Origin of the sequence: Micromonospora fulviviridis (genome assembly GCF_014648395.1) — a bacterium.
Lineage (GTDB): Bacteria > Actinomycetota > Actinomycetes > Mycobacteriales > Micromonosporaceae > Micromonospora > Micromonospora fulviviridis.
Genome location: NZ_BMRA01000013.1, coordinates 61358 through 115013, shown reverse-complemented (window position 1 = coordinate 115013; position 53656 = coordinate 61358). Strand labels below are relative to the sequence as shown.

Annotated in this window: 61 protein-coding genes, 1 tRNA gene and 1 pseudogene (1 of these 63 only partly in view); 34 read left to right on the top strand and 29 right to left on the bottom strand. The window is 73.9% G+C overall.

Annotated features, from left to right (window positions below; all coding sequences use genetic code 11):
* Positions 1-367, bottom strand: the beginning of a protein-coding gene (locus IEY96_RS28415) for an ROK family transcriptional regulator (RefSeq protein ID WP_189197868.1). The gene continues 893 nt to the left of window position 1, outside the view; only the first 367 of its 1260 coding nucleotides appear in the window; the start codon lies at positions 365-367; the stop codon falls past the left edge of the window.
* 53 nt (positions 368-420) lie between these two features.
* Between IEY96_RS28415 and xylA the strand changes: the two genes are divergently transcribed.
* From xylA to IEY96_RS28395, 4 genes are read left to right on the top strand one after another with little or no spacing between them, the layout of a single operon-like run.
* Positions 421-1608, top strand: a complete 1188-nt coding sequence (gene xylA, locus IEY96_RS28410) for a xylose isomerase (protein WP_189197867.1) — start codon at positions 421-423, stop codon at positions 1606-1608.
* Positions 1609-1619: 11 nt separating this feature from the next.
* Entirely contained in the window at positions 1620-3080 is a 1461-nt protein-coding gene (xylB, locus tag IEY96_RS28405) for a xylulokinase (protein ID WP_189197866.1), read from the top strand.
* Between the two features lie 40 nt (positions 3081-3120).
* The gene (locus tag IEY96_RS28400) at positions 3121-4230 is read left to right on the top strand and encodes a DUF5925 domain-containing protein (protein WP_189197865.1); all 1110 of its coding nucleotides are present in this window, start codon (positions 3121-3123) and stop codon (positions 4228-4230) included.
* Positions 4231-4283: 53 nt separating this feature from the next.
* Entirely contained in the window at positions 4284-5699 is a 1416-nt protein-coding gene (locus tag IEY96_RS28395) for an MFS transporter (RefSeq protein ID WP_189197864.1), read from the top strand.
* A 54-nt stretch (positions 5700-5753) separates the two neighbouring features.
* Here the strand turns inward: IEY96_RS28395 and IEY96_RS28390 are convergent, their stop codons facing one another.
* The 5 genes from IEY96_RS28390 to IEY96_RS28370 all read right to left on the bottom strand — a co-directional run bounded on the left by IEY96_RS28390 (position 5754) and on the right by IEY96_RS28370 (position 11985).
* Positions 5754-7397, bottom strand: a complete 1644-nt coding sequence (locus tag IEY96_RS28390) for a glycoside hydrolase family 13 protein (RefSeq protein WP_189197924.1) — start codon at positions 7395-7397, stop codon at positions 5754-5756.
* 35 nt (positions 7398-7432) lie between these two features.
* Positions 7433-8503, bottom strand: coding sequence for a LacI family DNA-binding transcriptional regulator (locus IEY96_RS28385; protein ID WP_189197863.1), 1071 nt, complete (start codon positions 8501-8503; stop codon positions 7433-7435).
* A 62-nt stretch (positions 8504-8565) separates the two neighbouring features.
* Complete coding sequence (locus tag IEY96_RS28380) at positions 8566-9525, bottom strand: carbohydrate ABC transporter permease (RefSeq protein ID WP_189197862.1); 960 nt, start codon at positions 9523-9525, stop codon at positions 8566-8568.
* 1 nt (position 9526) lies between these two features.
* Complete coding sequence (locus IEY96_RS28375) at positions 9527-10573, bottom strand: carbohydrate ABC transporter permease (protein ID WP_189197861.1); 1047 nt, start codon at positions 10571-10573, stop codon at positions 9527-9529.
* 71 nt (positions 10574-10644) lie between these two features.
* Positions 10645-11985, bottom strand: coding sequence for an ABC transporter substrate-binding protein (locus IEY96_RS28370; RefSeq protein ID WP_189197860.1), 1341 nt, complete (start codon positions 11983-11985; stop codon positions 10645-10647).
* A gap of 262 nt (positions 11986-12247) precedes the next feature.
* Here IEY96_RS28370 and IEY96_RS28365 point away from each other — a divergent pair, with 262 nt between their 5' ends.
* A complete protein-coding gene (locus IEY96_RS28365; RefSeq protein ID WP_189197859.1) occupies positions 12248-13024 on the top strand; it encodes a M23 family metallopeptidase in 777 nt (258 codons plus the stop codon).
* Between the two features lie 36 nt (positions 13025-13060).
* Here the strand turns inward: IEY96_RS28365 and IEY96_RS28360 are convergent, their stop codons facing one another.
* The 5 genes and pseudogenes from IEY96_RS28360 to IEY96_RS28340 all read right to left on the bottom strand — a co-directional run bounded on the left by IEY96_RS28360 (position 13061) and on the right by IEY96_RS28340 (position 15543).
* Positions 13061-13555, bottom strand: a complete 495-nt coding sequence (locus IEY96_RS28360) for a TspO/MBR family protein (protein ID WP_189197858.1) — start codon at positions 13553-13555, stop codon at positions 13061-13063.
* A gap of 146 nt (positions 13556-13701) precedes the next feature.
* Positions 13702-13848, bottom strand: a complete 147-nt coding sequence (locus tag IEY96_RS28355; RefSeq protein WP_189197857.1) for a GPGG-motif small membrane protein — start codon at positions 13846-13848, stop codon at positions 13702-13704.
* Positions 13839-14616: pseudogene (locus IEY96_RS28350) on the bottom strand (metallophosphoesterase family protein). Before IEY96_RS28350 ends, IEY96_RS28355 begins: the two are co-directional and overlap by 10 nt.
* 10 nt (positions 14617-14626) lie before the next feature.
* Positions 14627-14836, bottom strand: coding sequence for a hypothetical protein (locus tag IEY96_RS28345; protein WP_229791949.1), 210 nt, complete (start codon positions 14834-14836; stop codon positions 14627-14629).
* Positions 14837-14892: 56 nt separating this feature from the next.
* Positions 14893-15543 (bottom strand): nucleotidyltransferase, encoded by a 651-nt coding sequence (locus IEY96_RS28340; RefSeq protein WP_268247173.1) that lies wholly within the window; start codon positions 15541-15543, stop codon positions 14893-14895.
* 83 nt (positions 15544-15626) lie between these two features.
* On the opposite strand from IEY96_RS28340, the gene IEY96_RS28335 reads away from it, so the two are divergent.
* Positions 15627-16358, top strand: coding sequence for a dTMP kinase (locus IEY96_RS28335; protein WP_189197853.1), 732 nt, complete (start codon positions 15627-15629; stop codon positions 16356-16358).
* Here IEY96_RS28335 and IEY96_RS28330 read toward each other — a convergent pair.
* Positions 16343-17032 carry an SDR family NAD(P)-dependent oxidoreductase gene (locus IEY96_RS28330; RefSeq protein ID WP_189197852.1) on the bottom strand — a complete coding sequence of 230 codons (690 nt, stop codon included), beginning with the start codon at positions 17030-17032 and terminating at the stop codon, positions 16343-16345. The two genes, IEY96_RS28335 and IEY96_RS28330, sit on opposite strands and share 16 nt — an antisense overlap.
* A 311-nt stretch (positions 17033-17343) precedes the next feature.
* On the opposite strand from IEY96_RS28330, the gene IEY96_RS28325 reads away from it, so the two are divergent.
* The 3 genes from IEY96_RS28325 (at position 17344) to IEY96_RS28315 (ending at position 20652) form a co-directional block, all read left to right on the top strand.
* Positions 17344-18258, top strand: coding sequence for a MurR/RpiR family transcriptional regulator (locus IEY96_RS28325; protein ID WP_107075885.1), 915 nt, complete (start codon positions 17344-17346; stop codon positions 18256-18258).
* Positions 18255-19202 carry an N-acetylmuramic acid 6-phosphate etherase gene (gene murQ, locus IEY96_RS28320; RefSeq protein ID WP_189197851.1) on the top strand — a complete coding sequence of 316 codons (948 nt, stop codon included), beginning with the start codon at positions 18255-18257 and terminating at the stop codon, positions 19200-19202. The genes IEY96_RS28325 and murQ overlap by 4 nt, the downstream gene beginning before the upstream one ends.
* Before the next feature lie 460 nt (positions 19203-19662).
* Entirely contained in the window at positions 19663-20652 is a 990-nt protein-coding gene (locus IEY96_RS28315) for a sigma-70 family RNA polymerase sigma factor (RefSeq protein WP_189197923.1), read from the top strand.
* Positions 20653-20723: 71 nt separating this feature from the next.
* Here IEY96_RS28315 and IEY96_RS28310 read toward each other — a convergent pair whose 3' ends face one another.
* Positions 20724-21692: a C40 family peptidase gene (locus IEY96_RS28310; RefSeq protein WP_189197850.1), complete on the bottom strand. Its 969-nt coding sequence runs from the start codon at positions 21690-21692 to the stop codon at positions 20724-20726.
* A gap of 496 nt (positions 21693-22188) precedes the next feature.
* On the opposite strand from IEY96_RS28310, the gene IEY96_RS28305 reads away from it, so the two are divergent.
* The gene (locus tag IEY96_RS28305; RefSeq protein ID WP_189197849.1) at positions 22189-22707 is read left to right on the top strand and encodes a DUF6232 family protein; all 519 of its coding nucleotides are present in this window, start codon (positions 22189-22191) and stop codon (positions 22705-22707) included.
* Positions 22708-22717: 10 nt separating this feature from the next.
* Here the strand turns inward: IEY96_RS28305 and IEY96_RS28300 are convergent, their stop codons facing one another.
* Together IEY96_RS28300 and IEY96_RS28295 are read right to left on the bottom strand one after the other, a co-directional pair.
* The gene (locus IEY96_RS28300; protein ID WP_189197848.1) at positions 22718-23047 is read right to left on the bottom strand and encodes a DUF3817 domain-containing protein; all 330 of its coding nucleotides are present in this window, start codon (positions 23045-23047) and stop codon (positions 22718-22720) included.
* Positions 23048-23072: 25 nt separating this feature from the next.
* On the bottom strand, positions 23073-23492 hold the full coding sequence (locus IEY96_RS28295) for a hypothetical protein (protein ID WP_189197847.1): 420 nt from the start codon (positions 23490-23492) through the stop codon (positions 23073-23075).
* A gap of 122 nt (positions 23493-23614) precedes the next feature.
* Between IEY96_RS28295 and IEY96_RS28290 the strand changes: the two genes are divergently transcribed.
* The 3 genes from IEY96_RS28290 to IEY96_RS28280 are packed head-to-tail and all read left to right on the top strand — an operon-like array spanning position 23615 to position 24810.
* Entirely contained in the window at positions 23615-23914 is a 300-nt protein-coding gene (locus tag IEY96_RS28290) for a DUF6158 family protein (RefSeq protein ID WP_189197846.1), read from the top strand.
* Positions 23914-24237, top strand: a complete 324-nt coding sequence (locus IEY96_RS28285; RefSeq protein WP_189197845.1) for a hypothetical protein — start codon at positions 23914-23916, stop codon at positions 24235-24237. The genes IEY96_RS28290 and IEY96_RS28285 overlap by 1 nt, the downstream gene beginning before the upstream one ends.
* 33 nt (positions 24238-24270) lie before the next feature.
* Positions 24271-24810, top strand: coding sequence for a DUF1360 domain-containing protein (locus IEY96_RS28280; protein ID WP_189197844.1), 540 nt, complete (start codon positions 24271-24273; stop codon positions 24808-24810).
* Between the two features lie 59 nt (positions 24811-24869).
* Here the strand turns inward: IEY96_RS28280 and IEY96_RS28275 are convergent, their stop codons facing one another.
* From IEY96_RS28275 to IEY96_RS28265, 3 genes are all read right to left on the bottom strand, one after another.
* A complete protein-coding gene (locus tag IEY96_RS28275; RefSeq protein ID WP_189197843.1) occupies positions 24870-25079 on the bottom strand; it encodes a hypothetical protein in 210 nt (69 codons plus the stop codon).
* Positions 25080-25121: 42 nt separating this feature from the next.
* A complete protein-coding gene (locus IEY96_RS28270) occupies positions 25122-25355 on the bottom strand; it encodes a hypothetical protein (RefSeq protein ID WP_256566920.1) in 234 nt (77 codons plus the stop codon).
* 122 nt (positions 25356-25477) lie between these two features.
* On the bottom strand, positions 25478-26566 hold the full coding sequence (locus tag IEY96_RS28265) for a 3-deoxy-7-phosphoheptulonate synthase (protein WP_189197842.1): 1089 nt from the start codon (positions 26564-26566) through the stop codon (positions 25478-25480).
* Between the two features lie 478 nt (positions 26567-27044).
* On the opposite strand from IEY96_RS28265, the gene IEY96_RS28260 reads away from it, so the two are divergent.
* The gene (locus tag IEY96_RS28260; RefSeq protein WP_189197841.1) at positions 27045-27260 is read left to right on the top strand and encodes a hypothetical protein; all 216 of its coding nucleotides are present in this window, start codon (positions 27045-27047) and stop codon (positions 27258-27260) included.
* On the opposite strand, the gene IEY96_RS28255 is transcribed toward IEY96_RS28260, so the two are convergent.
* On the bottom strand, positions 27235-27948 hold the full coding sequence (locus IEY96_RS28255; protein ID WP_189197840.1) for a phosphodiesterase: 714 nt from the start codon (positions 27946-27948) through the stop codon (positions 27235-27237). The two genes, IEY96_RS28260 and IEY96_RS28255, sit on opposite strands and share 26 nt — an antisense overlap.
* A gap of 81 nt (positions 27949-28029) precedes the next feature.
* Between IEY96_RS28255 and IEY96_RS28250 the strand changes: the two genes are divergently transcribed.
* From IEY96_RS28250 to IEY96_RS28220, 7 genes are all read left to right on the top strand, one after another.
* Positions 28030-29322: a M16 family metallopeptidase gene (locus tag IEY96_RS28250; protein WP_189197839.1), complete on the top strand. Its 1293-nt coding sequence runs from the start codon at positions 28030-28032 to the stop codon at positions 29320-29322.
* A complete protein-coding gene (locus IEY96_RS28245) occupies positions 29319-30665 on the top strand; it encodes a M16 family metallopeptidase (RefSeq protein WP_189197838.1) in 1347 nt (448 codons plus the stop codon). The genes IEY96_RS28250 and IEY96_RS28245 overlap by 4 nt, the downstream gene beginning before the upstream one ends.
* A 308-nt stretch (positions 30666-30973) precedes the next feature.
* Entirely contained in the window at positions 30974-31999 is a 1026-nt protein-coding gene (locus tag IEY96_RS28240) for an aspartate-semialdehyde dehydrogenase (RefSeq protein ID WP_189197837.1), read from the top strand.
* A 92-nt stretch (positions 32000-32091) separates the two neighbouring features.
* Positions 32092-32529, top strand: coding sequence for a PPOX class F420-dependent oxidoreductase (locus tag IEY96_RS28235; RefSeq protein ID WP_189197836.1), 438 nt, complete (start codon positions 32092-32094; stop codon positions 32527-32529).
* Positions 32530-32632: 103 nt separating this feature from the next.
* Positions 32633-33049 (top strand): CBS domain-containing protein, encoded by a 417-nt coding sequence (locus IEY96_RS28230; RefSeq protein ID WP_189197835.1) that lies wholly within the window; start codon positions 32633-32635, stop codon positions 33047-33049.
* A gap of 171 nt (positions 33050-33220) precedes the next feature.
* Complete coding sequence (locus IEY96_RS28225; protein ID WP_189197834.1) at positions 33221-33589, top strand: SCP2 sterol-binding domain-containing protein; 369 nt, start codon at positions 33221-33223, stop codon at positions 33587-33589.
* Complete coding sequence (locus IEY96_RS28220; protein WP_189197833.1) at positions 33589-35649, top strand: amylo-alpha-1,6-glucosidase; 2061 nt, start codon at positions 33589-33591, stop codon at positions 35647-35649. Before IEY96_RS28225 ends, IEY96_RS28220 begins: the two co-directional genes overlap by 1 nt.
* A gap of 55 nt (positions 35650-35704) precedes the next feature.
* On the opposite strand, the gene IEY96_RS28215 is transcribed toward IEY96_RS28220, so the two are convergent.
* Both IEY96_RS28215 and IEY96_RS28210 read right to left on the bottom strand, forming a co-directional pair.
* Entirely contained in the window at positions 35705-36097 is a 393-nt protein-coding gene (locus IEY96_RS28215) for a VOC family protein (protein ID WP_189197832.1), read from the bottom strand.
* A 19-nt stretch (positions 36098-36116) separates the two neighbouring features.
* A complete protein-coding gene (locus tag IEY96_RS28210; RefSeq protein WP_189197831.1) occupies positions 36117-36764 on the bottom strand; it encodes an alpha/beta hydrolase in 648 nt (215 codons plus the stop codon).
* A 121-nt stretch (positions 36765-36885) separates the two neighbouring features.
* On the opposite strand from IEY96_RS28210, the gene IEY96_RS28205 reads away from it, so the two are divergent.
* The 3 genes from IEY96_RS28205 to IEY96_RS28195 all read left to right on the top strand — a co-directional run bounded on the left by IEY96_RS28205 (position 36886) and on the right by IEY96_RS28195 (position 39280).
* Positions 36886-37635 (top strand): lysophospholipid acyltransferase family protein, encoded by a 750-nt coding sequence (locus tag IEY96_RS28205; RefSeq protein WP_189197830.1) that lies wholly within the window; start codon positions 36886-36888, stop codon positions 37633-37635.
* A gap of 103 nt (positions 37636-37738) precedes the next feature.
* The gene (locus IEY96_RS28200) at positions 37739-38338 is read left to right on the top strand and encodes an isochorismatase family protein (protein WP_189197829.1); all 600 of its coding nucleotides are present in this window, start codon (positions 37739-37741) and stop codon (positions 38336-38338) included.
* Positions 38339-38341: 3 nt separating this feature from the next.
* Positions 38342-39280 (top strand): GlxA family transcriptional regulator, encoded by a 939-nt coding sequence (locus IEY96_RS28195; RefSeq protein WP_189197828.1) that lies wholly within the window; start codon positions 38342-38344, stop codon positions 39278-39280.
* A 9-nt stretch (positions 39281-39289) separates the two neighbouring features.
* Here the strand turns inward: IEY96_RS28195 and IEY96_RS28190 are convergent, their stop codons facing one another.
* The 5 genes from IEY96_RS28190 to IEY96_RS28170 form a co-directional block, all read right to left on the bottom strand.
* A complete protein-coding gene (locus tag IEY96_RS28190; RefSeq protein WP_189197827.1) occupies positions 39290-40027 on the bottom strand; it encodes a hypothetical protein in 738 nt (245 codons plus the stop codon).
* Between the two features lie 73 nt (positions 40028-40100).
* Positions 40101-40817 carry a response regulator gene (locus tag IEY96_RS28185; RefSeq protein WP_189197826.1) on the bottom strand — a complete coding sequence of 239 codons (717 nt, stop codon included), beginning with the start codon at positions 40815-40817 and terminating at the stop codon, positions 40101-40103.
* Entirely contained in the window at positions 40787-41938 is a 1152-nt protein-coding gene (locus tag IEY96_RS28180) for a hypothetical protein (RefSeq protein WP_189197922.1), read from the bottom strand. Before IEY96_RS28180 ends, IEY96_RS28185 begins: the two co-directional genes overlap by 31 nt.
* A 40-nt stretch (positions 41939-41978) precedes the next feature.
* On the bottom strand, positions 41979-43157 hold the full coding sequence (locus IEY96_RS28175) for a sensor histidine kinase (protein WP_189197825.1): 1179 nt from the start codon (positions 43155-43157) through the stop codon (positions 41979-41981).
* Positions 43158-43319: 162 nt separating this feature from the next.
* Positions 43320-44246, bottom strand: coding sequence for a LysR family transcriptional regulator (locus IEY96_RS28170; protein ID WP_229791946.1), 927 nt, complete (start codon positions 44244-44246; stop codon positions 43320-43322).
* 127 nt (positions 44247-44373) lie between these two features.
* Here IEY96_RS28170 and IEY96_RS28165 point away from each other — a divergent pair, with 127 nt between their 5' ends.
* Entirely contained in the window at positions 44374-44721 is a 348-nt protein-coding gene (locus IEY96_RS28165; protein ID WP_189197824.1) for a DoxX family protein, read from the top strand.
* Between the two features lie 31 nt (positions 44722-44752).
* Here the strand turns inward: IEY96_RS28165 and IEY96_RS28160 are convergent, their stop codons facing one another.
* Positions 44753-45553: a class I SAM-dependent methyltransferase gene (locus tag IEY96_RS28160; RefSeq protein WP_189197823.1), complete on the bottom strand. Its 801-nt coding sequence runs from the start codon at positions 45551-45553 to the stop codon at positions 44753-44755.
* Between the two features lie 82 nt (positions 45554-45635).
* Here IEY96_RS28160 and IEY96_RS28155 point away from each other — a divergent pair, with 82 nt between their 5' ends.
* The 3 genes from IEY96_RS28155 (at position 45636) to IEY96_RS28145 (ending at position 48084) form a co-directional block, all read left to right on the top strand.
* Entirely contained in the window at positions 45636-46079 is a 444-nt protein-coding gene (locus IEY96_RS28155) for an Rv0361 family membrane protein (protein ID WP_189197822.1), read from the top strand.
* A 45-nt stretch (positions 46080-46124) separates the two neighbouring features.
* Positions 46125-47279, top strand: a complete 1155-nt coding sequence (locus IEY96_RS28150; RefSeq protein ID WP_189197821.1) for a hypothetical protein — start codon at positions 46125-46127, stop codon at positions 47277-47279.
* 307 nt (positions 47280-47586) lie between these two features.
* Positions 47587-48084, top strand: coding sequence for a hypothetical protein (locus IEY96_RS28145; RefSeq protein WP_189197820.1), 498 nt, complete (start codon positions 47587-47589; stop codon positions 48082-48084).
* 174 nt (positions 48085-48258) lie between these two features.
* Here IEY96_RS28145 and IEY96_RS28140 read toward each other — a convergent pair whose 3' ends face one another.
* On the bottom strand, positions 48259-49110 hold the full coding sequence (locus IEY96_RS28140) for an alpha/beta fold hydrolase (RefSeq protein ID WP_189197819.1): 852 nt from the start codon (positions 49108-49110) through the stop codon (positions 48259-48261).
* Between the two features lie 73 nt (positions 49111-49183).
* On the opposite strand from IEY96_RS28140, the gene IEY96_RS28135 reads away from it, so the two are divergent.
* The 5 genes from IEY96_RS28135 to IEY96_RS28115 all read left to right on the top strand — a co-directional run bounded on the left by IEY96_RS28135 (position 49184) and on the right by IEY96_RS28115 (position 52480).
* Positions 49184-49828 carry a class I SAM-dependent methyltransferase gene (locus IEY96_RS28135; RefSeq protein WP_189197818.1) on the top strand — a complete coding sequence of 215 codons (645 nt, stop codon included), beginning with the start codon at positions 49184-49186 and terminating at the stop codon, positions 49826-49828.
* 112 nt (positions 49829-49940) lie between these two features.
* Positions 49941-50549: a dihydrofolate reductase family protein gene (locus IEY96_RS28130; protein ID WP_189197817.1), complete on the top strand. Its 609-nt coding sequence runs from the start codon at positions 49941-49943 to the stop codon at positions 50547-50549.
* A 48-nt stretch (positions 50550-50597) separates the two neighbouring features.
* Positions 50598-50963 (top strand): hypothetical protein, encoded by a 366-nt coding sequence (locus IEY96_RS28125; protein WP_189197816.1) that lies wholly within the window; start codon positions 50598-50600, stop codon positions 50961-50963.
* 117 nt (positions 50964-51080) lie between these two features.
* Positions 51081-51857 (top strand): hypothetical protein, encoded by a 777-nt coding sequence (locus IEY96_RS28120; RefSeq protein ID WP_229791945.1) that lies wholly within the window; start codon positions 51081-51083, stop codon positions 51855-51857.
* A gap of 80 nt (positions 51858-51937) precedes the next feature.
* A complete protein-coding gene (locus tag IEY96_RS28115) occupies positions 51938-52480 on the top strand; it encodes a DUF1877 family protein (RefSeq protein ID WP_189197815.1) in 543 nt (180 codons plus the stop codon).
* Positions 52481-52615: 135 nt separating this feature from the next.
* On the opposite strand, the gene IEY96_RS28110 is transcribed toward IEY96_RS28115, so the two are convergent.
* Positions 52616-52691, bottom strand: a tRNA-Arg gene (locus tag IEY96_RS28110).
* Positions 52692-52859: 168 nt separating this feature from the next.
* Between IEY96_RS28110 and IEY96_RS28105 the strand changes: the two genes are divergently transcribed.
* A complete protein-coding gene (locus IEY96_RS28105; RefSeq protein ID WP_189197814.1) occupies positions 52860-53600 on the top strand; it encodes a hypothetical protein in 741 nt (246 codons plus the stop codon).
* The last annotated feature ends 56 nt before the right edge of the window (positions 53601-53656 follow it).

Here is a 53656-nt window from a genome sequence, read left to right as displayed (position 1 = left end):
GGTGCCGGACCGTCCCGGTCAGGTCGACCACGCAGGCGGCCAGGTAGTCGACGTTCACCTCCAGGCCGAGCCCGGCCGGGCCGTCGCCGGCCAGCACCAGGCCACGGGCGGGCCGGCCGGCCCCGGTACGCGGCGCGGGCTCCGCCTCGGCCACCAGCCGGCCGGCGATCAGGTCGTCGACCACGGCGGACACGGTGGCCCGGGTCAGTCCGGTGCCGGCGGCGATCTCGGCGCGGGACGGTGGCCGGTCGGCGGCGGCGATCCGCCGGAGCACGACCGCGAGGTTGAGCTCGCGGAGGCTGCCCTGCCGGACCGCTCCGGCGCTGCTGGTGCTGTTCACCGCTTGACACTGCCACACGACCGCCATTTAATTCAACCACTGAACAAATTGCGGACGACGCCACCACCCGGAGGTCCCCCATGGCACCCAGTCCCACCCCCGCCGACAAGTTCTCCTTCGGTCTCTGGACCGTGGGCTGGCCGGCCCGCGACCCGTTCGGGGACGCCACCCGGCCCGAGCTGGACGCCGTGGAGGCCGTGCACCGGCTCGCCGAGCTCGGGGCGTACGGGATCACCTTCCACGACGACGACCTGGTCCCCTTCGGCGCGGACGCCGCCACCCGCGACCAGCACATCGCCCGGTTCCGCAAGGCCCTCGACGAGACCGGCCTGGTCGTGCCGATGGTCACGACCAATCTCTTCAACCACCCGGTGTTCAAGGACGGCGGCTTCACGAGCAACGACCGGGACATCCGCCGGTACGCGTTGCGCAAGGTGCTGCGCAACGTCGACCTCGCCGCCGAACTGGGCGCCCGCACCTTCGTCATGTGGGGCGGCCGGGAGGGCGCCGAGTACGACGTGGCCAAGGACGTCCGCGCCGCGCTGGACCGCTACCGCGAGGCGGTCGACCTGCTCTGCCAGTACGTCGTCGACCGCGGCTACGACCTGCGCTTCGCCCTGGAGCCGAAGCCGAACGAGCCGCGCGGCGACATCCTGCTGCCGACCGTCGGGCACGCGCTGGCGTTCATCTCCACCCTGGCCCGCCCGGAGCTGGTCGGCCTGAACCCGGAGGTCGGCCACGAGCAGATGGCCGGACTGAACTTCGCCCACGGCATCGCCCAGGCGCTCTGGCAGGGCAAGCTGTTCCACATCGACCTCAACGGCCAGCGCGGCATCAAGTACGACCAGGACCTCGTCTTCGGCCACGGCGACCTGCTCAACGCGTTCGCCCTGGTGGACCTGCTGGAGAACGGCGGGCCGAACGGCGGCCCCGCGTACGACGGGCCGCGGCACTTCGACTACAAGCCCTCCCGGACCGAGGACATGACCGGCGTGTGGGCCTCGGCGGCGGCGAACATGCGCACCTACCTGCTGCTCAAGGAGCGGGCCGCGGCGTTCCGGGCCGACCCGGAGGTGGCCGAGGCCCTGGCCGCCAGCAAGGTGGCCGAGCTGGCCACCCCGACCCTGAGCCCGGGCGAGGGCTACGCCGACCTGCTCGCCGACCGCTCGGCGTTCGAGGAGTTCGACCCGGACGCGGCCGGTGCGAAGGGCTTCGGCTTCGTCCGGCTCAACCAGCTCGCCGTCGAGCACCTGCTCGGCGCGCGCTGAGGCGGGCCGCCATGCCGCTCGTCGCCGGGGTCGACTCGTCGACCCAGTCCTGCAAGGTGGTGGTCCGGGACGCGGAGACCGGCGCGCTGGTCCGGCAGGGCCGCGCGCCGCACCCCGAGGGCACCGAGGTCGACCCGCACGCCTGGTGGGACGCCCTGCGGGCGGCCGTCGCCGAGGCCGGCGGGCTGGCCGACGTGGCCGCCGTCGCGGTCGCCGGCCAGCAGCACGGCATGGTCTGCCTGGACGAGGCGGGGCAGGTGGTCCGCCCGGCGCTGCTCTGGAACGACACCCGCTCCGCCGACGCCGCGCGGGAGCTGGTCGAGGAGGCCGGCGGCGGGGAGGCCGGCCGCCGGTTCTGGGCCGACGCGACGGGCGCCGTGCCGGTGGCCAGCTTCACCGCCACGAAGCTGCGCTGGCTGGCCCGGCACGAGCCGGCCAACGCCGAGCGGGTGGCCGCCGTCTGCCTGCCGCACGACTGGCTCACCTGGCGGCTTGCCGGCGCCCCCGGCCTGGCCGCGCTGCGCACCGACCGGGGCGACGCCAGCGGCACCGGCTACTGGTCGCCGCGCACCGGCGAATACCGCCTCGACCTGCTGGAACGCGCCTTCGGACGGCGGATCGGGGTGCCGGTGCTGCTCGGGCCGGCCGAGGTCGCCGGGCACCTCGACCCGGCGGCGCTCGGCGCGAGCGCCGCCGGCCCGGTCCTCCTCGGGCCGGGCACCGGGGACAACGCCGCCGCCGCGCTGGGCGCCGGGGCCGGTCCGGGCGACGTGGTCGTCTCGATCGGCACCTCGGGCACCGTCTTCGCGGTCGCCGACACGCCCGCCGCCGACCCGACCGGGGCGGTGGCCGGCTTCGCCGACGCCACCGGCCGGTTCCTCCCGCTGGTGTGCACGCTCAACGCGGCCCGCGTGCTCGACGCCGCCGCGACGCTGCTCGGCGTCGACCTGGCCACGCTGAGCGAGCTGGCCCTGGCCGCCCCGCCCGGCGCCGACGGGCTGGTCATGGTGCCGTACCTGGAGGGCGAGCGGACCCCGGACCGGCCCACCGCCACCGGCGCGCTGCACGGCCTGACCCTGGGCACCTCGTCCCCGGCCCACCTGGCCCGGGCCGCCGTCGAGGGCATGCTCTGCGCGCTCGCCGACGGCCTCGACGCGCTGACCGCGCAGGGCGCCCGCGCCGACCGGATCATCCTGGTCGGCGGCGGGGCCCGCTCCGCCGCCGTCCGGCGGATCGCCCCGCAGGTCTTCGGCCGGCCCGTGGTCGTGCCCCCGCCCGGGGAGTACGTCGCCGACGGGGCCGCCCGGCAGGCCGCCTGGGTCGCCCTGGGCGGGGCGGCGCCGCCCGCCTGGTCGGTCGGCGACACCGAGGAGTACGCGTCGCCGGGCGTCCCCGCCATCCGCGAGCGCTACGCCCTCGCCCGGGACCGCGTCGTCGACCGGGTGCGGGGACAAGACCCGGTGCGGGGATAAACGGGATGCCGGGCGGTCGACCGGCGGGGATCATCGTGGCGTGCCACCGACCTCCCCGACCGGAGCCGCCGCCCGGCCCAACCCGCTGCCCGTCTTCCAGTACGACGACGTCGACAGCCCCGGCGACGTCATCGACACGCTGCTGCTGACCGACTTCGTCACCGGCCGTCACCCCTGGGCGCGGACGGTCCGCCTGGCCAAGGTCCGGGCCGGGGCCGAGCTGGTGCCCGAGCGCGCGACGCTGACCCGGACGGCCATCGAGCGCAACCGGGTGGCCCGGCTCGCCGGCGGCGACGGCTGGACGGTGCGGGTGGTGAGCTGGCGTGGCCGGGGCGCGGAGGTGACGGTCACCGCCGTCGACGAGGCGACCGGCGCGGCCGTCCTGGACGAGATCGTCACGGGCGGGGCCGAGCCGGTGCAACGGGACACCGGCCCGATCGGCTTCTGGCACCAGAACGCCCGCCGGGGCGCCCAGCGGGACACCCGGCGCATCACCACGCCGACCTGGTCCGACATCCGGGCCAACTATCCGGCCGCGGCGGCGACCCGGCTGGACGCCCTCATGGTGGCGACGCCCGAGACGGTCGCCGGTCGGCTGCTGCTCATGCACGGGCCGCCGGGCACCGGGAAGACCACGGCGCTGCGCGCGCTCGCCCGCGAGTGGCGCGAGTGGTGCCAGGTGGACTGCGTCCTCGACCCCGAGGTGCTCTTCGGCGATCCCGCCTATCTCGCCGAGGTGGCGGTGGGGGAGCACGAGGAGGGCGACGACGGCGAGGAGCGCCGCCGCTGGCGGCTGCTGATCCTCGAGGACTGCGACGAGCTGATCCGGGGGGAGGCCCGGCAGGCGACCGGGCAGGCCCTGTCCCGACTGCTGAACCTGACCGACGGGCTGCTCGGCCAGGGACGCAACGTGCTGGTGGCGATCACCACCAACGAGGACCTCTCCCGGCTGCACCCGGCGGTGACCCGGCCCGGGCGCTGCCTGGCCCGGATCGAGGTCGGCCCGCTGTCGCACGCCGAGGCGGCCGGCTGGCTCGGCACCTCCGCCGGCGTCCCGCCGCAGGGCGCCACCCTCGCCGAGCTGTACGGGCTGCGTGCCGGGACGTCGCCGGCCGGCGCGGTGCCGGTCGAGATCGGCGGCTACCTCTGACCGGGTGGGGGCCCGTGTTCCGGCCGTGACCGGCACCTGATTGGCTGCCCGGCATGAGCAGCGGCACGAGGGTCTCCCGGCAAGGGAACGCGGCGCACCGGTTCTACAGCGTGGTGGTGTTCGTGGTCCTCGCCTCGCTGGACAACGTGGCCATCGGCCTGGTCCCGCCGCTCTACGGGTCGATCTCCGGCGCGCTGGGCGTGTCGTCGCGGCTGCTCGGCCTGGTCACCGCGGTCAGCTTCCTGGTCAGCGCGGTCGCGGCGGTGGCCTGGGCGTACGTCGGCGACCGGACGAACCGCAAGCCGCTGCTCATGGTCGGCACGCTGATCTGGGCGGCCGGCACCGGGGGCAGTGCCCTCGCCGAGCACTACTCGACGTTCCTGGTCGCCCAACTGGTCGCCGCGGTCGGGCTGGGCGCGGTGGGCTCGGTCGGCTTCTCCGTGGTCACCGACCTGATCTCGCCGCGCCGCCGTGGCCTCGTGATGAGCTTCTGGGGCCTGTCCCAGGGCGTCGGCACGCTCGCCGGCACGCTGACCGGGGGGCTGCTCGGCGCCACCGACTGGCGGCGGCCGTTCCTCGTGCTCACCGTGGTCGGCCTGGCCGCCACCGTGGCGTACCTGTTCACGTACGACATCCGGCGCGGGCAGAGCGAGCCGGAGCTGGCCGCGGCGCTCGACGCCGGCGCCGAGTACGACTACCGGATCAGCCGCGCCGACCTGCCCCGGATCCTGGCCCGGCGGACCAACCGCTGGCTGGTCCTCCAGGGGCTGACCGCGCAGGCGGCGTTCGGCTCGCTGGTCTGGTTGCCGGTGCTGTTCAGCCAGCGGGCCGAGGCGCAGGGCTACTCGGCGGCCACCGCCGTGGTGGTGGGCAGCGTCTTCGCCACCCTGTTCCAGCTCGGCGGGGTGCTCTCGATCGTGGGCGGCCTGGCCGGCGACGCGCTGCAACGGCGTACGCCGAGCGGCCGGGCCCTGGTCGCGGCGGTGGGCATCCTCGCGGCCGTGCCGTTCTACCTGGTCCTGTTCCTCGTGCCGATCCGGATCGACGTGCCGGACGGCGGCAGCTCCGGCGCGGTGATCGCGGCGGTGCTGGCCAGCGTGTTCACCGAGCCCACGGTCGGGCTGAGCCTGCTCACCGCCGTGCTCGCCCTCGCGCTCACCTCGGCCAACTCGCCCAACTGGTTCGCGCTGATCGCCGACGTCAACCCGCCCGAGCACCGGGGCACCGTCTACAGCCTCGGCAACCTGGTCAACGGGGTCGGCCGGGCGGCCGGCAACGGGTTGGTCGGGGTGGCCTTCCAGGCGCTGCGGGCGGCCTTCCCGCCGCCGCTGAACTACGCCGTCGGGCTGGCCGCCTTCCAGCTCTTCTTCATCCCGACCGGCCTCATGTACTGGCTCGCCGCCCGCACCTCGCCCCGGGACATCGCCCAGGTCCACGACCTGCTGCACGCCCGCGCCGACCGCCTGTGAGAAAGGGGCCCCTTCCGCGCACGAGGCGTGGGAAGGGGCCCCTCCTTGCAGCTGTCAGGCGCGGTACCAGACAGTCACGTCGGTGGGGACGGCGTCGGCCTCCAGCGGGGCGCTCGACGCCAGCACCTCGGCGCCGGCCGGCAGCGGCACCGGTACCGCGCCGAAGTTGGTGAGTACGGTGAGCCCGCCGTTGGTGAGGGCGAGCACCTCGTCGCCCGAGGTGAGCCAGCTCATCGGCCCCCGGGCCAGGCCGTGCTCGCGGCGCAGCCGCAGCGCGGTCCGGTACAGCTCGTAGGTCGAGCCGTCGACCCCGCGCTGCCGGTCGAGCGCGTACTCGGCCCAGACCGGCGGCTGCGGGAGCCAGCTCGCGTCGGTCGGCCCGAAGCCGTACGACGGGGCGTCGGCCTCCCACGGGATCGGCACCCGGCAGCCGTCCCGGCCGCGCTGGGTGTGCAGGCTGCGCTCCCAGGTCGGGTCCTGCCGGGCCTCGTCGGGCAGCGTGGTGTGCTCCGGCAGCCCCAGCTCCTCGCCCTGGTAGAGGTAGGCGGAGCCGGGCAGGGCGAGCATCAGCAGGCTGGCCGCCCGGGCCCGGCGCAGGCCGAGCGCGGCGTCGGGCTGCGGGTCGCCGATACCGATCCCGTTCGGGCGGCCGCCGCCGACGGCCAGCCCGAGCCGGGAGGCGTGCCGGACCACGTCGTGGTTCGACAGCACCCAGGTGGTCGGTGCGCCGACGCTGTCGGTGGCCTCCAGCGAGCGGGTGATCACCGCGTACTGGGCCGGGGCGGTCCAGGCGGCGAGCAGGTACTCGAAGTTGAACGCCTGGTGCATCTCGTCCGGCCGCACGTAGCGGGCCAGCCGCTCGGCCGGCTCCACCCACGCCTCGGCGACCAGGATCCGCTCCCCGTCATAGGAGTCGAGCAGCCGCCGCCACTCCCGGTAGATGTCGTGCACGCCGTCCTGGTCCCACATGGGCGGGCGCGGCTTGTCCACGTCCTGACCGGAGAGGATCTCCTGCGGCTCCTGCCAGTCGGCCAGGTCGGCCTGCTTGATGAGGCCGTGCGCCACGTCCACCCGGAACCCGTCGACGCCCCGGTCCAGCCAGAACCGGAGGATGTCCAGGAACTCGGCGCGCACCTCCGGGTTGCCCCAGTTGAGGTCGGGCTGGCCGGTGTCGAAGAGGTGCAGGTACCACTGGCCGTCCGGCAGCCGGGTCCAGGCCGGCCCGCCGAAGACGCTCGTCCAGTCGTTCGGCGGCTCGGCGCCCTGCGGGCCCTTGCCGTCGCGGAAGATGTACCGCTGCCGCTCCGGGCTGCCCGGCGCGGCCGCGACCGCGGCCCGGAACCAGCGGTGCTCCGACGAGGTGTGGTTGGGCACCAGGTCGACGATCACCCGCAGGCCGCGCGCCTTCGCCTCGGCGATCATCTTGTCGGCGTCGCCGAGGGTGCCGAAGAGCGGGTCGACGTCCCGGTAGTCGGCCACGTCGTAGCCGGCGTCGGCCTGGGGGGACGGGTAGAACGGCGACAGCCAGATCGCGTCGACCCCCAGCTCGCTGAGGTGGTCGAGGCGGGCCGTGATGCCGGGGAGGTCGCCGATGCCGTCGCCGTTCGCGTCGGCGAACGAGCGCGGGTAGATCTGGTAGATGACGGCCTCGGTCCACCAGCCGGTGGCCGGGGTCTCCTGCGTCGCGTCGGTGTTCAGCGCTTTCTCCCTGTCGTGCGTACGGGACGAATTCTTCAGTTTGCCCGGGGCGGCGCGGTCGATTCGCGCACCACCAGGCGAGTGGGCAGGATCACGGAGGACGGTGACCGCGGGTCGGTTTCCGGGCCGCGCTGCGCCGGCACCAGCCCGGCGTACGGCTCGACGGCGCGCCCGCCCAGCGGGTCGAGCAGCATCCGGGCGGCCAGCAGACCCTGCTCCGCGGCCGGTTGGGCGATGGTGCTCAGGCCGAGCACCCCGGCCAGGTCGTGGTCGTCGACGCCGATCACGCTGACGTCCTGCGGCACCCGCAGCCCCGCGTCGCGCAGGGCGGTCATGGCGCCCATGGCCATCTCGTCGCAGGCGGCGAAGATCGCGGTCGGCGGTTCGCCCCGGGCCAGCAGCTCGGCGGTGGCCCGGGTGCCGCCGTCGACGGTGAACTGCGACTCGACGTCCAGGCTCGGGTCGGGCCGGAGCCCGGCCGCGCGCAGCGCCTCCTGGTAGCCGCGCCGGCGGTCGAGATGGGTGGTGAAGGCCAGCTCGTCGTCCGGGTCGCCGGAGATGTGCGCGATCCGGGTGTGGCCGAGGTCGAGCAGGTGCCGGGTGGCGGTCCGCGCCGCGGCCACGTCGTCGATCCGGACGCAGGGCCAGCCGGGCACCCCGCTGCCGGAGCTGATGGTCACGCCGGGCAGGGCCAGCTTGGTCAGCGCGGTCAGGTCGGACGGGCGCAGCGGGGTGGCGACCAGGATGATCGCGTCGACCCGCTTGTGCAGGCTGGCCGGGCGCAGCACCCGCTGCCGGATCTGCTCCCGCCCGCCGAGGTTGTAGAGCAGCAGGTCGTAGCCGTTCTGGTGGAGGTAGTCCTCGACCGCCTCGACCACGGTGCCGAAGAACCAGCGGGTGATCCGGGGTACCACCACGGCCACCGTGCCGGTCTTCCCGCCGGCCAGCCGGGAGGCGCTCGGCGAGACCGCGTACTGGAGCTGCTCGGCGGCGGCGAGCACCCGGCGCCGCGTCGCGGCCGAGACCGTCGGCAGGCCGCGCAGCGCCCGGGAGACGGTGGCCGTGGAGACCCCGGCCAGCCGGGCGACATCGTCAATCTTCGTCATTGGTTCCCCGCTCCGAGCCGCGCCCGCCGCCGCCGGGGGACCGGCGGCGGCGGAGCAGCGGATCAGCCCTTGACGCTGCCGGCGAGCAGACCCCGCACGAAGAAGCGCTGGAGGGACAGGAACACGATCAGCGGTACGACGATCGACACGAACGCGCCGGCCGTCAGCCGTTGCCACTCGTTGCCCCGGGTGCCGGCCAGCTCGGCGAGCCGGACGGTCAGCGGGGCCGTCTCGTCGCCGCCCCCGGCGAAGATGAGCGCGACCAGCAGGTCGTTCCAGACCCAGAGGAACTGGAAGATGCCGAACGCGGCCAGTGCCGGGGTGATCAGGGGCAGGACGATGGTGCGGAAGATCTTCGGGTGGGTGGCCCCGTCGACCCGGGCCGCCTCCATCAGGTCCCCCGGGAGCTGCGAGATGAAGTTGTGCAGCAGGAACACGGCGAACGGGAGCGCGAAGCAGGTGTGCGCGAACCAGACCTGCGCGAACTTCTGCTCGTCCACCAGGTCCCAGGCCGGGAGGATCTGTACGCCGGCGACGGTGACGCCGGTGGAGAAGAACTTCAGCAGCGGCACGAGGGCCATCTGCAGCGGCACGATCTGCAGCGAGAAGATCGCGATGTAGAGCCAGTCCCGCCCCTTGAAGTTGATCCACGCCAGTGCGTACGCGGCCAGCGAGGCGAAGGCGAGCGGGAAGAGCACCGACGGGATGGTGATGGCCAGCGAGTTGATGAAGTAGCTCGCGAGCTGTCCCGAGGAGGAGCTGCTGAAGAGCACCTCCTGGTAGTTCTCCAGCGTGAACTGCGGGTCGCTGAAGAACGTCCACCAGCCGGTGGTCTTGATCTGGTCCTCGGGCCGGAACGAGGAGATGAAGAGGCCGAAGGTCGGGATCGTCCAGAGCAGCGCGATCACGATCGAGACCAGCGTGGCGGTGCGGCTGTTCAGCCGCTTCCGCACCCGGGCGGCGCGGGTGGTCGGCCCGGTGGCCTGGGTGCCGGCCGGGACGGTGGGGGTTGCGGTGGTCATCTCAGCCCTCCCGCTGCTGACGCAGGTTGCGGATCTGGTAGATCACGATCGGGATCACCAGGACGAAGAGGAAGACCGCGAGCGCCGAGCCCTGCCCGTTCTCCTGGTACCGGAACGCCTGGTTGTACATCTCGGTGGCGATCACGTTGGTGTCGTAGTTGCCGTTGGTGGCGGTCCGGACGATGTCGAAGACCTTGAGCGTGGCGATCGAGAGCGTCACCACCACGACGATCAGCGCCGGCCGGATGCTCGGCATGGTGATCTGCCAGAACATCTGCCAGGGGCTGACGCCGTCGAGCCGGGCCGCCTCCACGATGTCCGCGGGGATGGCCTTGATGGCGGCGGAGAGCACCACCATGGCGAAGCCCGCCTGGATCCACACCATGATCACGATGAGCAGGAAGGTGTTCAGCGGCGACTCCAGCAGCCACTGCTTCGGCTCCCCGCCCAGACTGACCACGATCTGGTTGAGCAGGCCGATCTGGTCACCGTCGCCGCGGTAGGCGTAGACGAACTTCCAGATGATGGCGGCGCCGACGAACGAGATCGCCATCGGCAGGAAGATCAGGGACTTGGCCACCGCCTCGAACCGTGCCTTGTCCACGAGGACGGCGTAGATCAGGCCGAACGCGGTGGCCGCCAGCGGAACCAGCAGCACCCAGATCAGGCTGTTGATCAGCACCCGGACGATCGAGTCCTCGGAGAACAGCCAGCTGTAGTTGGCCAGGCCCACCCAGTTGCTGCTGTCCTTGTCCATGAACGACAGGAGGGTGGTCCGGATCGCCGGCACCACCAGGCCGACGAGGAGAAACAGCAGGGTCGGCAACAGGAAGAAGAGCGCGATCAGGCCTTCCCGCGGCTTGCGCCAGCGGGGCAGGGTCGCGCCGCTCGCCACGGCGGCGACCAGCCGCTCGTCCCGTCGGCGGGCGAACCAGGCCGGCACCACGTCGAGGAGCAGGAGCAGCCCACCCACCACCGCGACGAAAGCGATCAGCCCGTACATCAGCATGAGGAACTTCGGCTGTTCCGCCGCGAAGTCGAACTCCATCGACCCTCCCTCAAGGGTTCGGTTGCGGGCGGTGGCCCGGCCCGCGTCGCGGACCGGGCCACCGCCTCAGATCACTTCCAGCTGCCCTCGATGCCGTTCAGCACCGTGGTGGTGTCCTTGCCGTTGATCCAGTCGACCATGCCCTTCCAGAAGGTGCCCGCGCCGACCGCGGCCGGCATCAGGTCCGAGCCGTCGAACCGGAACTCGGTCTTCGGGTCCTGGAGGATCTGGACGGAGAGCTTGTCCACCGGGTTCGGGACGTTGTTGATGTCGAGCTTCTTGTTCGCCGACAGCCAGTCGCCGATCTTGGCGCGGCTGTTGACGTACTCGCCGGAGGCCAGGTAGGTCTGCACCGCCTGGACCTCGGGACGGTCGGCGAAGGCCGAGACGAACTCGCCGGCGCCCAGCACCGGCTTGCCCTTGGCCGGGTCGACGGCCGGGAAGTAGAACGCGAAGACGTCGCCGTCCTCGGCCACCTTGGTGCCCTCCGGCCACTGGTTGGCGTAGAAGGACGCCTGGCGGTGCATGGCGCACTTACCGGTGGTGATCGGCGTGCCGGCCTCCTGGAAGGAGGTGGTGGCGATGCTCTTCACGCCGCCGAAGCCGCCGTTCATGTACTTCTCGTTCTTGAGGATGGTGCCGGCCTTGTCGACCGCGTCGGCGACCTTCGGGTCGTTGAACGGGATGCCGTGGGTGGTCCACTGGTCGTAGACCTCCACCCCCTGGGTGCGCAGCAGCACGTCCTCGATCCAGTCGGTGGCCGGCCAGCCGGTGGCGTCACCGGACTCGATGCCCGCGCACCACGGCTTGGTGCCGCTCGCCGCGATCTTGTCGCTCAGGGTGATGAGCTCGTCCCAGGTGGTCGGAACGCTCCAGCCCTTCTCCTTGAAGGTCTTCGGCGAGTACCACACGTACGACTTGACGTTGGAGCCGAGCGGCACGCCGTAGAGCTTGCTGTTGACGGTGCTGTACTTCAGCCAGTCGGGGGTGAAGTTCTGCTCGGCCATGGCCTTGGTGTCGGCGCCGACCTCCTTGATCTTGCCCGAGTCGACGAACCGCTTGAGCAGACCCGGCTGCGGGATGAAGGCCAGGTCGGGGGCGTTGCCGCCGTCCACCCGGACGCCGAGCTGGGCCTCGAACTCGCCCGAGCCCTCGTGGTCGATGTCGATGCCCGTGCAGTCCTCGAACTGCTTCCAGGACTGGTCCAGGCGGTCGGCCTCGATGTCCCGGATCGACGAGTAGATCGTGACCTTCTTGCCGTCGTGGCCCTGGTACTTCTCGTATGCGGCGCACTCGGGCTTGCTCGCGTTGCTGCTCTTCTTGTCGTTGCCGGTACCGCAGGCGGTGGCGCCGAGCGCCAGCCCCAGAACGCCGGCGATCGCGAGAGCCTGGCGCGATCTGGCAAACGCCATGCCGATCTCCTTCCTTGCCGGCGCGTGGGGGAAATCGAACCCGCGCCGGTCCGATGGTCGTCCCCACATGTAAGCGCTTGCATCGCGTCCGGTCCACCCCCTGCCGGACACGGCCCGGTAACAATCCCGAAACCCGCTCACCGGCCGTGGGCACGCTCCCACGCTCCGCTGACGGTGCCGCCGTGTCCCCTCTTCCCATCGATGGAACTTTCTGCCACGCTGTCCGAAGCGGATCGAAAACTTTCAACATAGGAGGCAATGGATGCGCAAGCGCTGGTTCAGCCTCGCGGCGGTGGCGGCCGTCCTCGTGGCCCTGGTGCCGGCGGCCCCGGCCATGGCCGCGCCGACGTTCAAGGTTCCGTTCCCCTGCAACCAGTCCTGGTCCGGCCAGACCCGGTCCGACCACAGCCCGGCCTACGCCATCGACTTCAACCGCACGGACGACCTCGGCGACCCGGTGGTGGCCAGCGCGCCCGGCACCGTCGACCGGGTCACCGACCTCGGCGGCACCAGCTACGGCAAGTACGTCCGGATCGACCACGGCAACGGCTACACCACCTACTACGCCCACCTGAGCAGCTTCAACGTCTCGGTCGGGCAGGTCGTCGGCTACGGCCGGGTGATCGGCTACGTGGGCAGCACCGGCGGCTCGACCGGCCCGCACCTGCACTACGAGCAGCGGCTCAGCGGCAACGACATCCAGGTCCGGTTCAACGGGGCGCTCGCCCTCTACTGGGGCACCAAGACCTACACCAGCGACAACGGCTGCGCCGGGTCGAACACGGGCGCCGGCACCGTCAACACCACCTCCGGCGTGGCACTGACCGTCCGCTCCGGCCCCGGCACCGGCTACAGCGCGGTCGGCACGGTGGCCGACGGCGCGAGCGTCACCATCTACTGCCAGACCAGTGGCACCTCGGTCACCGGCACGTACGGCACCAGCTCGATCTGGGACCGGATCGGCTCCGGCCGGTACATCTCCGACGCGTACGTCTACACCGGCTACGACGGGTACATCCCCGGCGTGCCGCGCTGCTGACCCGGGGTGGGCGCGGGGCGGACCGCCCCGCGCCGCTCACCGGTTCAGCTGCCAGATGGCGAGGTTGAGCGCGGCCGCGAAGGTCACCCAGGCCCAGTACGGCAGCAGCAGCAGGGCCGCCCGCCCGGAAACCCGCCGGAACAGCGCCACGGTGACCCCGATGGCCAGCCACATCAGCACGATCTCGGCGAACGCCAGCCCGTAGCGGCCGGCGCCGAAGAAGAGCGGGGTCCAGAGCGCGTTCAGGACCAGTTGGGTGACCCAGGCGCCCAGCGCCGGCCCCCAGCCGGCCCGCTGCCAGACCAACCAGCCGGCCACCGCGATGAGCGCGTAGAGGACGGTCCAGACCGGCCCGAAGAGCCAGGGCGGCGGTGCCCACGCCGGCTGTGCGAGATCGGCGTACTCCTGCTGGGTGTTGCGCACGCCGAGCGCGCCGACGGCCGCCGCGACGGTCACCGCGGCGCCGAAGCCCAGCAGGGCCCACCACCTCCGGCCGCGCCCGACCCGCCGGATGGTTCCCGAGATCGTCATGCCATCAGATGCCCGGCCGCGCGGTGGACAAACCGGCCCGCGCAGCGCGACGCCGGGGTCGCCGGATCCGGAGCCCCGGTCTGGGAGGACTGGGCTGCCGGACCCGACGACCCCGGCGGGTCAGGTGTGGTGGAAGGGTCGACCGGCTAATTGTTGAAGATGCTGACGCCACCCGGGCCGACCAGCAGGCCGACGATGATGAGGACGATGCCCCACAGGATCTGCCGGCGGAAGAGCGCGAGGATGCCGGCGACCACCAGTACGACTGCGAGAATCCAGAGAATCAGCTCCATGTCGGCTGGATACCCGTCCGTCGGATCCTGGAAACCTGCTTCTCAGTCGAGATGATCACCCACGTGGAAGATGCTGTACGCCTGCTTGATGACCGGGTGCGCGACGTTGCGGACCCGTACGCCCCCCGGGGTCGTGCCCCGTTCGCTGCCGTGGTGTGCGTGCCCGTGCAGGGCCAGCGCGGTGGGCGCCGAGTCGATCGCCTGGCCGAGCTGGTAGCAGCCGAGGAACGGGTAGATCTCCAGCGGCTCGCCGGCGAGGGTGTCCGGCACGGGGGAGTAGTGGGTGAGCGCGACCAGGAGGTCGCAGTCCAGCCCGCGCAGCGCCGCGCCGAGGGCGTCCGCGCTCTCGTTGGTGGTCCGGACGAACGCCTTCATCTCCGGCTCGCCGAAGTCGCTGGCGCACCGTCCGGCGAACCCGCCGCCGAAGCCCTTCACCCCGGCCACGCCGAGCCGCCTGCCGGCGCACTCCAGCACGATCCCGGTCCCCTCCAGCACGGTGATCCCGACGTCCTCCAGCACCTTGACCACCTGCGGCACCTGGTCGCACTGGTGGTCGTGGTTGCCGAGCACGGTGACCACCGGCACGCCGAGGTTGCCGAACTCCTGCGCCACACACCGCGCCTCGGACTCGGTGCCGTGCCGGGTCAGGTCCCCGGCGAGCAGCAGCACGTCCGCGCAGTCGGGCAGTTCCTCGAGCGCGGGCCGGAACCGGCCGACCACGTCCTGGTCCAGGTGCACGTCGCCGACGGCGGCGATGCGGATCACCATCGAACCTCCTTCACGGCAGCTCCTCGACCTGGGTGGGTGCCTGCGTGCGGATCACGCCGATGTCGCTGGTGATCGGGAGGTCCGGGAAGCGCTCGGCCACGCGGCGGAGGATCTCCTCCCGCCGGTGCGGGCTCTCCACCTCGCCGTAGAGCACCAGGCCGCGCTCGCGGCGCACCACGGTGATGCCCTGCTCGGCGACGTCCGGGTCCTCGGCCAACATGCTCTGGATCTCCGCCTCGACGTACTCGTCGGGCGGCCCGCCGCCGTGATGCTCGGTCACGAGGTCTCCCTTCCTCCGGGCGCGCCGCCGGGCAGCACGTCCAGCCGGTCGAGCAGCACCAGGAACGCCTCGGCGTACGGCGAGTGCTGCGTCTCCTTCCGTACCCGTTCCCAGTCGATCTGTTCCCGCAGCGAGCGCGCGAGCGGCAGGGCCCGGGCGAAGTCGCAGTAGTGCTGGGAGAAGCTGAGCAGCTTGTGCACCATGAGCTGGCTGGCCGAGAGCACCGGCATGTGGATGGCGTCGACCGGCCGCACGATGGTGTCGGCGAAGGTCTCCTCGGTCACCGGGGTCTCGATCGGCCGGTGGATCAGGTCCACCATCCGGCCCTCGTCGTAGACCTTGACCAGCCAGTCCTCGGGCGGGCGCTCGGCCGTGAAGCCGGCCTCCACCAGCGCCTCCAGGGCCCGGTCCACGTCCTCGTGCCGGATCAGGAAGTCCACGTCGTGGTCGCTGGAGTGCCCGCCGTGGGCGTACACGGCGAAGCTGCCGCCCAGCGCGAAGGGGATCTCGGACTGCTTGAGCACGGCGGCGACCTTCTTCAGCGTGTGCACCAGGGTCTCGTCCCCGCGCTCGGCCATCTGGGTCTCCCGTCGTCGTAGGTGGCGGTGGGAATGAAGTTGCGTACCCGGCGTACGGGTCGGCCACACCTGTTGCGGGCGCGCGTTGACCTGCTGGGGACAGATGCGGACAAACCGCCGAAGGCGAGCGCGGGTCGGATAGCCTCGTCAGGGTGGCCAGGTCACTGCGGGTGCGGCGCGGCAGGGCCCGACTGCGCGCCGTCGCCCTGATCGGCATCGACGGCTCGGGCAAGACCACTCAGGCCCACCGGCTCGCCGAGGCGCTCACCGCCGCGGGCCACCCCGCCACCTACCACCGCAACGCCGGCGGCCGCCGCTGGCTCGGCCGGCTGGCCCAGCGCGTCGGCCGGCCCGACGCGCAGCGGCTCGTGGGGCGCAACGGACTGCTCGCCCTGGAGTCCGTGCTCCGCTGGCTGGCCATCGCGCTCGCCCTGCTGAGCTGCCTGGTGACCGGCCGGACGGCCGTCATGGACCGCTGGTCCGCCTGCCAGTACGCCAGCATCCGCGCGCACGGCGGGCAGCGCTGGGAGCGGCTGGCCCGGGCCGGTTACCGGGTCTTCCCGCCGCCCCGGGTCACCTTCCTGCTCACCGTGGACCCGGCCGAGGCGTACCGGCGGATCGAGCGGCGCGGCACCGACCACGAGAGCATGCAGTGGCTCAGCGCCGCGGCCACCGCGTACCGGACCCTGCCGGAGTACGGCGGCTTCGTGGTGGTCGACGGCAGCGGCACCCCGGAGGAGGTCTCCCGCCGGATCCGCGCGCACCTGACCGAGTGGCTTCCCGGCGACCCGCCCTCGCCGGCCGACCCGGACCCGGGCGACACCCGACCGCCGTCCGGCGGGGCGGGGCGGGGCGAACCGGTGCCGGCTCAGGCCCGCCCGTAGACCGGGATGCCGGCCCCGCTGGTCGGCGCCGACTCGTCGGAGGCCAGGAAGCGGATCACCGCGGCGATCTCGGCCGGCGGGACCCAGCGCCGGTGGTCGGCATCCGGCTGGGCGGCCCGGTTGGCCGGGGTGTCGATCACGCTGGGCAGCACGGTGTTGCAGCGCACCCCGCGCTGCCGGTACTCCACGGCGACGGCGTTGGCGAAGGCCTGCACGGCCGCCTTGGCCGTGGCGTAGCCGGCCGCGCCGGGGAACGGGGCCACCGCGGCCCGCGCCGACACGCAGACCACCGCGCCGCCGCCGGCCGCCACGAGGTGCGGCAGCGCGGCCTGGGTGACCAGGTAGGTGGGGCGCAGGTTGATCCGCAGCATCCGGTCGAACTCCTCGATCGGGGTCTCGTGCACCAGCCCGCCGCTGGCGTAACCGCCGACCAGGTTGACCACGGCGCGCAGCGGCGCGGCCGGCTCGGCGGCGGCGACGACCACCGCCCGCGCGGCCCCGGCGGGGTCCAGCAGGTCCGCCGTCACCCGGACCGGCCCGGCGGCCGGCGCCGTCGCCCCGCCACCCTCCCGTTCGGGTACGACCACCCGCCAGCCGGCCTTCAGGAAGGCGGCGGTGACCGCACCGCCCAGCCCGCCCGTGCCCCCGGTCACCAGCACCGTCCGCTCCGCCATGGGCACACGCTAACCGCCCGGCCGGCCCGGCGGTGACCGGGCCCCGATCCAGCCCCGTCGATGCTGGTCGATGTTGGTCGGCGCGCGGGGGCCGGCCGACCGGTGACCTCGGCAAGGCCGTCCGGCCGGTACGGCGGGCGCGACGGCCGAGCCGCCCGTCGGCCGGCGGGGCGGAGTCGACCGCAGCGGAGGAGGCGGCGGGGCTGCGGGAATGGCACCCTTGGCGCGGGGGGCGGGCGCGGAAGGCGGTACTTTTCCCGATACGCGCCGTCATGGTTGACGGTCACGCCTCATGAAAGTAAGTTTCATCCGTGGCGAAGAGTCCGAAGATTTCTGCGAGTCACGAGCCGGGTGGACTGATCGTCCACATCAGCGGCCTGCTCCCCTCGCTGTCCCCGGCCGAGCAGCGGGTGGCCCGGCTGGTCGTGTCCGATCCGGCTGACGCCGCCCGGCGCACCATCACCGACCTCGCCACCGCCGCCGAGACATCCGAGGCCACCGTCATCCGGTTCTGCCGGTCGGTCGGCATGGACGGCTACCCCCAGCTGCGCATCCGGCTCGCCGCCGAGGCCGCCCGCCGGGTCGAGCCACCGGACGCCCGGGTGGTCGGCGGCGACATCCCGCCCGGCGCCGACCTCGCGCAGATCATCGCCACCATCGCGTTCAACGACGCGCGGGCGGTCGAGGAGACCGCCGAGCAGCTCGATCCCGCCGTCTGCGAGCAGGTGGTCGAGGCGATCGTCGCGGCCGGCCGGATCGACGTCTACGGCGCCGGCGCCAGCGGCTTCGTCGCCTCGGACTTCCAGCAGAAGCTGCACCGCATCGGCCGCACCGCCTTCTACTTCCCGGACGTGCACACCGCGCTCACCTCGGCCGCCCTGCTCGGCCGCGGCGACGTCGCGGTCGGCATCTCGCACACCGGCACCACCTCCGACGTCATCGAGGTGCTCGAGCAGGCCCGCGCCCGGGGGGCCACCACGGTCGCGCTGACCAACTTCCCCCGCTCGCCGATCACCGAGGTCGCCGACCACGTGCTGACCACCGCGGCCCGGGAGACCACCTACCGCTCCGGCGCGATGGCCAGCCGGCTGGCCCAGCTGACCGTGGTCGACTGCCTCTTCGTCGGCGTGGCCGCGCGGAACCGGACCAAGGCCAGGAAGGCTCTGGAGGCGACCGCCGAGGCGGTCCGGTCCCACCGGGTGGGCGCCGGCCGGAGGCGGGCATGACGGCAGGGCGGGTGGAGCGGGACGAGATGGCCCCGGTACGGCCCGTGGTCCGGGTGGGCGCCCCCACCGAGCGGCGCAACCCGCAGAGCCTCGACCTCGACCTGATGTCGACCCGGGACGTGCTCACCGTCATCAACGAGGCGGACCGGCGGGTGCCCGCAGCGGTGGCCGCCGTCCTCGACGAGATCGCCGAGACCGTCGACCTGGCCGTCGCCGCGCTGCGCGGCGGGAACCGGGTGCACTACTTCGGTGCCGGCACCTCCGGCCGCCTCGGCGTGCTGGACGCCGCCGAGCTGGCGCCCACCTTCAACTCGCCGCGGCACTGGTTCTGCGCGCACCTGGCCGGCGGTCCCGAGGCCATGTGGCGGGCCGTCGAGGACGCCGAGGACGACGAGCGCGGCGGCGCCGCCGAGGCCGCCGAGTGCGTACGCCCCGGCGACCTGGTCGTCGGGCTGGCCGCCAGCGGGCGCACCCCGTACGTCCTCGGGGCGCTCGCCGCGTCCCGGGCGCAGGGGGCCGCGACCGTGCTGCTCTGCGCCAATCCGGAGGCCGCCGCCGCCGGGTCGGTGGATGTCTTCATCGGGGTGGACACCGGACCCGAGGTGGTCACCGGGTCGACCCGCATGAAGGCGGGCACCGCGCAGAAGCTGGTGCTCAACACGTTCTCCACGGCCGTGATGGTGCGCCTCGGCCGGGTCTACTCGAACCTCATGATCGACATGGTGGCCACCAACGCGAAGCTGCGCGGCCGCATGATCTCGATCCTCATGGAGGCCACCGGCTGCGCCGAGGAGGTCTGCCGCAGCGCCCTCAACGAGGCCGACGGCGACCTGAAGACCGCCCTCGTCTCCCTCGTGTCCGGGGCCGAGGTCTCCGCCGCCCGGGCCGCCCTGGCCCGCTCCGCCGACCAGGTACGCGGCGCGCTCGCCCTGCTCGCCTCCTGACAACTCCGCCCGCCGGATCCCCTCCCGGCCGCATCCGGACGACCGGTGCGACACGTATCACGTGGCGGGAGGGGACGTCCCGCGCGCTGCGGATTGTTCCACCAGGCGTGGGGTAATCCTCACCCGTGGCTGAACCGACCGGTCGGCGGACGCGTATCTCGCAGTGACCAGGATCGCAATGTCGCGGTGACGCGGGTCGCTGTGTTCATGGAATTCGCAATGGTGCGATTTCATGGGTGGACGACGATGCCGCTGCTCCGACGCCCTCCGACGGGGGCGTACGCGGGCCACCCGAGCAGGGGTTCTGACAGCAAACATGGACCGGGCTCTCAGCTACTACTCAGGCATTCGTGACAGTTTCGACTCACGACATGGAATCCCCGACGCGTCTCATCTGTTGTGTAGGTGTCAGCACCTACGGGCACAGCGGAGGTTACGGGGAGGGCTGATGAACGTGGGGATGGCAAGGAACCGGGCAACCGGCGCGAGCGAGGGGACCGTGGCAATCGTGGACAAGAACATCGGCATGCGTACCGACGAGGTCGCCGAGGAGCGGGACCTGGTCGGCGTCTACCTGCACGAGATCTCCCGGACGCCGCTGCTGGACGCCGCCAAGGAGGTCGACCTCTCCAAGGCCATCGAGGCCGGCCTGTACGCCGAGCACCTGCTCGGCGAGGACCGCGTCCCCGACGGCGTCGACCGGGAGGACCTGGAGCGGCTGGTCGTCGAGGGTGAGCGCGCGAAGGACCTGTTCATCCGCGCCAACCTGCGGCTGGTCGTCTCGATCGCCCGCCGCTACGTGCGCTCGGGCATGCCCATGCTGGACCTGATCCAGGAGGGCAACACCGGCCTGGTCCGCGCGGTCGAGAAGTTCGACTACGAGCGCGGCTACAAGTTCTCCACCTACGCGACGTGGTGGATCCGCCAGGCCATCAGCCGGGCGATCGCCCAGCAGGAGCGCACGGTGCGGCTGCCCGTGCACCTGGTCGAGGACGTCAACCGGATGCGCAACGTGGCCCGGCAGCTCACCCGCGAGCTGGGCAGCGACCCGGAGCCGGAGCAGATCGCGGCGGCGCTCGGCGTCACCGTCGAGCGGGTCAACGAGCTGCGCCGCTGGTCGCAGGACACCGTCTCGCTGGACACCCCGGTGGGCGACGACGGCGACACCAACCTCGGCGACCTGGTCGCCGACAGCGACGCCCCGTCGCCGGAGGAGATCGTCCTCACCGGCCTGGAGCGGCAGCGGATCGAGGGTCTGCTCAACCACCTCGACGACCGTTCGGCCGGCATCATGCGGGCCCGCTACGGCCTGGAGGACGGGCGCGAGCACTCGCTGACCGAGGTCGCCTCGCGGTTCTCGCTCTCCCGGGAGCGGATCCGCCAGCTGGAGATCCAGGCCCTCGGCCGGCTCCGTGAGCTGGCCCGGGCCGAGGGGCTGCAGGCGGCCTGAGCTGGTAGTAATGGACAAGACGAACGGCCGGCGTCCGATAGGGGGACGCCGGCCGTTCGCCGTGTCGGGGGTCAGCGCACCCGGCCGTAGCCCGCGATCGTCATCATGTTCATGTCCCGCTTGAGCACGTTGCGGCCGGCGCTGGGCGCGTCGATCACCTGACCGCCGCCGATGTAGAGCGCGACGTGGCCGAGCCCGGAGTAGAACACCAGGTCGCCGGGTTGCAGCGAGCTGCGGCTGATGCGTGAGGTGGCATCCCACTGCATCGCCGCGTTGTGCGGCAGGGACTTGCCGGCGGCCCGCCAGGCGGCCAGGGTCAGCCCGGAGCAGTCGTAACCGTCCGGCCCGTCCGCGCCCCAGACGTACGGCTTGCCGATGGCGCCGTAGGCGTAGCGCACGGCGACGCCCGCAGAGCCGGAGATGGCCGGGGCGCTGCCGGCGGAGCTGGACCGGGCGGGTGCCTCGGTGGCCCGGCCGTACGCCTTCCGGCGCAGCTCGTAGAGGCGGGCCAGGTCCGCCTCGATCTTCTTCTTGCCGGCGACCAGCTGCTTGGCCTGCGCCGCCTCCCGGGCCAGCGTGGCGTCCAGCCGCGTCTTCTGGTCGATCAGCCGGCGCTGGGTGTCCGTGAACCCGGCGATGGTCTGCTGCCGCTGACGGGTGAGCTGGTCCAGGGTGCCCAGCCGGTCCGGCAGCGTGGCGGGCCCGCCGGGCTCCAGCAGCGCCTGCGCGGTGCGCAGGCCCCCGGTCTTGTACGCCGTGGCGGCGATGGCGCCCACGTCGGCGCGGCTCCGCTCGGCCTGCTCCTGCAACGGGCCGATCTTGGCCTGCAACGTGGCCGCGGTGGCCTTGTTGGCCTTGATCTCTTCGTTGAGCTTGTTGTACGACTCGACGATTCGCTCCAGCTCAGTCGAGGACTTCTCGATCTGCTTCGTCAGCTCGGCGGGGGTGGGCTCGGCCCGAGCCACCGACCCCGGGGCGAGCAGCGCGGCCGAGAGGCCGGCCACCGCCAGCGAGCGCAGCAGGATCCGTAAGGACGACAAGAGCGGAAGGCTCCTCTCCGACTCCTCGCCGGGGCGGCGGGCGACCCGGCGACACCGGCCCGGGGCCACCCTGGTGGATGGCGGTCGACCGGACCGGCCTGCCCAACCTAACCCGTGACCGGAGTGACGGGGAGTTGAAGCAGGGGCGAAAGTTGGCAAAGTGTCAGGAAGTGCCGCCGGTGCCCGTGACGCTTCGTGACCGGTTCGCGGGCGGGCCGTCGTGGCGCCGACGCCGGGTGGGCGGATCGCGCCACTGGCCCGATTCGTCGTTCTGGGCGGATGTCGCCAGGCAACGCGCCGCAAAGTCACGACAAAGACGGAAATCACTCCTGTTTTCCGGCCTGACCCCCGAGCTGCCGCCGGCCCGTGGCCAGGTAAACCGCCCGGCCGGGTGGCGTCGCCGCAACACAATGAAGCGCGGAGCTCGGGAATCCCGCCGCGCGGCAAGGCTGGCGCGCCGCAGGAAGGCCCGGCCCGCGAACCCGGGGAGGCCGCCGTGCAGACCGATGGCTTTACCACCCGCCCGCCCCGGTCGCCCGGCGCGGCCGCCTCCACCCTGCTCTACGCCCGGCCCGGCATCGTGGTCACCGGGGAGCGCTTCACCGTCGGCCGCAACAGCTGGCCCGTCGCCGACATCACCCAGCTCTGGACCGCCCGCGGTCCGCACGACCGGCTCGCCCTCCGGGCGGTCGCCGTCTCCGCCGCACTGATCGGCGGGGTCGGCGTGCTGCTCGGCTTCACCGGCGGGCTGCAACGGCTCACCGCGGCGGCGTACCTCACGCTCGGCGCGGTCGGGCTGCTGCCGCTGCTGCTCGTGCTGGCCGGGGATCGCTGGCGGCCCCCGGCATACGAGCTGTGGGGGCGGCTCGGCGGCGCCGAGGTGCTGCTGTTCAGCAGCGACGACGAGCGGCAGTTCGGCCAGGTCACCCGGGCCCTGCAACGGGCCCGGGAGGGGGTACGCCACGGCGGCTGGGCGGACCCGCCCGCGGCGGCGGCGTGGCGGCCGAACCGCTGACCGCCCCGGGTCAGCCGGCGACCGGCTCCGGGGCCCGGGGCGACTGCTCGGCGGCCAGCCAGTGGCTCACCCGGCGCTCGGCGTAGAACGAGACGAACGGCACGGTGCCGGCGAGCATCACCAGCAGCATCCGCTTCAGCGGCCAGTCGGCCCGGCGCGACAGGTCGAAGGTGAGCGCCAGGTAGATCATGTACAGCCAGCCGTGCGCGGTGCCGACCACGGCCACCACGGTCGGGTTGTCGAAGCCGTACTTCAGCGGCATCCCGATCAGGACCAGCACCACCAGCGCCACGCCCACGATCCAGGCGATCACGCGGTACCGGGTAAGGGCTCCGCCCACCGTCGTCCGTCCTTCCGCACCGGCCTCAGCCGGGATAGTCGCCGGGCTTCGCGCCCGGGTTGGCGTTCAACCAGGAAAGGTAGCGGTTGTACGCGGCCAGCTCGCCGTCGTCGGCCCCGCCGACCGGAACGGCCGGCACCCGGGTGACCCGCACCGGCCGGCGTACCGCCGGGGTGGCGACGGCCGGCTCGGACCCGGCGGTCGCCGGCGGCGCCGGGGTGGCCTGCTCCTCGCGCGTGGCCCGCAGCGTGTGCCGCAGCTCACGCCACCACACGAAGACCACGAAGCCGGCGAAGACGGGCCACTCGATCGCGTAACCGAAGCTCAGCGTGTTGCCCCCGGCGGCCCGGGTGACCTGCCACCAGCCGAGCCCGAGGAAGCCCACCACCAGCACGACCATGGCCACGTGGCGGGCGATCCACGCCGGTGTCCAGAGCCGCTTCATGCCATCGAGGGTACCGGGCCCGCCGGCCGTCTCCGACACGGTGTCGTAGGTGGCGAGGGTTTGGTGGCACCCCGGCTGGGCATCCGTCTAGACGCCAGCCCGAACGAGACGAGGGGGCGACGATGACCGAATCAGTACGCCGCGACGCGAGTCCGGAGCAGCGGGTGACCGAGTGGGACGGCGATCACGCCCGCACCCAGGACATCGACGGTGAGCTGCTCGGGGTGGACCCCGCCGACCTCGGCGACGAGGACCTGATCCGGGAGATGCAGAGCCTGCACCGGACCCGGCTCGACACCCTCCGCCACGCCACCGACTCGGCGCTCGCCAACCACCTGCGGCGCACCGCCGAGCTGGAGACCGAGTACCTGGCCCGGCACCCGGGTCGGGAGGTCGACCCGAGCCGGCTGCGGGACGCCTGATGGGCAGCCACGCCGAGCGCGGCATGTCCGCGCCGCCCGAGGTGGTCTTCAACACCGCCACCGACCCGGACCGGTCGGCGGCCTGGCTGCCCGAGGAGCTGCGCCGCTCCGGCACGCACCGGGTCGAGGTGGTCGACGCCGAGGACATGCGGGCCCGCTGGAGCTCCGAGTCCGCGGGCTGGTCGGCAGACATCGACGTCGAGCCGGCCGACGCCGGGGGCGCCCGGGTCCGGCTGGACCTGGCGGGCACCGACCACGGGATGGCCGACGAGATCCTGGCCAGCCTCGCCCGCGAGGTGGCCGACAACCTGACCGCCGGCTGAGGCCGGCGCTGGCACGATACCGAGGAGGCCGGGTTGACCGGGAGTGGCCTGAAGCAGAAGGTGGCGCGGCTGCGCCAGGCGTACGCGCCGCACGAGCACCGGCCGCTGGGCGGCTACCTGGTGGCGATGGGCACGTACGGCGCGGTCACCGCGTCGCTGGTCGGCCTGGTCAGGGCGACGGGCCGTCCGGTGCCGGCGCGCCCCGCGTCCGGCGACGTGGTGCTGCTCTCGATCGCGACCCACAAGCTGAGCCGGCTGCTCGCCAAGGACGCGATCACCAGTCCGCTGCGCGCGCCCTTCACCCGCTACGACCACCCGATCGGCAGCGGCGAGGTGATGGAACAGGTCCGCGACCAGGGCAGCCCGACCCGGCACGCCGTCGGCGAGCTGGTGAGCTGCCCGTTCTGCCTGGCCGTCTGGGTCGCCACCGGCCTCACGGGCGGGCTGGTGCTGGCCCCCCGGCTCACCCGGCTGGTCGCCACCGCGCTGACCGCGGTGGCCGCCTCGGACTTCCTCCAGATGGGGTACGCGGTGGCCCAGCAGGCCGCCGAGGGCGGCCACCGCGAGGAGTGACCGTACGACGGAGAAGGGGGCCGGCGCGCCGCGCCGGCCCCCTTCGCGTCCGGGTCAGCTCAGGTGGGGGTGGTGCCGTGGTCCTCGCCGGCCCAGCCGCGCGACGCCTCGGGCTCCCGCTCCTCGCGGTCCTCGTCGGTGATGATGTCGTCGGCGACCGCGGTCTCCTCGTGCTCGTTGGCGAAGTCGGCCTCCGGAAGCGTGTCCATGCCCCGGGGTGGCTGGCCGAGCGCCGGAGGGTGCTCGTGTTCCTCGTTGCGGTCGGTCATCGCGCTGTCCTCTCCGTCCTCGGGCCGCGTCCGCCGGAAGGCTCAGGCCACCGTCCCGCCGAGCAGGTCGGCCGCCTCGTCGACCGCGTACTCGCCCTGCGGCAGGGCGGCGATCCGGGTGAGCAGCTCGGCGGGCAGCTCGGCGGCCACCGCCCGGCGGTAGATGTCCGCCTGACTGATCCGCTCCTGGCCGTGGTAGATGTCGTCGAGCAGTTCGTCGAGCGGCCGGGTGTCCGGCTGCTCGGTCACGGGCGCGTCATCGGTCACGCCGGTCAGCTACCCGGGCCCGAATCGGTCAAACGTCCCCACCCGGCCCGCCCCACGGCGTTGATCATGAGGTTGGCGGCGAAGTCGATCTCCTTCGCTGCCGCCAACCTCATGATCAACGCTCGGGTGGGTCAGGCCGGGGTCGGGAGGGTGGCGCGGCGGTTGCGGACCGCCTGGGCGAGGTGGTCGAGGACCTCGGCGGTGGTGTCCCAGCCGATGCAGGCGTCGGTGACCGACTTGCCGTACTCCAGCCGGCGGGTGGGGTCGAGGTCCTGCCGGCCGGGCTGGAGGAAGCTCTCCAGCATGATGCCGACGATGCCCCGCTGGCCGGCGGCGAGCTGGGCGGCCACGTCCGCGGCGACCAGCGGCTGGTTGCGGTGGTCCTTGCCGCTGTTGGCGTGGCTGGCGTCGACCACCACCCGCTCGGGCAGCCCGGCGGCGCGCAGCAGGTCCAGCGCCCCGGCCACCGAATCCGCGTCGTAGTTGGGCCGGCCACCGCCGCCGCGCAGCACCAGGTGGCCATCGGCGTTGCCCCGGGTGTGCATGATCGCCGGGGTGCCGGAGACGTCGATGCCGGGGAAGACGTGCGGGACGCCGGCCGCCCGGATCGCGTCCACCGCGGTGCCGATGCTGCCGTCGGGGCGGTTCTTCATGCCGATCGGCATGGACAGGCCGGAGGCGAGCTGGCGGTGCACCTGGCTCTCCACGGTCCGCGCGCCGATCGCGCCCCAGGCCACCGTGTCGGCGATGTACTGCGGGGTGATCGGGTCGAGGAACTCGCAGCCCACCGGGAGACCCAGCCGCACCACGTCGAGCAGGAGCGCCCGGGCGGTACGCAGGCCGGTGTTCACGTCGCCCGAGCCGTCCAGGCCCGGGTCGTTGATCAGGCCCTTCCAGCCCACGGTCGAGCGGGGCTTCTCGAAGTAGACCCGCATCACCACGAGCAGGTCGTCGGCGAGCCGGTCGGCGGCGTGGCGCAGCCGGGCCGCGTACTCCAGGGCGGCGGCGGGGTCGTGCACCGAGCAGGGGCCGACCACGACCAGCAGCCGGTCGTCGGCGCGGTCCAGCACCCGGCCGACGGCACGCCGACCGGCCACCACGGCCTCGGCGAGGGGGTCCTCGAGCGGCAGGTGGTGGTGCAGCAGGGCCGGGGTGGTCAGCGGCACGACACGGTCGATCCGCTGGTCGATGACCCGATGAACGTCCGGGGTCGTCGTCACGGTGGGGTTCCTTCCGCCGACCGTGCCCGGGGCCGGCGCCCGGGATCGAGCCGGCTGCTCGTACGCGAAAGGGCAGGGAATCATCCCTGCCCGGCCGGCTCTAAGAGGAGTGACGTCAGCTCATGGTCGAGTCACCGGCTCCTCCAGCCGGCTGCCTAAACCATCGATACGACCGCGTCACGCCCACCAGCGTACCCGACGGGAGGGGTGGGTCTCACCCGCTCGTCGGGTAAGCCGCGCCTCATGTTAACCCCGGTCGATGGAACTGCGGGTAACTCCAGAGGCACGGCATGTGTCCGCGGGCCGTCCGCGCGGGTGACCGCCCGGTCCGGCCGATGATCCATCCCGAATGGCAGGACTCCGACGGTGGCACAGGCCACTGCCAGTGCGTGAATGCCGGCCGGAAAGATCTGCGCTGCGTACCGCATGCTGGGAAGCGCGGGGTTCCGCCAGGCCTCGGCGGGGGTATGAGGACGGCATGAGCCACCACCAGAGCGACCAGGACCGGATCGAGTCCCGCGCCCACCTGCTGCCCGAGGAGGCGGCGGCCGGCAGCGAGGACCCGGAGGCGCAGGCCGACGCCATCCTCACCGAATCGGACATCCGGGAGGAGGACCGGAACGTGGCACCGGACACCGTGCTGGAGCACCGGACCTCCGAGCAGACCGTCACCCCCGTCGAGCCGCCCGACTGAGCCGGGCGCCCCGGCCCCGCCGGGAACCCCGGTAGGTGGTGTCCCGCAACCAGGCCAGCGGACCGGCCACCCGCAGGCCCGGCGGCACGTTGCCGATCGGATCGAAGGCCAGCGCGGCGTCCTCCCGGGCGTCGCGCGGGCCGTCCAGCCGCACCTCGCCGAACGGCCGCCACGGCCCGACCGCCGAGGCCACCGCGAGCACCAGCCGCGGCCCGTCGTCGCCCGCCGCCGCCGGGAGCTCGGCCAACCCGCGGCCCAGCTCCGGTGAGTCCGGGTCGGCCAGCACGGCGAGGTACAGCCGCCGCCGGCCGGCCCGGAAGGACATGATCGAGCTGTACGTCCCGGTGAAGCGGCGGCGGGGCAGCGGCAGGTGGCGCAGCACCGGCGCCGCCCCGCTGGAACTGGCCAGCAGGTCCACCGGCGGCTCCGGGTCACGGTGCAGCCGGATCCCCACCCCCAGCACGTCCGGCCAGCTTCCCGGGGTGGGTACGCCCTTGGACAGCCGGACGGTCGCGGGCCACCGGCCGGGCAGGTCCAGCAGCGGCACGCCGGTGGGCGGGCCCGGCGTACCCCAGATCAGCACCTCGGCGGAGAAGGTGCGGCCGGCGGGATGCAGCAGCCGGGCGTGCCGGAGCCGGGCCAGCGCGGCGGCGGCGTGTTCGACCAAGGACGATGCGGGGGAGGACATGTGCGGCGAGTACCCCGGCGCGCGGCGACGATGCTCCCCGCACGTCACCTTTCCGCCCGCGAGATCGGATAGCGTCGTGCCATGCCCGACAGCGGTTACCCCTGGCCGATCGAGACGACCCGACTGGACAACGGTCTGCGCGTGGTGGTGAGCGAGGACCGCACGGCTCCCGCGGTCGCCGTGAACCTCTGGTACGACGTGGGATCCCGCCACGAACCGGAGGGGCAGACCGGCTTCGCCCACCTCTTCGAGCACCTGATGTTCGAGGGCTCGGTCAACGTGGCGAAGACCGAGCACATGAAGCTCATCCAGGGCTCCGGCGGCTCGCTCAACGCCACCACCAACCCGGACCGGACCAACTACTTCGAGACGGTCCCGGCCGAGCACCTGGAGTTGGCGCTCTGGCTGGAGGCCGACCGAATGGGCGGGCTGGTCCCCGCGCTGACCCAGGAGACGCTGGACAACCAGCGGGACGTGGTGAAGAACGAGCGCCGCCAGCGCTACGAGAACGTGCCCTACGGCGACGCCTGGCTGCGGCTGCTGCCGCTGCTCTATCCGCCCGGGCACCCGTACCACCACGCCACGATCGGCTCGATGGCCGACCTGAACGCCGCCGACCTGGCCACCTTCCAGGCGTTCCACAGCACCTTCTACGCGCCGAACAACGCCGTGCTCACCGTGGTCGGCGACACCACCGCGGCCGAGGTGTTCGCGCTGGCCGACAAGTACTTCGGCGCCCTGCCGCCGCGCGACGACATCCCGGCCGCCCCCGACGGGCGCACGGTCCCGGCCGGCGGCGGCCCGGGGGTGGAGACGGTCACCACCGACGTGCCCGCTCCCCGCGTCTACGTCGCGCACCGCACCCACCCGTTCGGCACCCCCGGCTACGACGTGACCACCGTGCTCGCCACCGTGCTGGGCAGCGGCCGGGGCAGCCGGCTCTACCAGCGCCTCGCCGACGGCGAGCGGATCGCCCAGCCGGACCTGGTCGGGGCGTACGGGGTGGACCTGGCACACGGCCCCGCGCCGCTGATCGCCACCGCCACGGCCCGCCCCGGTGTGTCCGGCGACCGGCTGCGCGAGGGGCTGACCGAGGTGGTCGACGAACTGGCCACCGTGCCGGTGACCGCCGCCGAGCTGGACCGGGCCAAGGCGCTGCTCAGCACCATGTGGTGGCGGCAGATGTCCACGGTGGACGGTCGTGCGGACACCCTCGGCCGCTACGCCACCCAGTTCGGCGACCCGGCCCGGGCCGGCGAGCGGCTGCCCGCCTGGCTGGCCGTCACCGCCGAGCAGATCGCCGAGCAGGCCGCCGAGCTGCTCGGCGCGGCCGACCGGGCGACCCTCACCTACCTGCCCGAGGAGACCTCATGACGCTGATCGCCACCCGTCCCGGCGCGGGCGCCGCCCGCCCGTACCGGTTCCCGCAGGTGGTCCGCCGGTCCGCCGCCGGCGGGCAGGTCGTCGCCGCGCACCTGCCCGGGCAGAACCTCGCCGTCGCGCTGCTGCTGCTCGACGGCGGCGCCGGCCGGGAGCCGGTCGGCAAGGAGGGGCTCGGCGGCGTGCTGGCCAAGGCGCTGGAGGAGGGCACCGCGCAGCGGGACGCCACCGCGTACGCCCTGGCCATCGAGGCGCTCGGCACCGAGCTGGTGGCCGGCCTGGACTGGGACTCGTTCCAGGTCAGCGTGCAGGTGCCGGTGGACCGGCTGGGCGCGGCCGTGGAACTGCTCACCGAGGCGGTGCGCACGCCCAAGCTCGACCCGGCCGACGTGCGGCGGGTCCGCGACGACGAGGCGACCGCGCTGCGGATGGACTGGGCGAACCCGGGCCCGCGCGCCGACGCCGTGCTGCGCGCCGACCTGTTCGGCGCGGACAACCGCTGGGGCCGCCCGCTGTACGGCGACCCGGACAGCGTGGCCGCCCTGGACGTGGACGACGTGACGGTCTTCCACTCCGAGTGGTTCATCCGCCCCGGCACTCTGATCGTCGCCGGTGACCTGGACCGGATCGACCTCGACGCGCTCGCCGCGACGGTGTTCACGGGGGCCGGCGGCGCGGCGCCGGACAAGGGCGGCCCGATCGAGGTGCCGCTGTCGGAGCGGCGGCGGATCATCCTGGTCGACCGTCCCGGCTCGGTGCAGTCGACGCTCCGCCTCGGGCACCCCTCGCCGCACCGCGCCCACCCGGACCACGTGCCCATGACGCTGGCCGGCACGGTGCTCGGCGGGGCGTTCACCTCCCGACTCAACCACCTGATCCGTGAGGTGCGCGGCTACACGTACGGGATCCGGGGCGACTTCGCCTCGTCCCGCCGGTTCGGGCGGTTCGCGATCAGCTCCGGCGTGCAGACCGCGGTGACCGCGCCGGCCCTGGTCGAGGCGGTCGGCGAGGTGTCGCGTACCCGCCTGACCGGGGTGACCGAGGACGAGCTGGCGGTGGCCCGCTCCTGGCGGGCCGGCCAGCTCTCGGTCGAGCTGCAGAGCCCCCGGGCCATCGCCTCGGCGCTCACCACTCTGGTCGTGCACGACCTGCCGGACGACTACCACGCCCGGCTGCGCGAGGCGCTGCTCGCCGCGACCGTCGAGGAGGTCTCCGCGGCGGCCGTCGCGCACCTGCACCCGGAGTCGCTCACCCTGGTGGTCGAGGGCGACTCGGCGCTGATCCGGGACGACCTGGTGGCCGCCGGCCTAGGCGAGGTCGTCGACCACGCCCCCTGACGCGTCGGGCCGGGGCCGGTTCTCGCCGGCCCGGCGACGTGGCGGTGTCGACCGGCCGGGGACACCGCCACGGCGGGACCTCGGATGTGATTCCCGTCGCGTCACAGGTCGTCCGGTGGCCGGCCGGTGGACGCGGAAGCTCCGGCCCGGCCCCCGGATGGCGGGCGATTCTTCGCCGGTGGCCCGCCGTCGGGCGGTGTCGTTGCAGGTCGACGGCCCGATCGGCGAACGAGGTGGCCGGCGGCGCGCGGCCCGCGCGCTGGGAAAGGTATCCCGCCGGCCCCGCCCGGCTGGGTAGCCTCGCGGGCATGAGGATCGGCATTGTGGGGGCCACCGGCCAGGTCGGTGGCGTGATGCGGCAGGTGCTGGCGGAGCGCGACTTCCCGGCGGAGCAGGTGCGGCTGTTCGCCTCGGCCCGGTCGGCCGGGCGCACGCTGCCCTGGCGCGACGGCGAGGTCACCGTCGAGGACGCGGCCACGGCCGACTACCGGGGCCTGGACATCGTGCTCTTCTCGGCGGGCAAGGGCACCGCCCGGGAGCTGGCCCCCCGGGTCGCCGAGGCGGGCGCGGTCGTCATCGACAACTCCTCGGCGTTCCGCATGGACCCCGAGGTGCCGCTGGTGGTCGCCGAGGTCAACCCGCACGCCATCGCCGACCGGCCCAGGGGCATCGTGGCCAACCCCAACTGCACCACGATGGCCGCCATGCCGGTGCTGCGCCCGCTGCACCAGGAGGCCGAGCTGGTCAGCCTGGTCGTCGCCACCTACCAGGCCGTCTCCGGGGCCGGCCTGGCCGGCGTGGCCGAGCTGGACGAGCAGGTCCGCAAGGTCGCCGAGCACGCCGCCGGGCTCGCCTTCGACGGGTCGGCCGTGGAGTTCCCCGCGCCGCGCTCGTTCGCCCGCCCGATCGCCTTCAACGTGCTCCCGCTGGCCGGTTCGATCGTCGACGACGGCTCGTTCGAGACCGACGAGGAGCAGAAGCTGCGCAACGAGAGCCGCAAGATCCTGGAGATCCCCGGGCTCAAGGTCTCCGGCACCTGCGTGCGGGTGCCGGTCTTCACCGGCCACTCCCTCCAGATCAACGCGCGCTTCGCCCGCCCGCTCACCCCGGCCCGGGCCCGCGAGCTGCTCGACGGCGCGCCGGGCGTGGCGCTGAGCGACGTGCCGACCCCGCTGGAGGCGGCCGGCCAGGACCCGACGTACGTGGGTCGGATCCGGGCCGACGAGACCGTCGAGCACGGGCTCGCCCTGTTCTGCGCGAACGACAACCTGCGCAAGGGCGCGGCGCTCAACGCCGTGCAGCTCGCCGAGCTGGTCGCCGCCGAGCTGCGCTGACCCGGTCCCGCGTGCCCGGCGGGTGGCCGGGCACGCGGGCGGGAAGTGCGGTGAGATGGGGACGACCACACCAGTCGACACGGGAGGCCCCCATGGCGGACGAGCGGACCCGGCAGGCCCTGACCGACCTCATCGCGAGCCGGCGGCTCGGCGTGCTCGCCACGCTGAAGCGGGACGGCCGGCCCCAGCTGTCCACCGTGGTGCACTCCTTCGACCGGGACGCCGGGCTGATCCGGGTCTCGGTCACCGACGGCCGGGCCAAGACCGCCAACCTGCGCCGCGACCCCCGCGCCAGCTTCCACGTCAGCAGCGAGGACGGCTGGGCGTACGCGGTGGCGGAGGCGCGGGCCGAGCTGACCGCGGTGGCGGAGCGGCCGGACGACGCGACCGTCGGGGAACTGGTCGGGCTCTACCGGGCGGTGCAGGGCGAACACCCGGACTGGGACGACTTCCGGCGGGCCATGGTGGCCGAGCGCCGGCTGGTGCTCCGGCTGCACGTCGAGCGGGTCTACGGGATGCCGCCGCGCTGACCGGCGCCCCGACGGCGCCACGCCGCCTCGCCCGCGGCGGTGCCGCGTTACCTCGCCCGCGCCGCCGGGTAGACCGCCGTGCCGACACCGAGAGGGGAGCACCATGACAACGGTCGGAGAGTTCATGACGACCCGGTTGGTGACGATGGACGGCAGCGACACCCTCACCGCCGCGGCGCAGGAGATGCGGGACAGCGCCATCGGCGACGTGGTGGTGACCGATGGCGACAACGTGGTCGGCATCGTCACGGACCGGGACATCACGGTGCGGGGCGTGGCCGAGAACATGGATCCCAACACGACCCGGCTCAACCAGATCACCAGCAAGGACGTGGTGACGGTGAGCCAGTACGACGACGCGGTGGCCGCCGCCGACCTGATGCGCACCTACGCGGTCCGCCGGCTCCCGGTGATCGACGACGGCCGCCTGGTCGGCCTGGTCTCCATGGGTGACCTGGCCGTGGAGCGGGAACCCCAGTCGGTGCTCGCGGACATCAGCGCCGACGAACCCAACAACTGACCCGTCCGCCGCGGTGACGCCGGCCTCCGGTTCGGAGGCCGGCGTTCGCGCTGCCCGAGGGCGCGCAGGCCCGGCGCGCGACTCACCCGAACCGGGCGAGGTTGACCGCCCACCCGGCGGGGACCCGTCCTCGGACGTCGGAGGCCGCGGATCGCGGGAGGAGTCGCCCGGATGGACACGACCACGAAGTTCTTCGAGGACCTGGACCGGCGAGGGTTCGAGCCGCTGCTGGCCAAGACCTCGGGAACTCTCCGGTTCGACCTGCACGAGGGACCGCAGACCACACACTGGCTGCTGGAGATCGACCGGGGCAACCTCCGGGTCCGCCAGGAGGACCAGGAGGCCGACACGGTGGTGGGGACCGAGCCCCGGCTCTTCGGTGAGCTGGTCAGCGGCGAGGAGAACGCCATCGCGGCGCTGTTGCGCGGGGACATGACCGTCTCCGGCGACCTGCGCCTGGTGTTGCAGCTCGAACGGATCTTTCCCGGTCCGCCGGAGTCCCGGGGGCCGCACCACTCGTTCCAGAGGAGGGCTGCCTGATGGCTGCGAACAACACCATCCGGATCCTCGACGGCAACACCTTCGTGGTCTCCGAGGACACCGGCGACATCGAGGCCACGCCGAGCGAGCCGACCGGCCTCTTCTCGATCGACACGCGGTTCCTGTCCAAGTGGGTGCTGACCGTCAACGGCGAGCGCCTCAACGCGCTCTCCTACGACGACCTCCAGTACTACGAGGCCCGGTTCTTCCTGGTGCCGGGGATGGCCACGCACTACATCGACGCCAAGTTGTCGATCATCCGGGAGCGGGCGGTGGGCGGCAGCTTCCGGGAGACGCTGACCATCCTCAACCATGACGAGAAGGCGGTCGACCTGGAGATCCGGATGGAGGCGGGCGCCGACTTCGCCGACCTGTTCCAGGTCAAGGACGAGATCCTGAACAAGAAGGGCGAGACCTACGCCGAGGCCGAGGCGGACCGGCTGCGGCTCGGCTACCGGCGGGGCAACTTCCGCCGCGAAACGGTCATCGCCGCCTCCCGGCCGGCCCGCTACGACCGCAACGGGTTCGCCTGGAGCATCCACCTCGAACCCAACGAGCAGTGGGACACCGCCATCGACGTGCAGACCCACGCGGTCGGGCCGGGCGGGCGGGACCTGCGGATGGGGCTGCGCGCGCACGGCACCGAGCGGCTGGCCCTCCAGCACGACCTGGAGCGGTGGGTCGCCAAGGCGCCGAAGGTCAACACGGAGCACGAGCAGTTGGCCTCGACGTACCGGCGCAGCCTCATCGACCTGGCCGCGCTGCGGTTCTCGCCGCTCTCCCTCGGCGGCCAGACCCTGCCGGCCGCCGGCCTGCCCTGGTTCATGACCATGTTCGGCCGGGACAGCATCTTCACCTGCCTCCAGGTGCTGCCGTTCGCGCCGGAGATGTCGAAGACCACGCTGCGCATCCTGGGCGCGTTGCAGGGCACCCGGTTCGACGACTTCCGCGACGAGGACCCGGGCCGGATCCTGCACGAGATGCGCTACGGCGAGACCGCCGCCTTCGAGGAACAGCCGCACTCGCCGTACTACGGGTCGGTGGACGCGACCCCGCTGTTCATCGTGCTGCTTGACGAGTACGAGAAGTGGAGCGGCGACGTCGCGCTGGTCAAGGAGCTGGAACGCGAGTGCCGGGCCGCCCTGAAGTGGGTCGACGACTACGCCGACCTGGTCGGCAACGGCTACATCTGGTACGAGCGGCGCAACACCGACACCGGCCTGGAGAACCAGTGCTGGAAGGACTCCTGGGACTCCCTCTCCTACTCCGACGGGACGCTGCCGCCCTTCCCGCGGGCCACCTGCGAGGTGCAGGGGTACGCGTACGACGCGAAGATGCGGGCCGCCCGGCTGGCCCGGGAGTTCTGGGACGACCCGGCGTACGCCGAGCAGTTGGAGCGTGAGGCGGCGCAGCTGAAGGAGCGGTTCAACCGGGACTGGTGGGTGGACGACGGCGGCTACTACGCCCTGGGGCTGGACCCGAACGGCCGGCAGTGCGACGTGCTCAGCTCCAACATCGGCCACCTGCTGTGGAGCGGCATCGTGGACGAGGACCGGGCGGCGCAGGTCGCCGCGCACCTGGTCGGCCCACGGCTCTTCTCCGGCTGGGGGGTGCGCACCCTGGCCGAGGGCGAGGTCCGCTACAACCCGATCGGCTACCACAACGGCACGATCTGGCCGTTCGACAACTCCTTCATCGCCTGGGGGCTGCGTCGGTACGGCTTCGCCGAGGAGGCCGCCACCATCGCCAACGGCATCCTGGACGCGGCGCGGTACTTCGACGGGCGGCTGCCGGAGGCGTTCGGCGGCTACCAGCGGGAGCTGACCAAGTTCCCGGTGGAGTATCCGACGGCGTGCAGCCCGCAGGCCTGGTCGACGGGGACCCCGCTGCTGCTGATCCGGACCATGCTGGGGCTGGAACCGCACGAGGGGCACCTCGCGGTGGACCCGCGGCTGCCGGTCGGCATGGGGCGGATCGAGGTGCTGGACATCCCGGGCCGGTGGGGCCGGGTGGACGCCTTCGCCCGGGGCCGGATCGACCTGCACAACCTGGTCGACTGACCGGCACCGGAACCGGCGCCGCCGAGCCCGCGGGACCGGCGGCGCCGCCGGGCGTTCAGTGCCCGGGCAGCAGCGTGTCGCCGTGCGCCTCGCCCTGGGGGAGCAGGCAGAACTCGTTGCCCTCCGGGTCGGCCAGCACGGTCCACCGGGGCAGCTCGCGGACCACCGTCGCGCCCGCCTCCAGCACGGCGGCCCGCTCCTCGGCGTCGCCGACCAGGTCCAGGTGGATCCGGCCGGGACCGGGCAGGTCGTCGACGGGGCTGATCCACACGTCCGGGCGGTGGCCGGCGGGGTCGCGCAGCAGCACCGACTCGCCCGGCTCCAGCGACCGGTCGGCGAGCTTCGCCCGGTCCTGGTCGACCACCGGCAGCCCCGTCACCGTGCTCCAGAACGGGGCGAGCAGGTAGGGGTCCCGGCAGTGGATGACGATCGCCGTGAGGTCGGGCATGCCCTGCACCGTAGTCGGCTCAGGCCGGCGGGAGGACGGTGTCCAGGAACGTGGCGGTGACCGCCTGGATGTCGGGGCGGGCCAGGTCGAGCGCGTGCCCGCCGTGGGTGAGCCAGAGGTGCGCCGGGTGGCCGGCGGCGAGCAGCCGGCCGGCCAGGCCGACCGACTGGGCGGCCGGAACCGCGGCGTCGTCGCGGCCGTGCACCAGCAGCACCGGGAGGCCCGAACCCAGGTGGCTGGCGACGGTCGCGTCGACCGTCGCCGGGTCGTCCGCGGCGGGCGGGTGGCCGAGCAGGTCGACCCAGGGGTCGTCGTGGCGGCGCAGCCGCCGCCACTGCGGGTCCAGCGGGTCGACCGGCGCCCAGTACGCCAGCACCGCCCGGACGTCGCCGGGCCGGTCCACCCCGCGCAAGCCCAGGTGCAGGGCCAGCATGGCGCCGGCCGAGTCGCCGCCGACCAGCAGCGGCAGCCCGCCCGCCGCGGCCCGGGCGGCCCGCGCCGCGGCGCGTACGTCGTCCAGCTGGGCCGGCCAGCTGGCCTCGGCCGCGAAGCGGTAGGTCGCGGGCACCACCCGCAGCCCGAGCGGGGCGAGGGCGGTCCCGTCCTCCTCGGAGCGGGCCCGCCATCCGCCGCCGTGGATCCAGAGCAGTACGGCGCGATCGGTCATCCGGCCATGCTGGCCGCTCGGGTACCCCGCCCGCCACCGGATCTGCCGACGGCAGAGCCGGGTTTCCGACGGCGCTCCTCGCCCCTACGGTCCCGTAACCTACTCGGGGTAAAGTTGGTGGATGCCGGAACTCGTGTACCCGCCCGTGATCCTCGCCGCCAAGACGATGTTCCGCGCCCTCGACCTGCGCCTACGCGTGGAGGGCAGCCACCACGTGCCGCGCACCGGCGGGGCGGTGCTGGCCTCCAACCACGTCAGCTACCTCGACTTCATCTTCTGCGGCTACGGCGCGCACGAGTCCCGCCGCCTGGTCCGGTTCATGGCCAAGGACGCCGTCTTCCGGCACAAGGTCTCCGGCCCGCTGATGCGCGGCATGAAGCACATCCCCGTGAACCGGGCCGCCGGCGCCGGCTCGTACGCCTCCGCGGTGGCCGCCCTGCGCCGCGGCGAGGTGGTCGGCGTCTTTCCGGAGGCGACGATCAGCCGCTCGCTCACCGTCAAGGAGCTCAAGAACGGCGCGGCCCGGATGGCCCAGGAGGCGGCCGTGCCGCTGCTGCCGGTCGCGCTCTGGGGCACCCAGCGGCTGTGGACCAAGGGCCGGCCGCGCACGCTGACCCGCCGGCACACCCCGATCACCATCCTGATCGGCGAGCCCATCGAGCCGGCCGCGTACCCGGACGGCAACGCCCTGACCGCCGAGCTGCGCACCCGCCTCACGGCGCTGGTCGACCGGGCCCAGCGGGAGTATCCGGACCAGCCCGCCGGCCCGGACGACGCCTGGTGGCAGCCGGCCCACCTGGGCGGCTCCGCGCCCACCCCGCAGCAGGCCGCCGAGCTGGACCGCCCGGGCCGCCGCACCACCGCCTCCTGATCGCCGCGCCGCGACCTGGAGCCGTCGGTCGTGGCCGGATCGTTCCGCATCCGGGCATGATGGTGTCTGCCGGCCGGGCGCCCGCCCGGCCAGGATCGAGCCCATGAGCAGAGCAGCACTCGTCGTCATCGACGTCCAGGAGTCCTTCCGGCAGCGCCCGATCTGGGCCCACGCCTCCCAGCCGGACATCGTCGACCAGGTGAACCGCCTGGTCGACGCGGCCCGCCGCCGGGGTGACCTCGTGGTCTGGGTCCTGCACGCCGAGCCGGGCACCGGTGGCGTGTTCGACCCGGCGCTCGGCCACGTCCGGCTCATCGACGGCCTCACACCGGCGGCCGGGGAGCCGACGCTGGTCAAGACCTCGCACAACGCCTTCACCACCACCAACCTCCAGCAGCTGCTCACCCTCGCCGGGATCCGCGAGGTGGCGGTCTGCGGCATCCGCACCGAGCAGTGCGTGGAGACCACCGCCCGGGTCGGCTGCGACCTCGGGTACGAGATGACCTTCGTGACCGACGCGACCGTCACCTTCCCCACCCCGCACCGGGACCTGCCGGCCGACGCCCCGCTGGAGCGGATCCTGGCCGACCCGCGCACCCTGTCCGCCGCCGAGATGACCGCCCGCACCGAGTACGCGCTGGCCGGCCGGTTCGCCACCGTGCGCACCGTCGCCGAGATGACCCCGCTCCCGGTCGGCGCCTGATCCATGGCCCGGGTCGCGTTCCTCCTGGTCCCGCAGCTGCACCTGCTGGACCTCGCCGGGCCGGCCCAGGTCTTCTCCACCGCCGCCGACCTCGGGTACGACTACCGCCTGCACTACGTCGCCGCCACGCCCGAGGTGCCGACCGTGCAGGGGGTGTCGCTGCGGGCCACCCTCGACTGGCCCGCGCTGGACCGCGACGACCTGGTGGTCGTACCCGGGTGGCGGTTGTCGGCGCACGGCCCGGCGGGGCCGGTCGGGCCGGACGAGCTGCGGCGGCTGGCCGACCACCACGCGGCCGGCGGCACCGTGGCGAGCGTCTGCGCGGGCGCCTTCGCGCTCGCCCGGGCCGGCCTGCTCGACGGGCGGCGCTGCACCACCCACCACGACGTGCAGGACGAGCTGGCGAGGCGGCACCCGGCGGCCCGGGTGGTCCGCGACGTGCTCTACGTGGTCGACGACCGGGTGGTCAGCTCGGCCGGCATCGCCAGCGGCATCGACGTGGCGCTGCACCTGATCGCCACCCGGCACGGCCCGGCGGTGGCCGCCCGGATCGCCCGCACCCTCGTCGTGTACGCCCGCCGCAACGGCCACGAGCAGCAGACCAGCGCCATGATGCGCTACCGGTCGCACCTGTCCGACGCCGTGCACCGGGCGCAGGACCTGATCGACGGGCACTACGCCGAGCCGCTGCCGCTGGCCGAGCTGGCCGCCGCCTGCGGCGTCGCCGAACGCACCCTGAGCCGGCTGTTCCGGCAGGCCACCGGGCTGACCCCGCTCGCCTACCAGCAGCTGCTGCGAGTGGAACGCGCCGAGCACCTGATCGGACACGGCGCCACGGTGGAGGCCGCCGCCCGCGCCGTCGGCTTCACCGACGCCCGGATGCTGCGCCGGCTGCGCGCCCGGGGCCGCCCCGACCCGGCCACGCTGCGGCTGGCCGGCTGACCCCCCGGGTCAGCAGGCGGAGCCGGGGCGGTCCCGCGCCGGGACGTCCTGGCGGGGCCAGGCCGTCGGCTCGGCCGGACGGTAGTAGTCGTCGCGGGACAGGAACTCGACCGGCAACGAACCCGGCAGGGTCACCGACCCCAGGGCCGGGCCGGGGGACGGGTTCATCCGGGCCGTCAGGGCGGCCCGCTCCGGCGGGGAGAGGTCCACCAACTCGGGGCGGCGCAGCCGGAACGCGGCCACCGAGCGGCGTACCTGCCGGGCCAGCGCGGCGACCAGGGCGACCGGGCCGGTGAGCGCCAGCGCCGGCTGCCGGATGGTGCGCAGCGCGTCGCAGACCACCCGCAGCTCGCCGGTGCCGTCCGAGCCCTCGGCCAGCTCCAACCGGGACGGCCACTGCCAGCGGATCTGGCCGCTGACCAGGCGGGACAGCCGGACCGGACGCCGGTGCCGGGCGTCCGTCCGGCCGTCCCGCCCGGAGACCAGGGACAGCTCGGAGCCGGTGCAGACGTACGCCAGCCGCCGGTCCGTCACGGTGACCGTCGCCGGCGTGGGCAGCGCCCAGGACCGGACGTCGTCGGTGGGGCCGAGCAGGTGACCGGCCACCAGCAGCCGGTGCTGCCCGAGCAGTTGCTCGCCCGGCTCCGGGAGCAGCGCGTATCGCCGGTCGAGCACGGGACGGGTGGGATCGTCATCCGCGTCGAAGCGGTGCGGCCCGATGAAGAACGGTGCGGCATCCTCCGACACGGTCACGACCTCCCGATGGCGGTTGGCGATACGTCGAGCCTGGCCGACGCGGGTGCGGCTGTCATGACACCCGTTAGGGGGTCGGCCGGTCGGCGGACGCCTGTGACCGGTAGATGCCGATATCTTCCGGCCGGACGAGGCCGTCCTCGATCGCCCGGGCGAGGAGCGCCGCCTTCGTGGCGGCCGGCCGCCCGGCCCGGGTGTACTTGATCCGCGCCCGGTCCACGTACTGCTTCACGGTGTGCTCGCTGATGCGCATCCGGCGCGCCACCGACGCCTTCGACATCGACTGGAACCACAGCAGCAGGGCCTCGCGCTCCTTGTCCGACAGGGCCGGCCGGTCCGGCCGGGGGTCGCCCACGAGCGCCCCGGCCAGCGCCGGCGGCACGTACGGGCGGTCGCACGCGGCGGCGAGCACGGTGGCCACGCAGTGCTCCCGCCCCTCGTGCTTGGCGAGGAACGCCACGGCCCCGGCGTCCAGCGCGGCCAGCATGGTCTCCGGGTCGGTGTGCTCGGAGTAGACCACCACCCGGCGGCCGGCCGCGCTCAGCTCGGCCAGCTTGTCCAGCACCATCCGCCCGTGCAGCCGCAGGTCCAGCAGGACCACCTCGGCGTCGGGGGCCGCCCGCAGCACCACGTCCGGGTCGTCCCCGGTGGCCAGTACGCGCAGCCGCGGCTCGCCGGCCAGCCAGGCGCGTACCCCGTCGATCACGACCGGATGGTCGTCCACGATCGCCACGCCGACCGGCTGCCCGCCCGTCACGTCCTCCGCCACCGGGTCTGCGTCCATCTGATCTCCCCGTCCCGCTCGTGCAGGTGCTCCACCGGCCCGTCCCCGCCCCCGCCCGGCGGGCCGGTCGCGTCCGGCCCCTCGTGATCGGGGGTGACCAGGCCGACCACCACCTCGTCCGGGCCGGCCACCACGGTCAGCCGGGCCCAGCCCCGGGCGTCGGCGAGCGCCGCGGTCGGCGGGTCGACCAGCCGCCGGCGTACCTCGACCGGCAGCTCGGGCGGCGCCCCGACGGCGACCAGCTCGATCGGCAGGCCGTTCCGTTCCGCCAGGTCGGCGGCGGCGCGCAGCTCGTGCAGGAGCGGATCCGGCACGTCGTCCGACTCGGCGATCAGCCGGCGCAGCCGGGCCGCCGCCAGTACGGCGCGGCGGCGTACCGCCGGGTCGGCCGGGTCGGCGTCGCCGGTCGCGAGGGCGGCCAGCACCTCCTCGGCGGTGCCGCTGACCAGAGCGAGCCGCGCCTGCCGCTCCCGCCGCGCCCGCTCCGCGGCGTCGCGCTCCGCCGCCACGGCCAGGGCCGCCGCCGCGGTGCCGGCCCGTTCCCGGGCCAGCGCGGCGATCGCCGCCGCCCCGGCGAAGACCGCCACCGGCAGCGACGAGGTGCCGTAGACGTACATGGCGTAGCGGCTGAGGTCGGCCGGGGTCGTGACGCCGTGCAGGGCCACCGCGACCAGGGCGATCGTCGCGTGCGCGCCGAGCAGCGCGAGCAGCCAGCCCAGCGGCCGCCGCCAGAGCACCAGCAGGAAGAACCAGGCCAGCCCGCCCCACACCCAGTTGGCCGTGGTGAACAGCTGCCGCTCGCCGGCCGCCGCGAAGACCGTCCCGTCGACCACGAGCAGCGCCGCCGCCAGCGGCCGGGCGGGCGGCAGCCCGCCGCGCAGCAGACGTACGCCGGCCGCGCCGCCGATCGCCGCGGTCACCAGCCAGCCGGCGGCGACCACCGGTGGGGCGGCCAGCCGGGACCAGGAGCCGAGCAGCACCGGCAGCCCGACCGCCAGGTGCCAGGCCAGCGCGATGATCACCGCGACGATCCGGGCGCCCCGGTCCGAGGCGTCGGCCACCGCGTGGGCCGCGGCCTCGGCCACCCCGGGATCGGCGCGCTCCGGTGCCCGTTGGCGCACGGCCGGCCGGGCCGCCGTTCCGGCCGCGACCGCCCCCGACTCAGTGGACACCCGACCACTCCAGCCGGATCCGGGTGCCGGCGCCAGGGGCGGAGGTCACGTCTGCGCGGCCGCCCACCGTGGCCATCCGGCCGTGGATCGACTCGCGCAGGCCGTACCGGTGGGCCGGGACCGTGGCCGGGTCGAAGCCGGGGCCGTCGTCGGCCACCTCGACCACCACGGCGCCGGCGTCCCGGGCCAGGCAGAGCGTGGCGGTGGCGCCCGGCGCGTGCCGGGCCACGTTGGCCAGCGCGGCGGCGGCGCTGTCGGCGAGCGCCGCGGCGACAGCCGCGGGCACCCGGCACGGCGCGAGCGTCGCGGTCACGGCCAGTTCGGGCAGCCGGGCCAGGACCGCCCGCAGCCGCTCGTCCAGGGCCACCGCGCCGGCCGCCGGCGCCGAGCGCGCGTCGGCCAGGGCGGTGAGGGTACGCAGGTCGGCCGCGCACCGCTCGCGCAGCGCGGCCGACGGGCCGGACACCGCGCCGAGCCCGACCATGGTGAGCGTGGCGAGGACGGTGTCGTGCAGGTCGCGGTTCTGCCGCCGCTCGGCCTCCCGGGCGGCCCGCCCCGCCACCGCCTCGTGGGACAGGCGCTGGTAGTCCCCGAAGGCGGCGTCGGCATGCTCGATCCGGCGGCGCATCACCGCCGTCATCATCGCCGTGCAGCCGGTCTGCACCAGCAGCGTCCCGGCGTGCGCCCGCGCCTCCACCGGGTTGCCGGCCAGGGTGGCTCCGGCCGCGTAGCCGGCGGCGACCAGCAGCCCGGCCGGGACCGACCAGCGGGCCGGCGCGGTGGCCTGCGCGTTGATCACGGTGGTGCTGGCGAGCACCGCGACCCAGCTGCCCTCGCCGGGCAGCACCTCGGGCGCCACCAGCCAGGGGATCGCCAGCCCGGTGGCGGTGGTCAGCGCCACGTCGCCGGCCACCAGCGCGCCCGTGATCCCGTGCCGGAACGCGCGGACGGCGTACCAGACGGACCAGGCGGTGAGCGCGACGACCGCGGGGACCAGCAGGGCCACCCGGACGGGCGGGGTGCGCACCGCCAGCGCGACGACCGCGGCGACCAGGCCGCAGGTGAGCCGGAGCAGCGCCGGCAGGGTGGTGAAGATCAGGGTGAACGCGCCGCCCGCCGGCCGGTCCAGCGGGGACGGCGGCAGTGTCGTGGCGGCAACGACCGGCATCGGGGGAGGTGTCCTTCCGGCAGCGACCCGGTCGGGTCCGCACGGCCTAGATCGACGCCGGAGAATAGCATGTTCGCAGGCAACTGGTCACCCTCGGTACGCGGCGCGTCGCTATCCGATCCGGCCCGGGGTCGGGCGGGCCGTGCGGGCAGGCACCCGAGGTCACTTCCGGCCCGAAGCCTCCAGCGCGGCGTCGTTGAATTCCTGGATCTGCGCGCTGGTGGCGTCGGTGCGCCAGATCAGCCCCCACAGCAGCGGCGGAGCGTCGTCGATGGGCACGTACGTCACGTCCGGACGGACGTAGTAGCGCCGGACCTGCTCGCCGACGGGAACGACGCCCTGCCCGGCGCCGACCCGGGTCAGCAGCTCGTTGAACGTTCGTCCGGCCGGTCCCCGCGTGATCGGCCGGCCCGCCGGCGTGTGGCTGGGCGTGCGGTCGTCGCGATAGGCGTCGGGCACATCGGCGAACTGAAGGACGACGGCGTCGGCCAGATCCTCGACGCAGACGGATGTGCGACGGGCGAAGGGGTGCTGAGCCGGTACGGCGAGCAGCCGGGCCTCGCTGATGAGGACCGGGCCGGTCGTCAACTCCCGGTCGTGGACCGGGATCGAGGCGAAGGCCAGGTCCACCTCGCGGCCGTGCAACCACGGCAGCACGTCCACGATCTGCGCCTCCTGGATCCGCACGGTGCAGCCGGGCATCCGGCGCTGGAACACCGCTGTCGCGCTGGTCAGCAGTTGACCGGCGGCAGCGCCGACGTACGCCACCCGCACCGTGCCCGTGATGCCGTGCGCCGCCGCCATCGCCTCCTCGACCGCGGCCGTGACGCTCGCCCAGGCGGGCCGGAGCTGCTCCTGCAGCCGGCGGCCCACCGCCGACAGCTCGACCCGGCGGCTGGTGCGGTGGAACAGCGGCGCGCCCACCTGCCGCTCCAGCTTCCGGATGACCTGGCTGACCCGCGTGCCGGACACGCGCAGGCGGGCGGCGGTACGGGCGAAGTGCAGCTCCTCGGCGAGGGTCAGGAAGGTCTCCAACTCGTGCCGTTCCAGCATCGTCACCCCCGACCAGATTCCGAAGCTGAGCTTCATGATGCCTGCGCAGCTCGGCGTTGATCATGCCCGTGCCGCGGCGAAGAGTTGACCCCGCAGACCGCACCGGACCGGTGCGGAGCCTGATCCTCTCAGCCGCGCCCCCGAACTCCACAGGAGAGCATCGATGTCCACCGCGTACGTCGTCGTCACCGTCCTGGCCGCCGCCTGGGTGGCGTTCTCGGCCCTGTCCGTCTTCATCCGTGCCAGGTGGGTGGTGGAGCCGCTGGCAAGCTACGGCGTGCCCCGCTCGTGGTGGCCGTGGCTGGGAGCCGCCAAGGCCGCCGGGGCGGCGGGCCTGCTCGCCGGCCTGATCGTGCCGGCCATCGGCGTGGCGGCCGGGATCGGTCTCGTTCTCTACTTCACGGGTGCCGTCGTCACCGTGATCCGGGCCCGCTCGTTCTCGCACATTCCGTTCCCGCTGCTGTACCTGGCGCCGGTGGTCGGTGCCATGGCGCTCGGTTTCGCCGCCTGATCCCCGGATCCGCGGTCCCGGCCGCGTCCGCTCAAGCACCGGCGACGGCGAGCAGGTGCGAGCTGGCCCCGAGCACCGCCGGGTCGCGTTCGAACGCCTCGGCGCAGGCCACCGCGTCGGCGAAGAGCCGCTCGGCCGGGCCGGTGCCGAGCGCGTTCAGCACCGGCCAGAGCGGACCCTCCACCCCGTACAGCGCGGGCGCCGGCAGGCCGGCCGCGACGAACTCGTCCACCAGCTGCTCCGGGCGGTGGAAGTAGGCCGTGGTGAACCCGGTCCGCGGGTCGTTCACCCCGGTGGCGTACGCCTCGCGCAGCAGCGGGCGGTTGTGCTCGTCCACCAGCCCCTGCGCGGTCAGGTCGATGAGCGCCGCGTTGCGGCTGATCACCGCGGCGACCACCGGACCGCCGGGCTGGGTCAGCCGGGCCGCCTCGCGCAGCGCGGCCACCCGGTCGGCCCGGTCGGTCAGGTGGTAGAGCGGGCCGAGCAGCAGGGTCGCGTCGGCCGAGCCGTCGGGCAATGGCAGGTCCCGGGCGTCGCCCACTGTCGCGGTGATCCCCGGGTGTGCCGCCCGGGCCGCCGCCACGTGCGCCGGCACCAGGTCGACCAGGTGCACACGGTGCCCGGCCGCGGCGAGCCAGCCCGCGTACGCGCCGGGGCCGCCGCCGATGTCCAGCACCTCGGCCGGCGGGGCGGGCAGCAGCCGGGCGAGCAGATCCCGGGTCCGGCGCGCCTCCAGCCGTCCCTGCGGCGACCGGTCCAGCCGGTCCGCCTCGGTGAAGACCTCGGTGTAGTAGCGCCGGATGTCCGGCTCGGCGGGTCGATGCTGCGGCATCCGTCGATGGTGGACGCCTCGCCCCGGCCCGTCACCCGGTTTACGGTGCGGGCCGCTGGCGCGGCGCTTCTACCCTGCGGCCATGACGTACCAGCCGGCCATGGTGCCGCCCAGGAAGTCGAACACCACCCGGGTGGTGCTCACCGTCGTCGGTGTGGTGCTCGCGCTCTGCTGCGTGGGCGGCGTCGTCGGCGGCTTCGCCATCTACCGCGCCGCGCAGGAGGTCACCGGCCCCGCCCGGACCACCGTGGACACCTTCGCCGGCGCGCTCGTCGCCCGCGACTACCCGACGGCGTACGGCCAGCTCTGCGGGCGGGTGCGCGACCGGGTCAGCCAGGAGGACTTCGTCCGGCAGCAGTCCGCCCAGCCGCTGACCGGCTACCAGATCGTCGGGTTGAACGTCACGAACACCAACGGACGGGTCCGCGGGTCGGCGGAGGTCCGCTTCACCCCGCAGAGCGGCACCACCGTGACGCAGGCGTTCGTCCTGGTCAAGGAGGACGGTGGGTGGCGGATCTGCGAGTGACACCGGCGCCGTCCCGGCGTGCGCGGCTGGCCTAACCTCGCTGCCATGTCGAGCAGCAGAGGCGGTCGCCGCCGGTCGCAGGATCTGGTCGCGCGGGCACGCCAGGAGATGACGGCCGGATCGGAGCGCGCGGACGCCACCACCGCGGCGGACCCGGATCCGGTACGCGGCGCCGAGCCGGTTCCGCCGCGCGCCGGCGCTGCCCGGTCCGCTCCTCTGGCGCTGCTCGTGCCCGTCGGCATCGTCGCCCTCGTGGCGCTGCGCGTCGTGTTCGGCGACGAACTGCGGGCCCGGATCGACGAGAGCGCCTGCGCCTGGACCGGCTGCACCGGCACCGGCATGGCCGTCGTCGGCTGGCTGCTGATCACCCTCCCGGTGCTGTGGGCGGTGGTGGCCGTCGTGCTGTGGTCGCGGCTCAGCGCGCCGGCCCGGGGCGCCGCCGTGCTGCTCGGGCTGGCCTTCCTGCTGGTGGCCTGGGTGCACGTGCCCGGCCGGCGCTCCGCCCTGTACCTCCTCCTCGACGGTCCGGCCGCCGGGGCGACGGCCACCGGGATCCGCTGGGGCGGCGTGGGCGCCGGGCTGGCCGTGGTCGGCGTCTTCGTCGTGACCGCCCGGGCGGAGGCCCGGCGGCGGTCGGCCCCCGGGCGTGCCGTGGCGGCCCTCATCGCGGCGGCACTGCTCAGCACCCTCGCCGTGGCGGTGGCCCGGGCCGAGGCGGCGCCGGTGACGGTGGCCGAGGCGATGCCGGAGCGGACGTTCCGGGCGGCGGGGGACACCCTGCGCCGGACCAGCGGGAAGGACCTGCGCGGCTGCGCCGGCGTGCTCGCGGGCGACGTGCTGGACGGCTGCGTACGGACGATCCGGGTCAGCTACACCACCGACGACAGCGACGCGGTCGTCCACCTCGCGGCGGTGCTCTTTCCCGGCGAGCGGGCGGCCCGGGACCGGCGCGGCCGGCTCCCGCGCGGCGCCGCCCAGCTCGGGACGCCGGGCGGCGAGACCATCACGGTGAACTCCACGACCGGGAACTGGGTGCTGCTCGGCAGCGTCGGGCACGCCGACGGGCGGAGCATCGCCGAGGCCGACCGGGGCTACCTGCTCTGGGCGGCGAAGCAGGTGGCGTACCGGTTCATCGGGCGTCAGGTGGGCCTGCTGGTCGCCCCCTCGGCCGCGGACGGTATCGGCCCGCGTACGCCCTGACCGGCCCGCACGGTCACGGTCCGTCGGGGTCGCGGCCCCCTGCGGTAACGGTGTGACATCCCGCCGGGGACGAGCGCTGAGGGGCACGGAACGAAGGCACGGAACTCGTGACCAGCGCGTCCGTGGTGTAGCCGGCCGGTCACCGGGCGGCACCGCCCGAGGCGTCGGCGGTCGGCCACCCCCAGGCCGGCGCCGGGTCACCCGTGCCCGGGTCCCGCGTCCCGGCGTGCGCGCCGGGAAGCGCGCTGTCCGGAGGCACGCCGAGCGGCACGTCCGTGTCCACACCCCCCACAACGGAGCCGTACCGATGTCACAGTTCGTCCTCGCGAAACTGCTCACCCTCAAGGCCGGCGCGGCGGTCCTCGCCGTCACCGCGGGCGGTGGGGTCGCCTACGCCGCCGCCACCGGCACCCTGCCCGGTCCGCTCGCCGACCGGACCGCGAAGCCGGCGGCGCACGCCACCCACACGCCCTCCGCGACCGACGGCAACGGCAAGGGCCCGGCCGACGCCAAGGGCAGCCCGTCGCCGAACCTGGTCGGCCTCTGCCGGGCGTACCGGGCGGGCGCGGGCGACAACGCGGGCAAGGCGCTGGAGAGCCCGGCGTTCCGGGCGCTGGTCACCACCGCCGGCGACAAGGAGAAGGTGGCGGCGTACTGCGACACGTTGCTCGCCGCCGAGAAGAGCCGGCCGGCGCGACCGACCGTCACACCCAGCCACCCGGCGGGCCGGCCGGACAGCCGGCCGACGGTCACCGGGACCGAGCGTCCCGGCGGCCACAAGCCCACCGCGCGGCCCACCCACTGACCTCCGGCGCCGGGCGGGTCACTTCACCCCCCCACCCGCCCGGCGCCGGTACCGCGGCTCGCCCGGACGACCTTCCCCCCCCGGTCCTCCAATGCGAGGTCGCGAACCCGCGCCCGATCCGGCGCGGCGAGGCGGCGGCCGGATCCCCCCGGCCGCCGCCTCACCCACCTCCACCTACCGAAAGGCCGCCTGGTCGGCGTGCCCGCGCAGCCACTCCAACGCGGACCCGGCGTGGCGCAGCACCGAGATGTGCCCGTCCTCCGGGTAGCGGCGCAGCTCGGCGGCGGGGCAGCGACCCGCCAGCCACCCGGCGTGGGCCACCGGCGCGATCCCGTCCCGCCCGCCGTGCAGCAGAAGCACCGGCGGCGTCACCCGGGCGGGGTCGAAGCCCCACGGGTGCACGTACGCCAGGTCGTCGTCGATCAGCCCGCCCGGACCGCCCCGGACCGCCGGGCCCACCACACTGTCGAACCAGGACCACTCGCCGTGCAGCGCCGCCAGGTCGGCCGGGGTGAACTCCGGGTCGTACTCGGCGCCCGAGGTCGCGTGCGCCTCCTTGGCCGCCCGTCCCGCGACGGCCGCCCGCAACGAGGCCACCCCGGCCGGCACCATGCCGGCGAACCAGTCCAGCCCGGCCGCGCCGTACGGGGCCAGGCCGGCGCCGACCACCACCGCGACCACCCGGTCGGGCAGGAGCGCGCCGCAGGCCAGGGCGTGCGGACCGCCACCGGAGTGGCCGATCACCGCGAACCGGTCGAGGCCCAGCGCGTCGGCCACCGCCGCGACGTCGGCGGCGACGGAGGCGATGTCGCGCCCCGGCAGCGGAGTCGAACCGCCGTAGCCGGGGCGGTCGTGGGAGACCCAGCGGAGGCCGAGCCGGTCGGCCGCGGCGAACAGCGGCGCGGGCGGCGCGCCGATGTTCGGCGTGCCGTGGTGCCAGAAGACGGCGAGCCGGTCCCGCCCGCCGGTGTCGTAGACGTGCAGGGTGCGGCCGTCGGCCAGGCGGAGGTCCGTCTCGGTCACCATGGGCGGAGAGTACGTCGGCCCCGCGCCGGCCGCCGACCGGCCGGAACCGCCCAGGCGCCGATACGGTCGGGGTGTGACCGAGTCCGCCCACCTGACCGAGACCCGGGCCGCGTACGACACCGTCGCCGCCGACTACGCCGCGCTGGTCCGCGCCAAACTGCCCGAGCTGCCGCTGGACCGGGCGGTGCTCGGCGCCTTCGCCGAACTGGCCCGCGCCGCCGGCGGGCCGGTGGCCGACCTCGGGTGCGGCCCCGGCCACGTCACCGCCCACCTGGCGACCCTGGGCGTCGACGCGTTCGGCATCGACCTGTCGCCACGGATGGTCGCACTGGCCCGGCGGGCGTACCCGGAACTGCGCTTCGAGGTCGGCTCGATGAGCGCGCTGGACCTGCCCGACGGTCGGCTCGGCGGGGTGCTCAGCTGGTGGTCCATCGTGCACACGCCGCGCGAGCTGCTGCCCCGGGTGTTCGCCGAGTTCCACCGGGTGCTCGCCCCCGGCGGCCACGCGCTGCTCGGCTTCCACGGCGGCGACGACGAGCACGTCCGGCGCGACCGGGCCTACGGCCACCCGGTGCCGCTCGACGTGCACTTCGCCCGGCCGGAGGGGATCGCCGCGCTGCTCGCGGCGGCGGGTCTCCCGGTGACCGCGACCATGTGGCAGGCACCGGGCGAGGGGCAGCGACGCCCGGCGGCGTACCTGTTCGCCCGCAAGCACTGACTGTGTCCCACGTCACAAACTCTGTCCGGCCGGGCTGTCGAATCGGTTGTTCCCCGGCCGTCGGCAGGGTGGAAGCCGGCGCGGGGCCGGTCCCGGAAAAGGAGGCACCACCATGCGACTCACCATCACCACGTTCCTGACCCTGGACGGCGTCATGCAGGCCCCTGGCGGCCAGGAGGAGGACCGCACCGGCGGCTTCGACCTGGGCGGCTGGCTGCCGCCGCACTTCGACGAGACGGTCGGCGGATGGATGGGCGAGACCTTCGAGCGGGCCGAGGCCCTGCTGCTCGGCCGCCGCACCTACGACATCATGGCCGCCTACTGGCCGCACGTGACCGACCCCGCCCAGGGCGGCCCGGACAACCCGCTCAACCGGCTACCGAAGTACGTCGCCACCACCCGCGACGACGAGCTGACCTGGTCGGGCTCGCGCCGTCTCGACGGCGACCTGGCCGCCGCGATCACCGAACTCAAGAACCGCCCCGGCGGCGAACTCCAGGTGCACGGCAGCGGCGCGCTCGCCCGCTGGCTGATGCGGGAGGGGCTCATCGACACGTACCAGCTGCTGGTCTTCCCGGTGGTGCTGGGACGCGGACAGCGGCTCTTCGCCGACGGCGTGCCCCCGGCGGGCCTGCGGCTCACCGGCACCCGCACCTCCGGCACCGGGGTGACCATGCTGACCTACGACAGCACGGGCGCGCCGAGCTTCGGCAACGTCTGACGGTCACCGTTCGGGGAGCGGGCCCGCCAACGCCCGTAGAGTCGGCGGGTGGAACGCGAGGAACTGATCGCTCTGCTCGCCGAGGAGAACCCGGTCACGACGGCCTGCCGTGAAGCCCTCGCCCGGGGAGCCGCTTTCCGTATCTGGGATGGCGCCTTCGGCTCGGTCCCCGCGAACAACCTCGCAGCCACCTACGGGGTGCGGCAGGCGCACACGAGGGAGCGGGGCATCCCGACGCTCGGTTTCGCCGAGGCCGTCGAGACGCTCCGCGCGCTCGGCGAACAGCACGTGCGGCTCGGCGGGGTGACGCAGCTGGACCCTCCCTACTACTTCCAACTCTTCCTGACGGCCGACGCGGCGTCAGTCCTCGCGTGCATCGGAGTGGATCAACGCCATCAACAGCGACGGACCTGATCTCCTCCTCCGGCGGTTGCGTGGGTCACCACCAGGTCGGGCTGCCACGGGTTCGCGGGGGCACCGGGGACGGATCGTGGCGGCTACGCTGTGCCGCACCGTGAAAAGGGGTGGTCGGTGCGGCACAGGCTGCGGCAGGTCGCGATGCTGCTGCTCGGCGCGCTGCTGCTGGGCGCGGCCGGGCTGAGCGCCGGCTCCTGGTACGGCGGCCGCGGTGCCGTGTCGCTCAGCGACGACCGGGCTCGGAAGGTGGCGGCGGAGCTGCTCCCCGAGACCGAGCCGGTCGGCGGCGTGTTCGTGCGCGGCTACCGGTACGGCGTCTTCCTGGCTGCTGACGACTTCGGTTCCGCTCACGCGGAATTCCACTACGGCTACCGTCCTGACTGCACGCTCTCCGACCAGCTACGGCGCAACGCCGCGTCGCGGGGCTGGGAGGACCTCCATCGCGTGCCGGGCGAGCCGTGCGACGGCTGGCGAGCCCAGGCGGACGGTCTGCTGGTCACGCTCACCCACCGTGCGACCGGGTCGGCGCTACGGGTCGCACCGGCCGCGCCGGACAGACTCCTCGCCGTGACGCTCGTCGGCGGCCTCGTCGGTGCCGCCGGCGGTGCGGCGCTGTTCTGGCTGGTGACGCGGCGACGTCCGCCCGTACCCCGGCTGGTGCGCGTGCTTGCGGTGGTCGCCCTGCTCCCAGGTGCCGTCCTCACCTGGTCGGACCTGTTGACCGACGGGCTCGCCGAGCCGGTGTGGCCCATCTGGCGGTCACTGGCTCCCCTGGGGGTGCCGCTGACTTTGGTGCTTCTGCTGGCGGCCTGGATCGTGCTCACCAGGCGACCGAACCCGACCGGACCCGCCACCGAGACGACGGCCGCCGTGCCGGGAACAAGCGCCTAGGAGCTGACCGCAGCGTGGAGAGTGGAGCACCGGGGGATGGGGCCCTCAGGGGAGGGCGGGTTGCCTGGGGGTGATGGCTGGTGAGTGTCCTGGGCGAATTCGTCCGGCTCGATCCCGAGTTGCTGGAGGAGATTCGCGCCCATCCCCAAGCCGCGTATGTCCGCCTGTCAGGCTGGCAGGAGGTGGCCCGGCTGGACCTGGGTCGGGCCTGGAAGCGGCTCGGCGCCCTCATGGACGCCGCGCACTTCCCGATCAACCCCATCAACACCGGATCGTTCTATCCCGACGAGCGGACGTCCTGGGGTGCCCAACTCGACTCCCGGTCCCTGACGGCCGAGGAGGTCACACGGGCGGCGGCGCACCTCAGCCGGACCCCGTTCGACGTCCTCAAACCCCACTTACGACAGGTGCTGGAAGAGGAGGACGGCATCCTGGTCAACCTCGACCCGGCCTCCCCCCGTTACCTGGAGCCGCTCTCGCCTAAGGAAGCCGCGCAGGTGCGCATACCGGATGAACGGGTGCGGGACATCGAGCTCAACCTCGCCGAGGGCTACGAGGCACTGGTGGCCTTCTTCGACACCGCCGCCAAGAACGGCCAGTGCACGGTCTTCTGGGCAGCATGAACCCAACGATCCGATCGCGGTCAGGCTCGTGCCTGCTCCTGGCTCGCGAAGCAGCAGCTCCTGGCTGAATTGGCTTTACCCGAGCGGTGGTGAGCGACTCGCCCGGGAGCGGCAGAACGTTGACCTGGGGTGACGTGGTGCGCCCGGCAGGATTCGAACCTGCGGCCTTGGGATTAGAAGTCCCCTGCTCTATCCGCTGAGCTACGGGCGCGCGTCGACGGTGTCGCGCCAAGAGGGTACCGCCGACCCCGGGCTGGCCGGGGGAACGGGTGGGCGCGGCCACGTCGCCGCCCAGCGTCCCACGGCCCGGCTCCCGCGGGCACCCCGGATATCCGGGTCACGGGCCGCCGGCCCCGGACCGGTCCGTACCCTCGGCAACGTGCTGCTCGACCCGGAAACCGAGAACGAAATCGCCTACGAGCTGTGCCAGTTGCTCGGCCGCGCCATCCTGCCCGTGCACGGGTCCGACGGGCCGGGTGCGCCGGCCGGGACCTTCGGCACCGCCTTCTTCTACAGCGAGCTGATCGGCGCGACCGACGACGGGGAGGTGGTGCACGAGTGGCTGCTCACGGCCGCCGCGACCACCCGGGCGCCGTACGGGGAGATCGGGCTGCGGCCGAGCGTCACCGAGCCGGCGGACGCGGCCGCGGAGCCGGTGGAGCTGCCCGACTTCGCGGACCGGTGGCTGGACCTGCCGGAGATCGGCCTGGCCGCCATGCCCACCGGCGGGCTGCACGGGTACGCCGAGGACCGGGGCTGGACCTGGCGTACCCAGCAGGTGACCGACGCGATGGCTGCGCCGGCCGACGCGGTAGCCCGGGTCGGCGCGGAGCCCCGCTCGGCGTTCGTGCTGGCGCTCGGGGTCGGCGACGACGGGTCGCGGCCGCTGGAGGCGGTGATCGAGCGGGTGGCGTGCGACGGCGACGAGGTGCGGGTCACCACCGAACTGCCGGCCGGGTACGCGGGCGCGCCGGTGTTCGGCGTCGAGGCCGGCCCGGACGGCGAGATGGCGCTGCACTGCCTGGGGCTCCTGCTGCCGGCCACCTCCGGCGGGCATCCGGTCGCGACGTTCGACCGGATCCGGTCGGCCCTCGCGGCGGCGACCGCCGGTTACCGCTGACCCGTCCGGCTCAGCCCTCGGCGGTCGCGCCGGCCGTCTCGTCGGCCGGCCGCCGC

Coding starts and splice junctions, on each gene's coding strand:
- IEY96_RS28220 (WP_189197833.1), top strand. CDS start 33,589: ATGGCTGCGAACAACACCATCCGGATCCTCGACGGCAACACCTTCGTG.
- IEY96_RS28225 (WP_189197834.1), top strand. CDS start 33,221: ATGGACACGACCACGAAGTTCTTCGAGGACCTGGACCGGCGAGGGTTC.
- IEY96_RS28260 (WP_189197841.1), top strand. CDS start 27,045: ATGAGCCACCACCAGAGCGACCAGGACCGGATCGAGTCCCGCGCCCAC.
- IEY96_RS28295 (WP_189197847.1), bottom strand. CDS start 23,492: ATGAAGCGGCTCTGGACACCGGCGTGGATCGCCCGCCACGTGGCCATG.
- IEY96_RS28155 (WP_189197822.1), top strand. CDS start 45,636: ATGACGTACCAGCCGGCCATGGTGCCGCCCAGGAAGTCGAACACCACC.
- IEY96_RS28345 (WP_229791949.1), bottom strand. CDS start 14,836: ATGTTGGCCGAGGACCCGGACGTCGCCGAGCAGGGCATCACCGTGGTG.
- IEY96_RS28240 (WP_189197837.1), top strand. CDS start 30,974: ATGAGGATCGGCATTGTGGGGGCCACCGGCCAGGTCGGTGGCGTGATG.
- IEY96_RS28160 (WP_189197823.1), bottom strand. CDS start 45,553: ATGCCGCAGCATCGACCCGCCGAGCCGGACATCCGGCGCTACTACACC.
- IEY96_RS28165 (WP_189197824.1), top strand. CDS start 44,374: ATGTCCACCGCGTACGTCGTCGTCACCGTCCTGGCCGCCGCCTGGGTG.
- IEY96_RS28235 (WP_189197836.1), top strand. CDS start 32,092: ATGGCGGACGAGCGGACCCGGCAGGCCCTGACCGACCTCATCGCGAGC.
- IEY96_RS28215 (WP_189197832.1), bottom strand. CDS start 36,097: ATGCCCGACCTCACGGCGATCGTCATCCACTGCCGGGACCCCTACCTG.
- IEY96_RS28255 (WP_189197840.1), bottom strand. CDS start 27,948: ATGTCCTCCCCCGCATCGTCCTTGGTCGAACACGCCGCCGCCGCGCTG.
- xylA (WP_189197867.1), top strand. CDS start 421: ATGGCACCCAGTCCCACCCCCGCCGACAAGTTCTCCTTCGGTCTCTGG.
- IEY96_RS28195 (WP_189197828.1), top strand. CDS start 38,342: ATGGCCCGGGTCGCGTTCCTCCTGGTCCCGCAGCTGCACCTGCTGGAC.
- IEY96_RS28365 (WP_189197859.1), top strand. CDS start 12,248: ATGCGCAAGCGCTGGTTCAGCCTCGCGGCGGTGGCGGCCGTCCTCGTG.
- IEY96_RS28245 (WP_189197838.1), top strand. CDS start 29,319: ATGACGCTGATCGCCACCCGTCCCGGCGCGGGCGCCGCCCGCCCGTAC.
- IEY96_RS28175 (WP_189197825.1), bottom strand. CDS start 43,157: ATGCCGGTCGTTGCCGCCACGACACTGCCGCCGTCCCCGCTGGACCGG.
- IEY96_RS28230 (WP_189197835.1), top strand. CDS start 32,633: ATGACAACGGTCGGAGAGTTCATGACGACCCGGTTGGTGACGATGGAC.
- IEY96_RS28385 (WP_189197863.1), bottom strand. CDS start 8,503: ATGACGAAGATTGACGATGTCGCCCGGCTGGCCGGGGTCTCCACGGCC.
- IEY96_RS28330 (WP_189197852.1), bottom strand. CDS start 17,032: ATGGCGGAGCGGACGGTGCTGGTGACCGGGGGCACGGGCGGGCTGGGC.
- murQ (WP_189197851.1), top strand. CDS start 18,255: ATGACGGCAGGGCGGGTGGAGCGGGACGAGATGGCCCCGGTACGGCCC.
- IEY96_RS28355 (WP_189197857.1), bottom strand. CDS start 13,848: ATGGAGCTGATTCTCTGGATTCTCGCAGTCGTACTGGTGGTCGCCGGC.
- IEY96_RS28210 (WP_189197831.1), bottom strand. CDS start 36,764: ATGACCGATCGCGCCGTACTGCTCTGGATCCACGGCGGCGGATGGCGG.
- IEY96_RS28140 (WP_189197819.1), bottom strand. CDS start 49,110: ATGGTGACCGAGACGGACCTCCGCCTGGCCGACGGCCGCACCCTGCAC.
- IEY96_RS28170 (WP_229791946.1), bottom strand. CDS start 44,246: ATGAAGCTCAGCTTCGGAATCTGGTCGGGGGTGACGATGCTGGAACGG.
- IEY96_RS28145 (WP_189197820.1), top strand. CDS start 47,587: ATGTCACAGTTCGTCCTCGCGAAACTGCTCACCCTCAAGGCCGGCGCG.
- IEY96_RS28380 (WP_189197862.1), bottom strand. CDS start 9,525: ATGACCACCGCAACCCCCACCGTCCCGGCCGGCACCCAGGCCACCGGG.
- IEY96_RS28275 (WP_189197843.1), bottom strand. CDS start 25,079: ATGACCGACCGCAACGAGGAACACGAGCACCCTCCGGCGCTCGGCCAG.
- IEY96_RS28185 (WP_189197826.1), bottom strand. CDS start 40,817: ATGGACGCAGACCCGGTGGCGGAGGACGTGACGGGCGGGCAGCCGGTC.
- xylB (WP_189197866.1), top strand. CDS start 1,620: ATGCCGCTCGTCGCCGGGGTCGACTCGTCGACCCAGTCCTGCAAGGTG.
- IEY96_RS28200 (WP_189197829.1), top strand. CDS start 37,739: ATGAGCAGAGCAGCACTCGTCGTCATCGACGTCCAGGAGTCCTTCCGG.
- IEY96_RS28250 (WP_189197839.1), top strand. CDS start 28,030: ATGCCCGACAGCGGTTACCCCTGGCCGATCGAGACGACCCGACTGGAC.
- IEY96_RS28395 (WP_189197864.1), top strand. CDS start 4,284: ATGAGCAGCGGCACGAGGGTCTCCCGGCAAGGGAACGCGGCGCACCGG.
- IEY96_RS28370 (WP_189197860.1), bottom strand. CDS start 11,985: ATGGCGTTTGCCAGATCGCGCCAGGCTCTCGCGATCGCCGGCGTTCTG.
- IEY96_RS28130 (WP_189197817.1), top strand. CDS start 49,941: ATGCGACTCACCATCACCACGTTCCTGACCCTGGACGGCGTCATGCAG.
- IEY96_RS28150 (WP_189197821.1), top strand. CDS start 46,125: ATGTCGAGCAGCAGAGGCGGTCGCCGCCGGTCGCAGGATCTGGTCGCG.
- IEY96_RS28360 (WP_189197858.1), bottom strand. CDS start 13,555: ATGACGATCTCGGGAACCATCCGGCGGGTCGGGCGCGGCCGGAGGTGG.
- IEY96_RS28205 (WP_189197830.1), top strand. CDS start 36,886: ATGCCGGAACTCGTGTACCCGCCCGTGATCCTCGCCGCCAAGACGATG.
- IEY96_RS28285 (WP_189197845.1), top strand. CDS start 23,914: ATGGGCAGCCACGCCGAGCGCGGCATGTCCGCGCCGCCCGAGGTGGTC.
- IEY96_RS28290 (WP_189197846.1), top strand. CDS start 23,615: ATGACCGAATCAGTACGCCGCGACGCGAGTCCGGAGCAGCGGGTGACC.
- IEY96_RS28375 (WP_189197861.1), bottom strand. CDS start 10,573: ATGGAGTTCGACTTCGCGGCGGAACAGCCGAAGTTCCTCATGCTGATG.
- IEY96_RS28315 (WP_189197923.1), top strand. CDS start 19,663: ATGGCAAGGAACCGGGCAACCGGCGCGAGCGAGGGGACCGTGGCAATC.